The following is a 55,338-nucleotide window of genomic DNA, read 5'->3' on the forward strand; positions in this document are numbered from 1 at the left end:
GCCGTATGTCTATCAAGGCGCAGTCGGTCACTATGGCTGGCTAACCCCGACACAGATGATCGACGGCCTTGCGCTGGGGGAAACCACGCCAGGGCCGCTGATCATGGTGGTGGCTTTCGTCGGCTTCGTCGGGGCCTATGTCTCGCAAGTGTTCGGGGCTGATCAGGTGTTTCTGGCCGGAGCTGTCGCAGCTGCCCTGGTGACCTGGTTCACCTTCTTACCTTCGTTCCTGTTCATCCTTGCGGGTGGCCCTCTGGTTGAGTCGACCCACAACGAACTCAAGTTCACTGCACCGCTTACCGCCATCACCGCCGCCGTAGTTGGGGTGATCCTCAATCTGGCGTGCTTCTTCGGGTATCACGTGCTTTGGCCGAAAGGCTTCAGCGGCAACCTCGACTGGCCTTCAGCAGTAATCGCCATCGCAGCGGCAATAGCATTGTTCCGCTTCAAGCGCGGCGTCATTCAGGTACTGATGGCCTGTGCGCTCGCTGGTCTAGCAGTACATCTGTTGCGCTAGCTATCACGAGCGGATTAAACAGCGTCCGTCAGACACCCAGGCCCCTTCAGATCTGAAGTGACCAGCTCACACCAAAGCCCAGCCTGACGCTGGGCTTTTGCCATTTAATGGCAGTGGTAGTCGTTGGTTTTATGGTTTCGATGGCAACCTTTTGAATCAGTACCGCCGCTGTGCGAGAAGGCAGCAACGGACGTAATCGAAAGTAAAGCGGCGATCAAAATGGCGGACAGCTTCATCAGGGTCTGCTCCTTGCTCATATTTTTATATCCGTGAGAGGTCTCACGCCCGGCAGCGTATGGCTAAGTGCCTTCACCGAGCAAGCGCATCCTGCTTGATTTCGCAAATATTCGATGAGCGACTGATCGGCTGCTTCTTGAGCTAATGCCGGCTCTAGTTTAGGATGACTTCATATCCCCCCCAGGGGGATACGAATCCTCGATAAGCGAACAACTCGTCGCTTTGTTAATTCGAGAAAAGCTCGGCAACCAACTGGGCGCGTGTGTCCTTATGTGAGATTTCTCATGCTGAAAATCTTAGCCAATCGAACCTACCGCCACCTCTTTCTCGCACAAGTGATTGCGCTTGTGGGGACTGGTCTTGCCACTGTCGCATTAGGACTACTGGCGTTCGACCTCGCAGGAGCCCAAGCCGGCGCCGTCCTAGGTACGGCGTTAGCAATCAAGATGACGGCATACATCGGCGTTGCACCGATTGCAGCGGCTTTTGCAGAACGTCTACCGCGTCGGGCAATGCTGGTTTCACTGGATCTTGTGCGAGCACTGGTCGCACTTGCACTGCCGTTTGTAACGGAAATCTGGCAAATCTACGTGCTGATTTTCGTCCTTCAGTCCGCTTCGGCAGCGTTCACTCCGACGTTCCAGGCGACCATTCCAGACATCCTGCCGGATGAGGATGACTACACCCGTGCCTTGTCACTATCGCGTCTGGCCTACGATCTCGAAAGTGTTGCCAGTCCGATGCTCGCCGCTGCACTGCTGACCGTGATCAGCTTTCATAATCTGTTCGCGGGTACGGTCATTGGTTTCCTTGCTTCTGCGGCTCTAGTCGCTACGGTGCTGCTACCCAAAGCGAAACAGGTACCACGACGCAGCATTTATGAACGAACCACCCGTGGTATGCGCATATTCCTAGCTACGCCCCGGTTACGGGGACTGTTGGCGCTCAATCTTACGGTAGCTGCCGCTAGCGCCATGGTGATCGTCAATACAGTAGTTCTGGTGCAGTCGCGCTTCGCTCTGCCTCAGAGTTCCACTGCTTTGGCCCTGGCAGCGTTTGGGGGAGGGTCGATGGTGTCAGCCTTGGTCTTGCCCAGGCTGCTGAAAAACATCAAAGACCGAACTGCCATGCTGTTCGGCGGAGGGATATTGGTCGCGGGTTTAGCGGTTGGCATTAACGTCACCACTTATAACTTGCTTCTACCACTATGGTTGGTGCTTGGGGTTGGCTACTCCCTTGCCCAGACTCCTAGCGGTCGCATCTTGCGTCGCTCAGCACATGCTGAGGATCGTCCAGCATTATTTGCTGCCCAGTTCGCCTTATCCCATGCCTGCTGGTTAATCACTTACCCTCTGGCGGGATGGTTGGGAGCACACTACGGCCTGGCCGCATCGTTCATTGCGCTAGCGGTCTTGGCAGCAGGCTCGCTTATCATGAGTAGCCTCATCTGGCGACCAGCTCATGATCGAGAAATCGTCGAGCACACTCATGATGAACTATCAGACAATCGTGCCCATGTTGACGACACCAACGCAGAAAGGCATGAACACCCGTATGTGATTGATGATCTACATCGTCGGTGGCCACGCTGATGGAGCGAAGAGTTCTCAAGCCTTCGAGTCCAGAGCAAAATTTAGTGATGCATCGACAAGAGCTGTCACATACAACTGGATGATGATCAGAAAATAGGTAAGCGAGAGGCTTTGGGGGATCATGAACCTCACCCGATTGAAACAGTTTTTTTTGATTTTCTTTTGTACCCGCTACATCGCTCGGCACTACCGGCGACTTGCATTGCTGGAAACGTTAGCCCTGGTAGGCGCGAAACGAAAAGTGCGTGCTATACCGGCAAAGTCGGTTGTCGTAGACACGGAGAAATGACACACGCTTATTCTTGAACGGAGGAACCTACACAATTTTGACCAAACGAAAGGACGCGCTTGTTGCGAGGCAGGCCTCCAATCATGTTGAGCACCACATACGAAACCGCTTCCCGCTGCATGCAAGCCTTCTAGCCTGGTGCTGGCTTAACTGGCCGTCATCAGCTTCGACGCAGCGGACATGGCAGTAAGCATTGGCATCAAGCGAATGGTGCTACTCTTTGTACGGTCTATTTGATGGTAGGGGAGGATCAAATTAGAGGGGAATGTGTTTAGGGGGGATCAGTAAGGCCGAGAACTCACGTCTCCATGCTCGAATTCAAACTAGCGCCAACCGGTATATGGCGAGCCGATAGAAACGCACTGTCGGCGTGCATATGAGCAGTCCGCTAACCCTCGGCCTACCACATGCCATGAAAGGATTTGCGATGGAGGCTGATAACGGCGAAATAGGCAGTGAAGCGTAGCCGAGGGGTCATGGTAAAAAATTGCGTTAACGCTTTTGGGGACAGTCGCCCTGCAGGATATATCGAATGGAGTGAAGCTTTCCTTGAGAGTCCTGATAACTCATATAGCTATCGACATTTCCACAATATTTTACTGGTGGGGAAACATGTATAGTCTTGGCAACGTCTAGCTTCATGCCATACACATAATCCTTAACTTCAGGAACTGGTTCGCCGACTTTGCTGGCATAATTCTCGAGCGCAACCTTGTTGGCGCGCTCAACCCTTTCAACGTCTGTCTTCGATTGCGTTTGCGCATTAATAAATTGCGACGCAAAAGCAAGCGCGATAAAAACTGAAATCTTAATAGTCTTCATGTCGTAACCCACACCCTTTAGTTTGAATTTGCCTTAAACCACAAGATTTGAATTAGAAAGCGCCCAAAGGGCGCTAGCTTTAACAGTGATCTAGACGGCTGAAAGATCAATCAGCCCCCAATCAAACTTGCACGCAAACATTCATAGCTAAAAATCTATAAAAATAGCGACGTGCAAATTAGATCAAGGCCAAGTTCACAATCAAATTTTGTTCCGTTTACGTCTAGCCCGCTTACAAAGAAACAAGAGGGTATTCTACAATTAGCCTAAACTCATCCAGGTCAGACTCAAATTGAGTCGCGCGTGTATTAGACTGGCGTATGCGGAATGACATATCTTTCATTTTTCCAGTTTGAACTACATATTTTGCTTCGATGTCGCGCTCCCACCTCTTTTGATTCACGAGCGGACTGCCCTCGGCATCACGGCGCATGTAGACACTATTCGCACTCGAGTAGTCAATATCACTACCTCGGCCATAACGCGTCATAAAGCTGAGTCCAGGAACCCCGTACGACTTCATGCTCAGATCATAACGCAGCATCCAAGATTTTTCCTTGGGGGCGTTGAAATCACTATATTGTATTGAGTTGTCCAAGAAAACAGAGTCGGATTGTCGTAAATAGTCGAAGTCGTTTTCGCCATTGTTTCGTTGGTGGGTTAAGGCGAGTGTGTGGCCACCAAACTGAACACCAAAACGCCCGCTCCAAATATTGGTATCAAATTCACCTAATAACTTCTTGCCTTCGTCAACTGCACGATAGTAATTAAAACCACCGATCAACGCGAGATTATCTGTGAGAGCGTAGCTGAGGTTCGTACCGAAATACGTTTGATTCCATACATCCTGAAGTTGGCCAGCATGCAACGCGAAACTTACGTTCTCATTTAGAACGTAGTCACCACCGAAATAGCTCATTCCTGGTGAGTTTACAGGGCCTGCGTAGAAGGTCGCAAAACCATCCCTCATATCGCTTGATACAGGCTGACTCATAGAATGGAGCCGGCCACCTTGCAATGTCAGGCCTTTGATGCTGTTATTGGAAAATATAGTACCTCTAAAAGACTCAGGAAGTAGACGCGAATCACCGTAATACACTACTGGGCTGGTAGGAAACACGTCGCCTACTTTGAGCTCCGTATCAAAGGCGCGAATCTTCGCGGCGCCTCCAATTTTAGTGTACTCATCACGGGCATCCCCGTTACTGTCAACTGGAAGAACATCAAACGAACTTCGCCCACCATTGCGTCCGCCACCAGTGTCCAATTTCAAGCCGATCATGGCGAAAGCATCTAGTCCGAAACCAATCGTCCCTTGGGTGTAACCAGAATTGAATTTCGCAATGAATGCTTGAGCAGTCGCCTCAGAATATCCCGCCCCCCTGGTGCAGTTTCACCATTACGATTATCCCTGTTGAAATAGAATGTTCTGCTGGTAACGGTAAATTTACTACCTTCAACAAAACCTTCTGACTTCTCTGCACTATAGGCGACTGAGCTAAACCCAGCTATTGCCGCTAATACGCCTGTTGAGATCTTGGTTATCCTAGTCATGTCTGCTCCGAAGATTTGGCAGTTTCTTATGATGACGGCCTTTTTTATAATGGTGATTGCAATGACCGCCACTCATTCCGACCTACAAACATAACCTCAAGATGATTGAAGAATTACAAATTTGAAAGAATTCCGGCAGCTGATTGCGCTGCCGGAATGGTGGCTCAACTGTGATCGAGATCCCAGATCCAGTGGGCATCAATCAGGAGGGATAAGTTTGTCTTTAACGTCTCTACTTGTGCCTCTAGGGCCGTTGTGGCTGCCGAAACGGATTGGCGGCGGGCTAAAAGCAATGATTGAAGATCCGCCTCCCCCAACTCATACGCTCGTTGAGTCTGGCTCTTGTTCGTTTCCATCTCCTGAGCTCCGTCCTTGGCAAGCAGATAGCTTTCAAAGGCGCCTTCAGCCAACGCCAGATTTTGTGTAATCAAGGTCGTAAGTTGTCGCTTAACAAGCGCTGAATCGTGCCTAGTAGCGTCTTCCTGCGCCAACGCTTGAGCATAACGCGCACTACGTGACCGGCTAGGTATTGGCATACTCACGCTGACGCCATAGATACGCTCTCTGTTACCCTGCTCAGAGTTCGTAAATACGCCAAATGTGGGGTCGGGTATTTTATCCGCCCGGGCACGTCCGGACAAACCTTCAGCGCGCCTTGCAGTTGCGATGGTGCGCCTCAGCTCATCGCTTTGCTCAATAATTCTCGCCGTCCAGGACTCATCATTTCCAGTAACTTTTACGGGAGCCGGCAGAGCGACTCGCGCTCGCTCAACGCCAGGAAACTTGGTGGTAAGCGCAATCCAAGTCGTAGTTGCCTTCACCTTTGCATCATTACCCGAGCGTAATTGATCGGAGAGCTCTGCCTTAGCGATATTCACGTCAAGCGTAGATGCGTCCCCCGCTCTGTTGCGTTTCTGCACTGCTGCCAGGCTATCTTTAGCCGACTCTACTCCTCTCGCCGCAATATCTCGGGCCTCCTCAGCAGCTTGCCAATCAAGCCAAGCTAACATCAGTTCACGGGCGGCTTCATGCCTAGCTTCACCATAACTAGCCTCCGCAATTTCAAGGGTTGCGGTACTGATATCCGAGTCAGCACTAGACTTTCCAGGGAGCCGTATGGTGCGCTCTACTCCAGCCGTCCACTCGTTATAGTTAGGCCCCCCCTGGACACGACGCTGCTGAGAGGTACCGTTAACTATCCATTCGTAAGGAGATCTTTTAATAATCCCCGCCTCCTGTATAGCCGCATCCAGACTGGCCCGGGCTGACTCTACTCGTGGATCTGCATCCAATAGCTTTGTCGCAATGCTTGCTGGTAAAATTTGAGCAGGTGGCAATGGCATTTCAAAAGACTGAGGCTGAGCCGCTCCACTGGCACCCAGTAGTAATACTAGAAGTAATAACTTTTCCATCACACCAGAACTCCCGAACGGTAAATAGGGGTCGACCAATAGCGAATACCCGAGCTAGTGAAAAGCCTCTCAAATTCACTAATCCAGAGTTCGAAGCGTTCCTCGTCTACCACGACAACGATTTCCGTTTCTTTAGCGCTTCCCATAACCTGCTCCGCAGAGTTCAACATGGAGTTGGATAGTCCATGTACTGAAACCACCCTGCTCGTAAAGACTCCGATGCTAGGATCACAAAGAAAATAGTCAGAAACCTTCTCTTCAAGACTTAGCGGCAAAAGTAGAGTAATTCGCAAGTTAGGCATTGGAGCTCTCCTTTTTCGAATGAGCAAAACGCAAATACAGTATCGGTAAGAGGAGAAGTGTCAATGCCGTAACAGTGATCAAGCCGCCTATCACTACAATAGCCAAAGGGCGTTGAATTTCTGAGCCAGGGCCCGTTGCAAATAGAAGTGGAACCAGTCCAAAAGCAGTAATAGAAGCAGTCATGAGGACTGGTCTTAACCGGCGCCTTGAACCTTGGATGACTACGTCTTTAATAGCCATCCCTTCATGATAGAGCTGATTGAAATAGCTGACCAAGACGATCCCGTTGAGTACCGCGATACCTAACAGTGCGATGAAGCCGACTGAAGCTGGCACTGACAGATATTCGCCAGTAACCCAAAGGGCAACGATACCGCCTACAAGTGCAAAAGGAATATTGCTAAGAATAAGCAGAGCCTGTCTGACGGATCCAAATGTCGAAAACAGCAGCACGAAAATCAAGCCAAGTGCGACTGGAACCACAATAGATAATCTCGCAGCAGCGCGCTGTTGATTCTCGAACTGCCCACCCCAAGTAATTGTGTAACCTTTGGGTAATTCGATATTTTTGGCAACCGAAGCCTTGGCCTCCTCAACAAAACCTACCAGATCCCTGTTACTCACGTTCGCAATTACTACGCCATATCGGCTACCCATTTCACGGTCAATTTTAACGGGGCCGTCCGCACGAACTAACTTGGCGACATCGCGCAGAGGAACAGACATTCCTGAAGGTGTAGTGATAATCAAAGCATCGAACTCCGCCGGTGAGGTACGAACACTTTTATCAGCACGAATCAAGATCGGCGTACGCTGATTGCCCTCGATCACAATGCCAGCTTGCTTACCTTCAATCTGAACTCTAAGTATGTTTTGAATGGTTTCAACATCAAGTCCTAATCGACCTGCTTGCAATCGGTCAATTTCGACTCGCAAGTATTGGACACCGTCATTTTGAACCGTATAAACGTCCTGGCTACCGTTGATTGTCTTCAGTAATTCTTCAATTTGGGTTCCGAGCTTATTGAGTGTGCCAAGGTCTGGGCCATATACCTTCACGGCCAAGTCGCCCCGAACACCAATAATCATTTCAGATACACGCATTTCGATAGGCTGAGTAAAGCTGTATTCGATACCAGGTAAATTATCTAGAACTTTACGAATCTCATTCAGCAAATCTTCCTTAGAGCTCATGCGCCACTGGTCTTTTGGCTTGAGCAGCAAATAGGTGTCAGTCTGATTGAGACCCATAGGATCCAAACCAATCTCATCAGAGCCAGCGCGAGCTACAACTCCTTTTATCTCTGGTATAGCCGTCATCAACGCCATTTGAATCTTTTTATCCAGCTCGGCAGTTTGCTCGAGACTGATGGATGGCAATTTCTCTATACCCACGATCAAGTCCCCTTCATCCATTGTAGGCATAAAGGTTTTACCGACTTGTGTGTACACAATCCCAGCGGCTAAAAGCATAACTGCAGCACCAACAAACACTACTTTTTGCTTCTGCATGCCCCAACTCAAAATCGGGTTATAGAGCCCTAGAAGCTTTCTCGCCAACCAAGGATCTTCATGCTTTACCTCTTTTAAAAAATAAGATGAAAGCACAGGTATAACAGTTAAGGAAAGCAGCAACGACCCTGCCAGTGCAAAAGCAATCGTCAGCGCTACAGGGACGAAAAACTTGCCCTCAAGGCCTTGTAGGGTCATTAGAGGGAGGAAAACAGTAATGATGATCAAGATACCAGAAGTTACAGGAACAGCGACTTCTCGAACGGCTCGGAATATGAGATGAAGCCTTGGAACTTTTCCACGAGACTCATCGGTAGCCAGTCGCTGCACGATGTTTTCAACAACGACCACTGCCGCGTCGACCAGCATCCCGATTGCAATTGCTAACCCCCCCAAGCTCATAAGGTTGGCAGACATATTAAATAGTCGCATAAGGATGAAAGTAATCAGCGCCGCAAGTGGCAGCACGAGCGCAACGGTCAAAGCCGCACGAATGTTCCCCAAAAATAGTGCAAGTAGAATGATGACGAGTACGGTTGCTTCAAGTAAAGCTTTGAAAACAGCACCGACAGCTTTATCTACCAGAGACGAGCGGTCATAGAAACTCGTAATCGATATCCCTGCAGGTAAGGTAGGTGCTAACTCTGCCAATTTGTCCTGCACGCCTTTAACCACCTCACGCGCATTTGAACCAGCAAGGCCTAGTACCAATCCTTGCACTGCTTCATTGGTGCCATTCTGAGTTACTACGCCATAGCGTGTGAGCGTTCCGATCTGTACTCTCGCAATGTCGCTAACTCGAACCGGAGTTCCGGTCGTCGCACTCACCACTATATTTTTTAGATCGTCAAGCGAGTTAATGCTGCCCTCACTTCGCACCAATAATACTTCATCGCCTTCGGCCAAACGTCCTGCACCATCGTTCCGATTATTTATACTTAGAGCATTCGATAGTTGCTCCAGGGTTATTTTATTGGCTGCCATCTTCATAGGGTCAGGAAGCACCTCAAAAGTGCGCACCAAACCACCCAGGGAGTTGACATCGGCAACTCCAGGCACTGTCCGCAGCGCCGGCCTAATTACCCAGTCCAACAAGCTTCGGCGTTCTACCAGCGATAAAGAGTCTCCGTCGACCGTAAACATGAACATTTCCCCTAACGGGGTAGTGATAGGAGCCATGCCACCGGAAATACCCTCCGGTAAACTGTCCGACAGATTTCCGAGTCGCTCAGCAACCTGTTGGCGAGCCCAGAAAATGTCGATGCCATCCTGAAAATCGATGGTGACGTCTACCAGACCATATTTCGTCACTGATCGAAGTGTTTTGGTGTTCGGAATGCCAAGCATCTCAACTTCGACGGGTACTGCGATACGACTCTCTACCTCTTCCGGCGTCATGCCGGGGGCTTTCATAATAATTTTAACTTGAGTGCTTGCAACGTCTGGAAACGCATCAATCGGCAGGCCGCGATAGGCATACCAACCCGCAGCAGAAATCAAAACCGTAACCAAAATTATAAATAATCGTTGGGCCAGAGAAAATTGAATGAGCTTGTTCAAAATCATTCTGCTTCCCCTTCAGCAAGCCAGGCGCCTTTCAGCGCAATCACACCACTGATAGCTACTTGGTCTCGTGGTTGAAAGTCACCTTCAATTCGCACGTATTGGCCTGTACTGGCCATAACTTCGACAGGGCGGACTGAAAAGCCCTGCTCAGTTTTCACAAATACGACTGAGTCTGCCTTATTGCGAGCGATAGCGGACAATGGTAGATCCCAAGTATTTCCTGAAGATGCTACTGGAATATCGACTGAAATATACTCACCAGGCCTCAGCTTACCTTGAACGTTCTCTATTTCTGCTCGCATTATTACAAACTGATTGCCCGACGCTATAATGGGGCTGATGCTTTTAATTTTCCCTGATACATCTTTACCTACAACATTTACAATAGTACCTAAGCTTATATTTTGCGCAGCCGTTGAAGTGGCCTGTATATCTACCCACAGAACCTTGACTTGGGCGATATTCAATAAAGCTGTAGCAGCATCAACTCTCTGGCCGGGCTTCACCGAGATAGACGTGACAATACCGTCTTGAGCCGCCGCCAAAATAATTCCGTCCGAAGGCGAACCCGACTTTATAATTTTATCGGTGTCAGACTTCGAGAGACCTGCAAGTGAAAGTTCTGAGCGCACCTGTGATAGCGTTGCCTCAGCCTCACGTAAGGCTGCCTCCGCTTCTTGCGCCCTCCGTTGAGGAATAATGCCCTCTTCAAAGAGAGTATTTTCGCGGTTGTAGGCTTTTCTAGCGAGGCTTGCTCGAGATGAAGCCTGTAGCAATTCAAGCTGCAATTGGCTCATGGCGGGGCCTGTCAACCGCACCACCGGGTCACCTTTTGTTACAACCTGAAATTCCGAGACGAGAAGCTGCGAAACCATAGCCTGCATCGGTGACGTAACGATCTGTTCTGCGCCGGGAGGTACGACCACCTGAGCAGGGTAACGATTTTTTAGATCTCCAGAGTTACTAAGAACTGGTGCTGTCTGGATTCCCATCGTCTTCATCTGATCGGTGCTTATATTAAGCTGTTCAACCGCCCAGGCTTGACTTCCTAAAAAACAGGAAACCAAAAGCGTGATGTTCCGGCGAAGTTTGAAGCTAGTGGTTTTCGTCATCTTCTTTCCTAATAGCGAAGTTTGGCATGTTTAACCTAGAGGTATTTGGTGATTTGTTTGAACGCTTCCAACGGTGCGCGCTCGCCATTACCCAGTGCCGAAACGGTGTCCTCTAGACAGTGATCAATGTGATCCTGGATGAGCGTCCGCTTGGCTTGGCACACCGCTTTTTCTACAGCATGCAACTGCTGTGCGATGTCCACGCATTGGCGCCCCTCTTCGATCATGGTGATGATGCCTCGCAAATGACCGTCCGCCCGCTTGAGGCGCTTGATGATTGCCTCATGACTTTGGTGAGTGTGGGGATGGCTGTGTTCTTGTTCGTGTTCACTCATGACTTGAGGCTCAGGCTTCAATGAATTATGCTGGCATCCTATCCCCCCTAGGAGGATATAGTCAAACGTAAGAAAGCCCCATTCAACAGGTAGAAAACCGAACTCCATGTTCAGCAGGACACTGACAATAACGGTGGTAATCGCGCTTGCTCTCGCTATGTTGGTGGCTTGGGCCGGGCATACCTATTCGGTATCAGTGACGTCGACACAGCCAGCCTGGGAGATCACACAAGACGCCAATCATTCCCACGGCGAAGAGGCCTCATCCAGCTATTCAAGTCTTTCAGATCACTACCATTCGCCATTGACCCCTGATCATCAGCACGAGACGCCGCAACTCACTGCCGCGTTGATGCTGGCGACATCCCCTATGCTAGCCATCCGGGTCGATGCGCTTCGACACTCTGTTCCGCTGCCGCCGATATTTTTGATCGAGCGTCCACCCCGTCCTGCGTTCGCATCCTGACCATGGCCGCAATGCGGCCCACGATCACTGCAACGTAGGATTAATTCATGCATTCGTACTCAATGAGCGGTGTTGGCGCATTCTCTGCGCCCTCGCATCGCCCGCTATTACTGTTGTTTTTGTTTTTGGCGGCACTTTTCTTCGGCATGCCCGAAGCGATGGCGCATGCCGTCGCTGAAGGTGACAAGGGTTTCATCCAAGAAAGCACCGGAATCATGTTGTTGCCGTTCATCTATATGGGCGCCAAGCACATGATGACGGGCTACGATCACTTGCTGTTCCTGTTCGGAGTAATCTTCTTCCTCTACCGCCTGAAAGACGTGGGCCTCTACGTCACGCTGTTTGCGGTGGGACACTCGGTCACGCTGCTGCTTGGCGTACTTACAGAGGTCAGCATCAGCTCGTACATCATCGACGCCATCATTGGCTTCTCGGTGGTGTACAAGGCGCTCGACAACCTGGGCGCATTCCAGCGCTGGTTCGGTTTCCAACCCAACACCAAAGTGGCCACGCTGATCTTCGGCTTGCTCCACGGTTTTGGTCTGGCGACGAAGATCCAGGAGTACGAGATCTCGCCTGATGGCCTGATTCCGAACCTGATCGCCTTCAATGTTGGCGTTGAGATCGGTCAATTACTGGCCCTCAGCGCGATTCTCATCCTGATGGGGTACTGGCGTCGCACTGGTGGTTTTTGGCGCCACGCCTATACCGCCAACGTCGCCATGATGAGTGCCGGGTTTCTGCTAATGGGTTACCAAATCACCGGCCTGTTTCTCTCCGCGTAAGGAATTCTGACCATGTTTAATACTCCGCTTCCAACTGTTAATGAATTGCCAAGCACTCGCAAACTGGTGCGCTCGACTGTCATTGCACTGCTGACTGCTGTCGGTCTGCTGGTGACTGTTGTCATGCCTTCGGAATACGCCGTTGATCCAACAGGTGTGGGCCGAGCATTAGGGCTAACCCAGATGGGCGAACTGAAGATCATCCTGGCCCAAGAGGCTTTGGCGGATGCAACTCCGCCGCAAGCATCAGCTCCAGCTCCAGCTATGCAGGTCGCGCAAGTCCAGCCTGTTGCGAAACCTGTTGCTCAGCCGGCACCCACGCCAACTTCAGCTTTGAAGACGAATCAAATGAGCGTCACGCTCAAGCCAGGTGAAGGGACGGAAATAAAGCTCGAAGTCTTGAAGGGCAAGTCTGTTAGCTACGAATGGACTGCGGTTGGTGGGCCTGTGAACTTCGATACCCATGGCGAACCCTACAACGGCGAGAAGGGTTACTTCCACAGCTACAGCAAGGGCAAGCAGGTCAAAAGTGACAAGGGTGAATTTACGGCCATTTTTGACGGCACCCATGGTTGGTTTTGGCGTAATCGCAGCAACAACGACGTGACCATTGCACTTAAAACCAACGGCGATTACTTGAGCGTCAAACAGTAATTCAAAACAGCGATGGCTGTCCTGCTGCCGATAATTCAGCGCTCAGCCAGCACCAGACCATTTATTTCATCCAAATTTTGAAGAGTCCTTCCATGAAAATCCCAACCACCCTGTTTCGTTCGATGCTCCTGATCTGCTTCTTCGGCCTGATGACGGCATGCGGCGGTGGTGAGAAAGGAGAAACCTCCGAGTCCGCTGCACACGGACACTCACACGAGTGACACCCTGAATAGAACAAGGCCGCAGTTGCGGCCTTGTTTGTTTCTACATCTCAACCTGCGTACCCAGTTCGATCACTCGGTTCAGCGGCAAGTTGAAATATTTAAGGTTGCTGTTGGCGTTCTTCAGCAGAAAAGCGAACAAGCCTTCTCGCCAACGAGCCATACCGATCCGCTTGGTCGGGATAACGGTCTCGCGGCTAAGGACGTAGGTCGTACGCATCGGACTGAAGTCCAGCTCACTCAAATGACAAACACTCAAGGCTGCGGGTACGTCAGGCTCCTCGATAAAGCCAAAGTGGAGACTGACTCGGAAGAACCCTTCGCCGTAAGCTTCAACCTCAAACCGTCGACCCTGGGCGACAAAGTCCCCATCGTATTACTACCTCAGGAGTGGCTCGCCGGAGCGCTTCCACAGACTCAAAGCGTCAAAGATGCTGCCCTGTATTACTTCCTTCCCCACTGCACTGAAAAGACAAATGAGCCAAACAGCATTGGCCTTTGGCAGCAAGTCTATGAGCGCATGGGACTGAATTTACAGGTTCAAGCGAGCGGGTGCTGCGGCATGTCTGGTACTTATGGGCATGAGACAAAAAACGCCGGTACTTCAGAGGTGATCTACAAGCAGTCTTGGGCGCCGCTCGTGCCCCTGGCCGGTTATTGGCTGACAGATATTCTTGCCGAAGCCAAGTGAAACGGCAAGATGGTGTGACCGTCTAGCATCCCCTGCAGGCGCTGCGCGCTGTTGTCAGGGATAATGCAGCCTGAGCTCATGCGCATCAGTAAACTTTTGCCTGAGACTCAGTAAATGACTCGGCAGTGGGCCCACTTCCGTCTGCTTTTCGGCCCGGACTCATCTCACGAAAAAACGTACGCCGATATTCAGACGGCGACGTGCCAAGATGAACGCCGAATTGCTGCCTCAAAGATAAGGGCGTTCCGAACCCTGCCTCACCCGCCACACACTCAATAGGCAAGTCAGTCGTCTCCAACAGCTCTTGCGCCCTGACAACGCGCTGGGCGTTTAACCATTTTGAGAATGTGCTTCCGGTGGCTTCCCTGAATCGCCGAGTAAATGTGCGCCGACTCATTCTCGCCCTGTCCGCCAGCACGTCGAGCGACAGATCACTCGAAAGGTTCACACGGGCCCACGTTAGAACATCAGACAGATGAGTCTCGCTGGACAGTTGTGGCACAGGATGCTCCACGTACTGAGCTTGGCCGCCCTGCCTGTGCGGCGGCGTCACCAGCATCTTCGCGGTGCGATTCGCCACCCCAGCGCCGAGTCTCTGGCGTACCAGGTGAAGGCAACAGTCGATAGCCGCTACGGTTCCTGCAGAGGTTATGATATTGCCATCACTAACATAAAGCACGTCGGGTCTGAAACGAACGGCGGGAAAACGTTGGGCAAACTTTTCTCGGCCTGCCCAGTGAGTGGTTGCTTCTCTCCCATCCAGTAGCCCTGCATCCCCTAGCACAAACGCGCCCAAGCACAGCCCTACGATGAGCTTACCCTGCGTGTGGGCGAGCTGCAGCGCGTTCACAAGTTGCGCAGATGCAGCGACCGATGGATCAGCCCACGCTGGAATGACGATTACATCAGAGGCCTCCATCAGCTCCAGGCCTTGAGCAACCGCTAAGTCGAGACCTTGGTCGCTAGTAACCATACCCGGCGTCTCTGCGAAGTAATTGACCTCATACTGAGGTTCACCAGGTGCGGACTGCGCCGTCCCCAGCACCATTCCCGGCACGGAAAGATGGAACAGGCTGACGCCGTCAAAAGCCAGAACAGCAACACGTATGGATTGCATCAGTGATCCTCGAGGTAGCTGTGTGGCTTGCATCGAGCGCGCACAGGAATATATGAGCAACGGTCAACGGTGATGCATCGCGTGGGCGGTATAAGCAACTGATCCCGTGGACTCGCGGACAAGGCTGATCGTTTGGCCCGATTATATCGAAATATGTCATTCAGGCCACTGTTGACCTTTATTGCATTGAGCAAGAATTGAGGCATCAATGTATTAACAGGATTCACCCCATGAACTTCAAAGCTCTTCCCCTCGTCCTTAGCATTGCTTGCGCGGCAGGGGCCACCACGGCATTCGCGGAAACAACTACGCCGAAGCCGTCTGATGCATCTCATAAAGTGGGTTTGCAGGAAATTCGTAACGCCACCGTAAAAATCTCCTACGGCGGCACCACCTTCCTGATCGACCCGATGCTTGCCAAGAAGGGAGCGTATCCAGGATTTGAAAATACCTATCGGAGCAACCTTCGCAATCCATTGGTTGATCTGACCGAGTCGCCCGAAAAAGTGATCTCTGGTGTTGACGCCGTCATCGTCACTCATACGCATCTTGACCACTGGGACGATGCCGCACAAAAAGCACTGCCGAAAGACATCCCTCTGTTCACGCAGCATGAGGACGATGCGAAGTTAATTCGCTCCCAAGGTTTCAGGAATGTGCGCGTACTGACTGACGAAGCTGAATTCGGCGGCGTCAAAATCACCAAGACCGGTGGTCAGCATGGCACCGACGAAATGTATGCAGTACCCGCTTTAGCGAAGCCTCTTGGCGAAGCAATGGGCGTCGTTTTTCAAGCTACAGGCTACAAGACCCTTTATCTAGCCGGTGACACTGTCTGGCGTAAAGAGGTCGACCAGACCATTGAGAAATATCATCCCGAAGTCATCGTACTGAATGCTGGGAAAGCAATGATGACCGGCTATACGGGATCGATCATCATGGGCGAGGAAGACGTTTTACGCGCCTCAAAGGCTGCGAAGGACGCGAAAATCGTCGCAGTGCACATGGATGCAATTAACCACATGTCCCTGAGTCGTGAAGAGCTGCGCACATACGTCAAGAAGCAAGGTATCGAGAGCCGGGTCGATATTCCGGAAGACGGCGCTTCACTGGAGTTCTGACTCAAACCTTTTAGGTTCGGAATAAGGCAGGTGCTCTACCTGCCGACCTGAGCCTTCACCACCAATCCCTATGCTCGGATAATTTGACCGGAGATCGTTCATGAAACGTGGCCTTGTAGTAGTTGATCTGCAAAACGAATACCTGCCCACTGGCAAGCTGCCTTTGACCGGCATCGACACCGCTGTCGAGAATGCTATCCGGGTGATCAGCCACTCCCGTGATAAGGGATTTCCTGTTTTCCACATACGACATGAGTCCGCTGAAGGTGCTCCGATCTTTGCAAAGGGATCCACTGGTGCGGAAATTCAACCAGATGTAGCTCCACAAGGTAATGAACCTGTAATCGTAAAAAAACACATCAACGCCTTCAGGGAAACTGATCTGAAGCAGCAGTTGGAAGCCGCTGATGTTCAGGAAATCGTAGTCATAGGCGCGATGAGCCACATGTGCATCGACGCAGTAGTACGTGCGGCGGTGGATATGGGTTATCCGGTTACTGTGCTGCACGATGCCTGCGCCACTTTGGATCTCACATTTGGTGGTGTAAACGTTCCAGCCGCTCATGCACATGCAACGATGATGGCAGCCTTTGAGTTCGGCTATGCCACCGTCAAATCGGTGGACGAGTACCTGTCGGTCTAACCGCGCAACGACTTAACTTTGCGGGGCCCCATGGGGCCATCGCTTTCATCATCAACGCACTAGCAATTTGGTGGTTTAGATTTACTTAACTTGACGGCGTAATAATTGGCTGAAGCATCGACAGAGCCAGGGCCACTTAAAATCAGTGGCCCTGGGTTCGGGAAGCTTTCACAGCTTTAGTGCCTTGTCCGCCGCGATGCCACCGGGGGTGAGCACCCCCGAATCCATCCAGACTTCAGAAGTCTTCCTTTTCTTCCCGGATGTCGACCTCGCCCATAGCCCCCAAATAGATCTTTCGACAGGGCAACTCGGTGATGAATCCGATTTCGAAAAGCATCCTGGGGATATCCCTAAACATGCTCGACACCTCCCATTTCTCAGTGAACGGCTTCATTGTCTCTGCAACGAATGAGTCTAGGTCGAAGTCCTGCGTTGCGACAAATGGCCCTGCGCGGGCGTACCCTTCGAAAATGCCGGATGATATGCAGATGACTTCTCCGGCCTTCACGATCATAACCCCACCTTATGATTGTTCATGGGGCTTCATGGCCAGGATAAACACGACCATTACTGCAACACTTGCGGGGTGAAATGGCGCATCCCCTGTGAAAGCCGCAGAAACTCCCGCAAGCTCGCACGCCCATTGCCGCGCTGAAACGTCGCGATTACGTACCGCGAGTTCACGGTTGTCAGTACCCAAAAACGGCCCTCGCGCTCCGCTTTAATCACGTCAGAAGTGCGGATCAAGTGCCCGTCGCCAAACCGCCCATACCGGTCTTTACGCTTGTGACCAAACACGACACCTAATCCAGCACGAGCCTTTATGGATACTCCGCAGAGATAGGCTGTTATCGGTTTGTCGAAGCCTTGCGCTTGTGCTTTTAGGATTCGTGCGAGATCGAAATCTGTATGTCGTTTTCCATGATAATCCACATCCAAAGTATTCAGCATAATTGTGCTCCTTTCGCAGCCCGTATGGGGTTACCAGGAAATCCGCACGAAACCATCTGCCCTGATATCGTGCGGGACTCTTGGAAAATTTCAGGCTGTACGAATCATGTTCACGTGATAGATCGGACGGACGTTGTTCAGTGCATCGCTGCTGAAGCCAGGTTGGTGAGAGCTGTGGTATTTGGAGCCGGTCTCCACCTCCAGCAGGCACACAACACACTCGTTTTGGTCTTCACCAAGCGTCACTTTGGTCAGTTTCTCCATTCGCCAAACTCCCGTGCCATTCATGTGGGCAGGTGTGACTACTTGCACCTCTGTGATGATCGTCTCAGCGTCTTGGGAAATCAGGAGTTGCTGAAGTCGAGGTTCGCTGTCGACCATCAGAACCGCCTCTGAAATTCGGCCCTTGGTCTTGGCCTGGACGGTTACGTGATACCAGTGATTACGAAGCACTTTGGATACCTGATGCCATTGGTACTGACCCTCACCGAACATGCCTGGTAGGCCCAGCATGTCGGCGTCGTGTGTTCTAAACATCGTATGTCCTTGGCCTGAAGGGGCTCCGATATAGAGCGCAGGTTAGAAGAGGGAGAAAACGTCTTTCAGGCTTGCGAGCTGTTCATGACCAGGGCCAATCAATACGTAAACAGAGTTTCTGGTCTCGAACGCAATACCGTCGTGGAGACCGGTGCACATGCTTGAACGAACCCAATCGCCGCGTTCGAAACGGCCTTGGCTGTCCTCGGCCACGTTGTGAGCAAACAGGATCATCGGGAGCTGGCCCGCTGCATGACATTTGAAGAGTTCGTCGCGGGTGACTTCAATGCGAAATATTGTCCAGTCGCGGACTAGGCAGTAAGGCTTTTTAGGAAAGCGTTCGACTGCTAAAGCTCGAGCTGCAGAGGTGCTCGACAGGCCCTCAAGTGGTGTCCGTGGCGCATTCATGAAGTCGGGTTCTTCGACGCTAGCCATAGGGCTTCCTTTCATTAATAACCGGGAAATTGACAATTCAATCCCGCTTGTTGTCGCTCGCACTCGAGCAGATGGCTCCCGCAAGCAAGGTGCTTAGCTCCGCTTACGGATGTATATGCATCGAAAAGCAGGCCTCAAAAACGCTGATGGCACCGTAATACGGATCATAGCCCGTGTTATGGTGCATCGCAATATGGCCTTATCCTCGATTTGCGTGGGGAAATGTCATGGAGGCCGCAGAAGCCCTAGCTGTAGTGGTGCGAGCACTGCGTAGAAAAAAAGGTCTTACGCAAGAAAACCTGATCACTATTGACCGTTCCTATTGGGGCCGAATTGAGCGTGGGGAGGTGAACATCACGATTGATGTGCTCATTCGTCTCGCAGCGCTGCTTGAGGTTGAGCCGGCCTCATTGATTCTCATGGCGACGTGTCTACAGTCCAACGAGCCGCTTAGGGAGGGGCTGAAGCGTTTGAATAAGCAACTAAATAGGATAAAAAAGGACAGCGTAGATATTGAGATGGAGTCGTTGGTAAGTGCAGGGAAGCTTCCTCCTGGTCGACCGGCGCGATCCGGAGCAGCGCAGAAAGCCGCAGAGGCAAATCGCCTGAACAGTGAGGGAGTGTCAGTGACTGAGATATCGGAAGCGTTGGGTCTGTCTAAAACTACTATTCGTAGGTATTTGACCAGCAAGTCCGAACAGGCCTGATTTTTGAATGACCAGCACCAGGCTGAAGATGCCTCAGGAAGGTATGCTGTGGAAGACAGCTTTAGCTCACCTTGGCCTCTTAGGACTTCATCACCCTTTCTTCAGATCGCTTTCGGTGAACATGCTAGCGATGATACGGGCGTCAAGAAGAGCGTGATGCGGAAGCGGAACCCCGTCACTTGTGGCATCCAGAGTGGTGCCGTCAGTGGGGTAATTCCGGACGTTCCTTGGCCATTTACCATCGTCATATGCGAGTTCGCAGAAAAGCTCCCAGTCGTACTGTGGAGCGTCTGTGACAATCTCCAGAACTTCGTCGAACGAGGCTAGGAAATCGAGCAGTGCACTTCTTGCCCCGATAGTAGGTTGTGCATTGCCACCGCCCCATAGCTGCGGAAGAACGATCTCTACGACGAAGTCGCTGCAATCTTCCTCTCGCCATGTGTCGACCAATTCCACGTAGAATTCGCGTCCATCCTCAGCTACCAGTGCGAGTGATATCAGCTTCGCTGTGGCTGAGAGCCGGGTAAACTCGCAATCAAGAAAGAGCCTCATGTTGGAACTCCGTTATGACTAGGGCTCGCCTGGATATGGCGCAGGAGGGTCAGTTATGGGAGATGGCCCTCGAGCATCTCGGCTCAGACGGACTCCTCCAAGCGGTCATAGAAATGTGGAGCCGCGCCGGGTGCCCGTCCAGACCAGTCGTTGAGCATCTATCCCACGACAAGGTTAGCCAAGAAGTCTTGAATATACTGAAAATTGCCCAGGAACGAGTCGGTGCCTTCGTACCGGGTCGAATTCGGGCTGCAGGCACAGTCACCTTATACGCTCGTCACGCCAGCAGCTTGGTTGATGGGCTCATCACATTGCTACCAAAGGCGCAGCTTTCGCGTGCCCTGCGAGGCTCATGTATTGAAATCGAACTGGGGATTTAACGTCCAAGCAGTTTCCCGATGGACGCCGGTCAGCAGCAATCCTTGTAGAATTTTACCAGTGAAGTGCCACCCCTTTGAGATGCTCTATGAACTCTGAATTAACCGAAGAAGAAATGCGTCGTGCCCTTTTTGGTACGCCTCAGCCAAAGGAGCAAGTTTCTACTCCGCTAGTGCTGGAGCCTGTGCCAGAGATCGTTTTCACGAAGCCCGCAGAGGCTCCACTAGCCAAGAAGAAAGTGACGAAGGCGTTTACGCCCAGGCTGCGGGTCACGCTCCGGGTTGGGAACGAGTTTGAGGGGAAAATGACCGAGTTGATTCACGAGGCTGATACGTTGAGCTCGTTGCTTGCGGAGCAGGAGGCCGTGAGGGCTGCAAGGAAGAAGTACAAATATGTTGAGGTCGTATCAGTCAGATCGATGTAGAGGCCTAGCTGAACTACTCAGGCGAATGGTGGCGCTCATAACATCTTCACATTTCGACCATGTCCAAGGCTGATCTAAAAAGGGTAATGTTCAGCTTTCGAATCAGGGACGACTTGCATGGCTTTGAAAATCCGTACGGCGACGGTAGCAGACGCTGTAGCCATCCAGCGCATTTACGCCCCCATCGTTTCGACAACGGCCATCTCGTTCGAAGAGATTCCGCCAAGCGCTGAGGAAATCGCTCAGCGAATAGCGACAACGCTTTTGACATATCCCTACTTGGTGGCCGAAGAAGGTGGGGAGATCAAGGGCTATGCCTACGCAAGCCAGCATCGCGCTCGTCCGGCCTACCGATGGGCTGTGGACGTGACGGTGTATATAGCCGAGTCGGCTCGCCGGCAGGGCGTTGGCCGTGAACTCTATGAAACCTTGCTTCCGATTCTCGAAAAGCAGAGGTTTCGCGCAGCTTACGCCGGAATTGCGCAGCCCAATGAAGGAAGTGTCGGTCTGCACGAGTCGCTAGGATTCGTACACATTGGGACGTATCCAGAAGTGGGCTTCAAGCTTGGAAAATGGCACGACGTCGGTTACTGGAGGCTTGGGCTGTGTCAGGCAACCCCTCCGTTGGAACCCATTCTTTTCCCCAAGCTTGAGGTTGCATCGCAGTAGGTTCACTCGCTGTGCGTTGTGACTATCAGACTTCGGCAGTGAGGTGGCCTTGCAGCTGCTTGAGCACAGCTCGGGCAACGGTCATCCTGTGGAAGTGACTAACCTTGCGCTTTTTTCAGCCCTTTCAATCGCACGTTCGCTCTTTGCACAGCTGCCATTTTTTCAGGCCGCTTCATGCGTTTCCACTTTCTAATGTCTTCCTTGCTGCGCCCGCAACTCACACAGAGATCACCACTTAGCTGGCAAGTCGAGATACAGGGATTTTCGATTTCTTTAGCCATTGTCAGTCCCCTTTAGTCGCGCCTGATTGAGCAAGGCGATTTTTCCAGTTGCCACCATGCGTGCGCTGGCACTCCTCCTCAGAGTCAAAGCAGACATAGCGGTCTGAAAGGTTCAGATCGATGTCGGCCTCGTTCAACGCGATAGAGGTCAACTCAACAATGCGCGCCTTCGCTATAGCCTGGGCGAGCTTCTTGTCAGCCAGTGTTTCGAACACCCAGACTACCTTGAGGGTTTCACTCAACGCATTCAGGTCGGCGGTGTGAGTGAGCCACGTAAATCCTTCGATCTCCCCTTTTGCTGTTTCGCACGCTTCGGTGAGGGTAGTAATTAATCGACGTTCGATACGCGCAAGCTCACGTTTCCCTAGTGGCATTAGGAGTTCCTATGAAGTCGAGGTTGGGGAGCCGGTGAATCAAACTAATCGAAACTCGACCGTAAGGTGGCTGACTTCGTGGACAGGCTTCAGTCGTTCACGAATGCTTTCAGCGTTCAAAGTGGATTCGCCGAGGACGCTGACAATAGCCGCATGCGCCTCTGGCCCGACCCGCCAGACATGCAGGTCTGTAATGGTTGCATCACCCGGCTTCTCAACCAGCTCGCGGATTTCATCTGCAACGTGCTCATCAGTTTGATCCAGCAGTACAGCCGAGGTGACGCCCATCAAACTCCATGCCCAACGCGCAATAACTATGGCACCCACAATGCCCATTACCGGATCCAGCCACACCCATCCGAGATACCGGCCAGCGAGCAGTGCTGCAATTGCCAGGACGGAGGTCAGAGCGTCCGCTATCACATGGACGTAAGCTGATTTCAGGTTGTTATCGCCGTGCCCATGATGATCATGATCGTGCCCATGACTGTGACCGTGGCCAAGCAGAAGCGCGCTCACAATGTTTACGATCAAACCCACAATCGCAATGAGCGTAGCGGTTCCGAATTGAACCTCCGTCGGCTGCAAAAGACGCATGACCGACTCTACGGCGATTACCAAGGACACCATGCCGAGAATGAGCGCCGATGCAAATCCACCCAGGTCTCCAACCTTGCCCGTACCGAAGCTATAACGACTGCTGGAGGCGTGGCGTTTTGCGTAACTGTACGCAACTGCAGCGATGCCCAAAGCGCCTGCATGGGTTGCCATGTGAAAGCCGTCGGCGAGTAGAGCCATCGAGCCAGTGATATAGCCGGCGACGATTTCGCCGACCATCATCACCACCGTTAGCGCCACAACCCAAAGGGTACGTTTGGCATTTTCTTCGTGTGCTGACCCGAGGAACACATGGTCATGTACGTGATTAATTTCGATGTTGTGGCTGCTGCTCATGAGCATGTACCTAGATTTTTCACTTGGAATAGCGGCGAATGGCTTCAAGAAGCTCTTCGACACCCTTGTTGCGCTCTTCATCGCTAAGCGTTGGGCTCGCTACATGCTCTCTGGCGTGATCCTCAATAATTTCGTCCATCAATCCGTTGATAGCTCCACGTGTGGCAGCTACGAGATGCAATGTTTTCGCGCAATCGGCATCCGATTCCAGTGCACGCTCAACGGCTTGGATTTGCCCCGCGATGCGTTTCACGCGCTTGAGAAGATCGTCTTTGTTTGAAGCTATATGGCCCATGGGAGAACCCCCTTTGACTGTGCATACGCGCATCATAGGTATACCCCCTATACCTATGTAAGCGCCGTTTGACGGAAAGCTCATAAACAGCTATTTGCCGAAACTGGCTTCAGATAGGAGGAAGGGCGAAACAGGATGATCAGGACTCTGCTATTGGCCGCTCTTTGCTATGATGTTGACAAAGCGAGCAGGTCAAACGAGATGCAATTGCTGGTTAGGTCGAATGCAGACGGTGGCCAAGTGGAGTGCGAATGGGACTCCAAGGCCACGTACTTCGGGTGGGATCAAACCCTGTTGCCATTCTCATCAATGACGACTTGTCCGTCTTCCTTGACGAAACTGCCGCTCTGCTCCTGAGGCAGAAGGTCGAGAACGGCCTCTGACGGGCGACACAAGCGTGTGCCCAACGGCGTCACGACGATGGGGCGATTGATCAGGATAGGATGAGCCATCATGGCATCGATGAGCTGCTCGTCAGTCAGCGATGCATCGCCCAATCCCAGCTCCTCGTACGGAGTGCCTTTGATACGCAAAAGAGCCTGCACTCCGATACCCATATCCCCAATGAGTCTGACAAGTGTGGTGCGATCAGGCGGGGTCTTCAGATACTCGATAACCGTCGGTTCTTCCCCGCTGTTACGGATCAACTCCAAGGTGTTGCGAGAGGTGCCGCATTCGGGGTTGTGGTAGATCGTGATCTGGCTCATATCGCTTCCTCGTACTGACGTTAGATGGAGCGCTGGTTGACGCGTTTGGAAAGCTCTTCGGCGGACTCTTTACGCTCGGAGTACCGATCAACCAAATAATCCTGGCGATCCCGCAACAGTAGGGTGAACTTCATCAGCTCTTCCATCACGTCCACGAGACGGTCGTAGTACGAGGACGGCTTCATACGACCTGCCTCGTCGAACTCGGTAAATGCCTTGGCAACCGAAGATTGGTTTGGGATGGTGAACATCCGCATCCATCGGCCCAGTACGCGCAGCTGATTAACCACGTTGAAAGATTGAGAGCCACCGCAGACCTGCATCACTGCAAGGGTCTTTCCTTGCGTAGGTCGTACAGCACCTATCGCCAGCGGAACCCAGTCAATTTGGGCTTTGAATACTGCACTCATAGAACCGTGACGCTCAGGGGAGCACCACACCTGCCCCTCAGACCATTGCATCAGCTCGCGCAGCTCAGCGACCTTGGGATGTGTATCGGCAGCGTCATCCGGAAGCGGCAGACCCGATGGGTCAAAGATCTTGGTTTCAGCGCCAAACTCATTCAGCAGGCGTGCCGCCTCTTGCGTGACTAACCGGCTGAATGAGCGCTCTCGCGTTGATCCATACAGCAGAAGAATGCGAGGTTTATGGAGCGAAGGCGTGCGAGGCGACAGTTGCTCCAGCGACGGAATGTCGATCAGGTCGGCGTGTACGTTCGGCAATGTGTCTTGCATATAAACTCCTACGGCGGCGCCTGGTTGGGTGCCGCCTCGGTTGATCTTTAAAGCGAACCGATGCGGTTCAGTTCAGCTTTCAACTGTTCAGCGCTGATGGTCTTCAGTGGCAGCGCAAGAAATGCGCTCACGCGCTCGTGAATTTTGGCGAGTGTGGTTTCAAAAGCTGCGGTGATCTCGGCTTCCGAACCGCTAGCGTCAGACGGGTCGGCCAGACCCCAATGCGCCTTCAAAGCTGGCCCAAAGAAGATTGGGCATGCCTCACCCGCTGCCCGGTCACAGACAGTGATCACGATGTCTGGAGGTGAGCCTTCAAAAGCATCCGAAGCCTTGCTGCTCAAGCCCGCCGTAGAGATACCCGCCGCCTCCAGCGTTTGCAATGCCCGTTGATTCACCCGGCCACTGGGAAAGCTTCCTGAGCTGACGGCTTCTACACCCTCGGGCGCCAAGTGGTTGAAAAGCGCTTCGGACAGAATGCTGCGGCAGCTGTTGTGGGTGCACATGAACAAGACTTTCATCAGACGATTCCTTGATTCAAAAACTGAGGCGCAGTGCCAGGGCGGACAATGTGGCGACGAGGATGGGCACGGTCAGCACGATCCCGGTCTTGAAGTAGTAACCCCAGCTGATCGTTATATTTTTCCGGGCGAGCACGTGCAGCCACAACAGAGTTGCCAAGCTCCCAATTGGGGTGATCTTCGGGCCCAGGTCGCAGCCGATGATGTTGGCGTAAACCATCGCTTGCTGGACAACACCATCGACTTCGGCGGCATGAATGGATAAGGCGCCTACCAAAACGGTGGGCATGTTGTTCATGATCGAAGACAGCAACGCTGTTAGCAGCCCTGTACCAAGGGACGCGCCCCAAACGCCATAACCGGCGAACACGTTCAGGATCTGCGCGATGTGGTCGGTCAGGCCGGCGTTCTTCAGGCCATAAACAACCAGGTACATACCCAAAGAAAAAATCACCACCTGCCATGGCGCCTCTTTGAGCACCTTGCTTGTGTTGATGGCGTGACCACGAGCCGCGATGACGTAAAGAATGAATGCACAGACCGCTGCAATGGCGCTGATTGGCACCCCCAATGGCTCAATGACAAAGAAGCCGATCAGCAGTAGTGCCAGCACCCACCAACCGGCTACAAAAGTGGCCCGGTCGTGGATTGCCTCGTCCGGATTGTCCAGTTGGTTGAGGTCATAGGTCTTTGGTAAATCTTTGCGGAAAAACCACAGCAGCATGGCTAACGTCGCCGCCACGCTGACGATGTTTACCGGCACCATGATCGAAGCATATTCGTTGAAGCCGATATCGAAGTAGTCGGCAGAAACGATGTTGACCAGGTTGGAAACCACCAGCGGTAAGCTCGCCGTATCGGCGATAAAACCGGCTGCCATAACGAATGCCAACGTAGCAGCAGGAGAAAAACGCAGCGCCAGCAACATCGCGATCACAATGGGTGTGAGGATCAATGCTGCTCCGTCATTGGCGAACAGGGCCGACACCGCTGCGCCCAGCAGGACGATAAATGCGAACAGCTTGCGGGTGCTCCCGCCTCCCCATCGGGCGACATGCAGCGCAGCCCATTTGAAGAAGCCTGCCTCATCAAGCAACAGACTAATAATAATGACCGCGATGAACGTTCCGGTAGCGTTCCAGACTATGCGCCAAACCTCCGGTATGTCGGCAAGGGTAACGACACCTGCCAGCAACGCCACGATGGCACCGAACATCGCACTCCAGCCCACCCCCAGCCCCTTGGGCTGCCAGATGACAAGGACGATGGTGGCGATAAAGATCAATACGGCAATCAGCATTTCATTAATCCGGTTGGGCGTGAATCAGCTACACACGGCTTGGTTGATCGGACGGTCGTTCATGCCGCAGAGGCGCTTAGCCTCGGTTTCCAGCCATTGCTGATTGGCGTCTACCACTTCCTTCAAAACTGCAGTCACCCACGCGGGCAAATCAGGATTCAGTCGGTAGTACACCCATTGGCCTTGGCGACGATCCAACAACAAACCGGCAGAGCGCAGCAGCGCCAAATGACGAGAAATCTTCGGCTGACTCAGGTCGAGTGCTGCCGTTAGCTCGCATACACACAGCTCACCTTCACTCACGACAAGCAGCGAAATTTTTGCTCGGGTGTCATCCGCCAGGCACTTGAATAAGGTGGTGGGGTTCAAGGGTTCTGTCATAGATCCTCCAGGTGTTTGGTCTTGACCAAAACGAAGAGCTTGATGCGCTCGTGGATGTCGTGGAGCGAGTGGCGAAATGCGCCAGGATCATCGCTAGTTACTGGGTCAGGAAAATCCCATGCAATGACTTCACCTGCGCCGGGCATTGGTAGGCACTCGCTTGCGGATTTATCACAAAGAGTGATTACGTAATCGAATCGATCAGCTTGAAATTCGCTGAGGGACTTGCTGCGCAGGCCCGTTGCGTCTACTCCAACTGCCTCCAATGCCTGAGTCGTGCGCGGATCAACCTCAGACGGTTCAGATCCTGCGCTGAAGGCCTCGAAGCGCGGGTCGGTGTGCCGCAGCAAAGCCTCTGCAAGCAGGGAGCGGGCTGAGTTGGCAGCGCACACGAAAAGCACTTTGATAGCAGGGCTCATGGTTAAACTCGATGCATATGGAAAATCGAATATACGCTTTGGCGAATATTTGGTAAAGCGAGTATGATGGCTGCTGCTTCGGCTTGAGCCGTGACAGTTCCTACAAAGCGGCACCAAGGAGATAAGGGGATGGGCAAGGAGATGATGATCCAGGCAACGAAAATAGCCGGAGGGCAGTCGCAGCGATTTCGCGATGCGCTGAAATCTGCTGACCTTCCAGCAGACGATATTGATCTTCCAGGCCGAACCTTTTTTGAGTTCTCACGGAATGGTGAGACTGTTGGATGGGGAGGGTTTGAAACGCATGGGACAGATGGATTGCTGCGCTCCATGGTCGTAGAGCCGGCGTACAGATCGAAAGGGGTTGGGGCTGAGGTGCTTCGAGTCATTGAAGCAATAGGCGCCGAGCAGGGAATCGCTCGTTTTCATTTGCTGACAACAACTGCATCAGGCTTTTTTGAGCTGCAGGGCTATGCAGCAAACCAACGAGGCTCTGCGCCGCTTCTGATTTCTCAGACGGAGCAGTTCAGGAGGCTTTGCCCTGGCTCGGCTTGCTACATGTGCAAAGCATTATCTGCGAATGCACGAAAGTAGCTGATCACCTTGGTGATGGCTTTTAGCCTCGATGCCAGCTAGATTTGGAGCTTCCTACGATCAAGGATGGATATGAAAAAGCTCATCGCAGTAATGGGGATCTGTGTCGCACTTGGCGGTTGCGCTACGTCCCACTACACCGCAGGGCGAGACTTTCCGTCGGCCAGTGTAGCGAGCATCACCAAAGGTAAAACGACGACTACTGAGTTGAAGTCGCTGTTTGGTGAGCCCTACGCTAAGAGCGCAGTCAGCGAGACTGACGAGAAGTGGATCTACACCTACACCAATGGCTCAGCGCATGCCCAAAGCTACGTGGTCACCATGAAGGTGACGACTACGGGCACTCAGAAGACCCTCGACGTCTTGATCCGAAATGACGTGGTCATCAACTACACGTTCAGCGAAGGCCCCGCTCCAGGCACTACCACTGCGACGAACTAAGTTCGCCACCTTGTCATTGGGCGACCCGCCGCGCTCAGTACGTTGTTGATGGAGCAAGCTCATGGACAGAACATATGCCTTCGTGGATGAGTCCGGGAATTCCGACCTAGATACGTCAAAGGGTGGAAGCTCGGGCTTCTTCATCGTCTGCTCCATTCTAGTGGCAGAGAAAGACCTGGAGGCTGCTTATGCCCAAGCTGAAGCACTCCGCGAGCGGCATTTTCAAACGGGCGAGATCAAATCCAGCAATCTTAAGCCCAAGGATTCAGATCGCCGTGCCCGGATCCTAAACGAGCTAGCCGATCTGCCATTCAGGCTCTATTTCACCGTCGTTGATAAGTCCCAAATTCGCAAAGACGGTGGCCTTCGTTTCAAGACCTCATTCATAAAATATGTGAATGGGTTGCTCTATGAACGTTTGTTCCGCGCATACCCAGACCTCCAGATGATCGTAGACGAGCATGGTGGCCAGGAATTTCAGGAGAGCCTCAAAAGCTACGTTTCAGAACGGTTCGTCGATGACCTATTTGGCGATAAAGATGCCTTCCAGACGATGGCCAGTAAGGACAACGTCTTGGTTCAGGTTGCAGATTTTTTTGCTGGCTCAGTCGCTCAGATCTACGAAGAGAAAGCATCGGAAGAAGCAGTTCTTGCCTACAAAAAGATTCTACGAAGCCTGACCCTTGGAATGCTTGAGTGGCCATCCAAGTACCAGTCTCTTCTGCCGCCGCCGGCGGATGAATCTGGGTATGCAGACTACCAGGTACACCAAGAAGCTCTCCGCCAGGCTGACCTTTTTAGCGAAAGGGCTGGTGAGCACCCTAATGAGGATGAGCGCCTGCAGCTGAGCATCTTGCGGTTCCTGAGATTCCAAAGCGAATTCGTCACCAAAGACTACGTGCCAACCGCAGAAATAGTCGGCCACCTAAAAGATAGCGGCTTCGGAGATATCAACGACCAGAGGATCCGCTCCAGCGGCATCGCCAAGCTTCGCGATTCGGACGTGATTATCACAAGCGCGGCCAAAGGCTACAAAATTCCTCAGACACGGGCTGACATCAACGAGTTTCTGGAAAGGGCGTCAGGCATAGTCGTCCCTCTGCTGGAACGTGTCAAAAAGGCTCGAGAGGTGTATCGGCTGAGTAGTCGAGGAGAATATGACATCGTGACTGCAGCCAACCTGACTGAGCTAGCCAAGCTGCTCGCTGCGCTCGAGGCATTTGCAGATGACTGAACTCAGTCATGGCCAGGAACCTCACCAGGCTGCATTGATCCAGGATGAAATCCTAGAGATCTTGAAAGAAGCCAAGGTGCTTGCACGTAGCTTCTATCGCCTGACCGGCAAGCCGCTGGGCATAACAGGCGAGGTCGCAGAGTACGAAGCTGCTACTAGACTCGGCCTGTTACTACATCCTGCAAGGCAGGCGGGTTACGACGCTACAGAGGCGCTGGAAGATGGCGTCGCGAGAATCCAGATAAAGGGCCGCTGCATCCTCAACCCACGAAAGATTACGGGCCGAATGGGGGCAATTGATCTACGACAACCCTTCGATACTGTGCTCTTGGTGCTGCTTGATTCTGAGTTCAACGCATTTGCAATGTACGAAGCGAGTCGTGCCAAGGTAGAGTCAGCACTGACCCTGCCTGGCTCGAAAGCCAGAAATGAACGGGGAGCGCTGGCGATTAGGCAATTCATGTCGATAGCTACCTTGCGCTGGGCTCGCCATGAGGCCAGCGAATCAGAGAATCTACTTCCCTCCTAGAATCGAGCGCTAGTGGTATGTTGCTCTGAGATACATATTTAATGTCCCCAATAAGGCACATTAACCATCATTTTTAGGCTTAATGGCCCTATTTGGGGACATTAAACTGAGCAAAGGAATGCGGACAATGATGGCTATAGCCCCCTACCTCACCCGACTATCTTCTGATTTGGAAGCAAGCCCCTAATGGTTCCTGGCATAGCTTCTAAATATCCGCGTAGTAATACTGCGTATGCGTCCGGGCATCCCGCCTTGCGCAACTAAACCGGTTGCCATCTATGCGGCAGCAGCTCCGCAATCTCACTCGCCCGCTGCGTCGGCAGGCGCGTGAGGACGTCCTTCAAATAAGCATACGGATCATGCCCATTGAGCCGCGCCGACTGGATCAAGCTCATGATCGCCGCAGCCCGTTTGCCGCTGCGCAGTGAACCTGCAAAGAGCCAGTTCTTGCGACCCAACGCCCATGGCCGGATCTGGTTCTCGCACCAGTTATTGTCGATGGGTACGGCCCCGTCATCGAGATAGCGCGACAGCGCCGTCCAGCGTTTCAGGCTGTAATCCAGTGCTTTGCTGATAGCCGAGCCATCGTGCACAAGTAGGCGCTGGGCGATCATCCAGGCATGCAGTGCACCCATCACCGGCACAGCTTTTTCCTGCCGTATTCGGTGGCGAAAATCCGGTTCAAGGTCGCGGATCTCACTTTCGATTTCGTAAAGTAACTGGATGTAGCGCAAGGCCTGCTCGGCGAGCTGGCTCTTGTTGGTGGCGTGTAGCTCGAAGAACTTGCGTCTTGCATGGGCCATGCAACCGATTTCGGTTACGCCGAGTTCAAAGCTGGCCTTGTAGCCACCGAAATCATCACAGACCAGCTTGCCCTTCCAGTCTTGCAGAAAGTTACGAGCATGCTCACCGGCGCGGCTGGGGCTGAAGTCGTAGACGACAGCCGCTGTTTCGCAGAGTTGGCTGGTGGCGTAGGCCCAGACATAGGAACGATGAGTTTTTTTCGAGCCCGGCATTAGCATCTGCACGGGTGTTTCATCGGCGTGAATGACCTGCTGCCCGAGCACTACATCGCGCAGCGCATCCACCAGAGGCTGTAACTGCACGCCAGTAACGCCAACCCATTGGGCCAAGGTTGAGCGTGGGATGGCCAAACCGGCTCGACCAAAAATCGACTCCTGGCGATAGAGCGGCAAATGGTCGGCGAACTTGGCGATCATCACATGGGCTAGCAGCCCGGCGGTGGGGATGCCCTTGTCGATGACCTGCGCCGGAACCGGCGCCTGGATCAGCGTTTCGCAGTCATCACAAACCCACTTGCCGCGAATGTGACGCTCCACGGTAAACACGCCGGGCGTGTAGTCCAGTTTCTCGCTGACGTCTTCACCGATACGCTTGAGGGCGCAGCCGCATGGGCAGTGAGTGTTGTCCGGTTCGTGATGGATCAGGGTGCGTGGAAACTCCGGCGGCAACGCAGCGCGCTTGGGCTTTTGCTTTGCCTCGGTTGGAGTTGGAGCTGTTTGCAAGGCCTGAAGCTCAGCCTCAATCGCCGCGATATCGGTATCGATCAAGTCATCGAGCAAGCTGGCCTGCTCCGGACTCAACTGCTCGCTACGCTTGGCAAATTTGAAGCGCTTGAGCTGCGCGATCTCGTGGCTCAACTTTTCGATCACCGTTTGACCATGATGGATCCTCTTACCCATGGTCTCGACGGTCTTGCCCATTGTTTCGACTTGTTGGTCCAGCGTCTCGACACGCTGCATCAACTGCGCTGCCAGAGCGCGCAGTTGTTCAGGGGTCAGGTGATTGAGATCAGGGAGCGAAGTCATGCCGCCGATTTTGCCAGAACAGGTCAAAACCAACGATAGGCTGATCGGACAATTGCACAGCCAGATGGGGCATGGCAGAAGTTATACGATGGAAATCGCGTTGCCTGGCCCGACCCTTTGCCAAGGCAAACCTAGCACCAGAGCATGCAGTTGCTCGGAGCCCAATTCTATCTGCGAACCGTGCCGGGAACCCGGCCAGAAGAACTTGCCCTGATGCAGCCTGCGCGCCGCCAGCCAGATGCCCAGCCCGTCGTGCACCAGCACTTTCATGCGATTGGCACGGCGGTTGGCAAACAGATAAGCACAGTGCGGCTGCGCCGCACCGAACACTGCTACCACCCGAGCCATCGCAGTGTCGGTGCCGGCGCGCATGTCCATGGGCTCGGTGGCGAGCCAGATGGTGTCGATGCGGATCATCGCAACAGGTCTCGCAGAAAGGTGGCGCAGGCGGCAGCACTTTCGGTCGGCCAGTTCACTTTGACGGTGCCACGCGGGTGCTGGATTTCAACGCAGATGTTCGATGATGCAGCTTGCGAATTTCCTCCGGCTAGCTGCAAGGGTAGCGGAACGAAAGCAGGTTGCAGCGCCATGGCTTTCTGCGTTTGCACTCGAATCCATTTGTGGACGAGGTTCGCGTTAAGGCTGTGGCTGAGTGCGACGCTGGCAATCGAAGCGCCGGGCTGGGCACACTCTTGAATGAGCTGGGCCTTGAAGGATTTGGAGTAGGAACGGCGTTGTGGCTGCATGGAAAGACCCGCTTAAAAGGCTAGAAATGGTGTCCACTTAAATTAGGTGGACACCATCGCCTTTGGCGTCGGGGTCAGGAAGGTGTGTTGGCCGGACGCATACAATACTGCACCATAAAGATTCAACCGTAGGTGCATTTATAGTTTTACTAAAAAAAAGCGGCGATGTAGTTCCAGACGCAGAAAAAATAATAATCGATGTGATTCGCTACAAAGTTAGGTGCCGCAAGCGATAGGAAGTAGTGAACAATGGCTGCGTATAGACAGAAACACACAGTCCAAGCGAGCCAGTAAACGGTGCGTCCGGACGATATAGGTTTTTCAACCAAGCGCTTCCAGTCTTCGGCAGACATAAAGTTGTAGATCTTCTTCCGCCACCCTTCTCTACTGCTGTCAGCAAGACTGTTAAAACGCAAGGTTGATAGAGTGTTGATAACTATGCTCAATATGAGAAGTGCAGAGACACCAAGATACAGAATCGTGGTAGCTGTATCGGCCACGCCTGCAGTCGCTATCGGAGTCTTGAGAGCTAAAACAACACCCGCAACCGCGAAATCACGCCAAAGAGCTGATATTAAATCCCTTGTCGCAGTTTGTGTCTTATTAACCTCGTCCTGCAAACCCTTGCGCAGATCCCCTAAGCTTTTGACAGCCTCCTTGCTTTGATCCTGGAGATGAAAGGCGAACGCTTCCTTGGCCCCCGAGAGGCTATTTTTTAAGAGTGGCGTTGAGCCAGAGGGCCACGTCGTCCCACTGTTCCAGTTGATAGCAATGTGGTTGTTGAAAAGTTGGAATTTCGTTTCACACTCCCTAGGGGTGGAGTAGATCCACTGGCAGGTGTCGTGAAGCATCTCAAAATTGATATCAGCCCAGTTAATAGGCTGGTCTATAGCTATGGGGAGTGAGCGCCCGCCTCGAAATATTACATGAGCCTCATCATCTTCCTTGCGAATCTCGGCTGGCAAGCAAAAGGAAAGCTTTTCCACCGCCACGCGTTTCCAGGCTGTAAAAGGTTCGCTTTCAGCAATTGGCTCAGCAGTCAGCAGCCATGGCTCAAGCGACGGGGGGGTAAGGGAGTGGGTAAGATCCCGTACCATTTTCCAAGGTTTTTCAGGATGTTGAGTGGCGGTCGGTAAATTTCTATCTCCACCCATTTCTTTCACTAGGAACTGATGAGTGGAAAATTCAAAGGTTTCACCTGCAACCCACACGCACATTTTTTTCTGTGAGTTCTGTGCTGAAAATTGGTTTGTCCTCAACCAGTTTTCGAAACCTTTTAAAGTTAGGAAATAACACCAGTCATCATCCGTTGGCTTCTCCAAGATGACTGTCAGTCTGTCATTTTCCACATCCTCCAAATCGAAATCTTTGATCTCGATGCTGTCGGAAACTTCTCCAAAAAGCTCCATCTTTCCGATGCCCACAGAACAAACACGCTGGGCAAGATCTTTCAATTCTCGAACAAACCCGGAAGATGTAACGCTTACTTCATCAATTCGAAAAATATGCGTAGTTTCAACCTGCGCAGAACCACCTGACGCCGTAAGTCGCTCAAAGAAGCTGCGAAGTTCCAGCGCTAGCTGTTTCATGATTCACGCAAGCGACTTGTACGAATAGTAATAACAGTTTCATCCTTTCCATTTTCTATAGTTAAGCTTCCCTTTGCCCGCGCAGGCATATTGATGGTTATGCCTTCACTTGTTACGTATTTCTTTGCCTCATTGGTAGGTAGCTCTTCCTCATCATAGGAGAACACCTCACCAGTCAAATTTAGGCTTTCCAATTCTTTGTCAAAGGTCGCTCGGATTTCATCTTGGCCATTGATGCCAAAAAAATCTGTGAAGAATTCGTCGACTTCAAAGTCTTTACGCTTTTTCGCAATCTCAACGACTTTCTCAGCGACCTTCGATGTGATAGCAGGCGGCAGATCACCCAGATGTGTCCTTACAGTTTTTTTGATTGCCTTAACCAAATCTACCGTCATTTCCTTTGAGTTCCGGAGGCGCTCTACTCCCAGGAATTCTTTGAAGAAATCACTGATTCCTGAGCGGCTCATTTTATCAATGATCACTACTTCTGAGTCTTTGGAATCCAAATCAATAAGAGCTGATTTCTGCAACGCTTTTGGTGATTCAGTAAAGTTGTTAGTAACTGCCTGAAGTATTGCCTGGGCGCCCTTAGTTTCAAATGTCACGACTTTTTCAGAGTCGTACTTGATTAAGGAATAAAACTTTTTAGCCCCTGTAATTAAACCAATTACAATCAACACGCCTGACTTCATCCGTTTATCACCAAGGCGATGAAATTGCCGCGCCAAGCTCTTGGAGATATCGACAAAATTCGACTCGCCCTTTTCCCAACTATTCAATTTGGCCTTTACTTGAGATATTTCAGCGAAAGAGAATTTATTGCCCTTGAGGGTTTCTTTGATGCGGTCAATGAAGAACGGCTCGAAGGTGCTTAAGGGGGTGTCGTCAAAAAGGATCGGATCATCGGCTCGATGATGCACCACGTGAAAAATGAAATTCTCGATTTTCAGGGCTTCGATTTCTTTATCCGTAAGAGTGGCCAAGTTAAATCCTCATCCTTGCTGGTGGCGACATGACATTAAGCATTGATGTAAGCACCTTTTCAGCGTTATGCCTAGCGTCCCCCGCAGGGCATAGCATACGAATCACTGTATGAATATACACCTACAGAAAGCGGCTGGCTGCCGTTTGGCCCCACCCAGGATCACTTGTCCGATGGAAGGCTCACTGGTAAGCGTGTTTAAGCGTGCATGAACGCTGAGCACTGGGTTACATTTTTCGAGAATCTTTTTATGCTTTTATAGAAAAGCAATAATTGCTTTTATTTTATTGCTATGGGATGCTTCTTAGCATCTGACAGGAGATCCATCCCATGAACGACATTATTTCGCTCATCGAAAACGCAGCAAAGACGAAGAATGACCTGGCGTCCGCATCTATCCGCATGCCCAAGGAGCTCTACTCATTTATCGAAGGTCTGGCTGATCAGCTCGATCTGAGTCGCCAGGAGACAATGCTGAAACTGCTAGAGAAGGGGGTTGAAGCTGCCAAGGCGGCTCTGAAGCTTGATGACAAAGAGCAGGCGGCAGTAGACATCGAGTTACTCGAACCGTCGAGCTTCCACCTTCTGAATACGAACAAGCGTCACTCATTGGAAGACCATGACCGTATGCTGAGCGAGGGTAGCGCAGCAGCTTTTTATGCCCCTTGGAAGTACAACATTGACCGTATAAAGAAAGGTGACGTGGTCTTCTTGTACGAAAATGGCAAGGGGATCGTCGCCTTCGGCCAAGGTACTGGCGAAACTGAAAAACGTGAGCATCACGGCTATCTCGAAGAGTGCCATTTTCAGCGACTGATGGATTTCACCATCTTGGATAAGCCGATTTCGGCTGCGGAGATCAAGAAAGCGGTACAGAAAAATGTCGTCTTCTTGCGCACGATGTCTCCCATGCCCGATGGCCAATTGCTGCTGAATCTGATCCAAAAGCGCTCCGCATGAAGCCTGGTGGGCGTAGTCAAAACAACCATCCCAACAGGGGCTAGGATCGGCTCAGTACGCTGCAGGGGTAGCCAACCGCACAGGCTCAATCTCTCCCTAAGTCCGCTCAGCCCATCTCTGAAGGATGGAATGATAGGAAGTCGTATAAATACAACACTCGGGTTGTATTTATAGAAATATGACACGACAATAAATGAACGCCAGCATTCCCCAGTGTCTACTGACGATTGACAAGATCAAGACCGGACGGACAGTATCCGGACGAACAATTCACGCACCACATAAGGGTTCGAGTCCTACTGGGCCCACCACCTTCAAAGCCGCGCATTGCGCGGCTTTCGTGTTTCTGGCGGTGATGAAGGTGAGGGGGGTGGCGTCTTTCAAAACAGCCGAAACGCCCAAGAAGTGTCCAGCCCGCTTTGCCAACGGGTTCAGAGGGAGCCCCTTGGCCAGATGCCCAGGACTAAACTGCGCCTGCTTGCGACTCATGCCCTGGGAGGGAGCCGCAAGAAACTTAACGAGACGGAGAACGTTATGGATCTACAAACTGTGCAGCTCATCGTCATACCGCTGGTCTTAGGTATGCTCACACTGTTCGTTACCTGGCTTCACAATTCAGCCAGCATTTCCCACCAACGCACCCTGCGCCTGCGCGAATTGGTGCAGTCCGGATCCTGGCGCACAGTACATCCAATGGTTCTGGTGCTGGACGTACGTGAAGCCTTTGGAATCCGGGTAAACCTTGACGCTCGCGCCTTACGGCTGGCACTGGAGTATCAAGACAAGGCCTTCTCCGCACTCAAGGACTACCTCTCTTGCCGCGACTTTGTACACGTTGCCGAAGATGGCCGGAGCTTTAGGCGATCAAAAATACCAGGTGCCGTACAAAATTATGGTAATTGGTCTACGTATGTCCCACTGATCGCACTGTTCGTATATTGGTTGTTGATGGGGCTTTCCAGCTACTTGTATAAGTCAGGCCACACCGAAGCGCTCTGGTTAATGCCCATCGCGGCGCTGTCCATACTGGCCGGGATCGGAATTGCCAGAAACTTGCGGGCAGCCAATCGCCTGTTGAAGTTGCCGCCGATCGCAGATGTCGAAAACGAGTCCGACCGTTGATCTGTCCAAAAGGGACCTACAACAGGTGAAAGCCGCGCACTGCGTGGCTTTCGCGTTTCTGGCAGGCCCCTCAAGCACCACTGGCCCTGAGCCTGTAAGATACCTCCCCATTGCCACCCGCGCCGGAGCCCATCTTGTCCGCCACCCGCCCTCCCGTCCTTGATGAAATCGACCGCCAGTTGATTGCCGCCTTGCAGATCAATGCCCGCGAAAGCGTGGCCATGCTGGCCCGGCAGTTAGGCATTGCCCGCACCACTGTGACCTCGCGCCTGGCCCGCCTGGAAAAGACCCAAGTGATTACTGGCTATGGCGTACGCCTCGGCCAGCGCGTGGTGGATGGTGGGCTGCAGGCGTATGTGGGGATCACTGTACAACCGCGCTCCGGCAAGGAAGTGCTGCGCCGGCTCAGTGCCATGGCCCAGGTCCAGCAACTGTGTGCGGTCAGTGGTGAGTTTGACTATGTGGCGTGGCTGCGCACCGATTCGCCGGAGCAACTGGATCAGTTGCTGGACCAGATCGGCAGTGTCGACGGGGTAGAAAAGACCACCACTTCGATAATCCTCAGCAACAAATTGGATCGTGGCCAGCCAATCTGACCGCCTAACCTGTCACTTCGACTGAAATTAATTCAATTCGACGACACATTGCGTCTTATTAACGAGCGCTACGCTCCCTAGAATGGCTGCCATCTTTTCCTATACTCCACGGGTTGTGCCCCGTCGAGTTGCCAGCAAGGTCAGCCATGAACACCACCAACAAAAACAATCGCCACCCTGCAGACGGTAAAAAACCCATCACCATCTTTGGCCCGGATTTTCCGTTCGCCTTCGATGACTGGATCGAGCACCCAGCCGGGCTAGGCAGCATTCCCGCCGCCAACCACGGAGCCGAAGTGGCGATTGTCGGTGCGGGTATCGCCGGGCTGGTGGCGGCCTACGAGCTTATGAAGCTCGGCCTCAAGCCGGTGGTGTACGAGGCCTCGAAAATGGGCGGGCGCCTGCGTTCCCAGGCGTTTGAAGGGGCCGAAGGCATCATCGCGGAGCTGGGCGGTATGCGCTTCCCGGTGTCATCGACGGCGTTCTACCACTATGTGGACAAGCTGGGCCTTGAAACCAAGCCGTTTCCCAACCCGTTGACGCCCGCTTCCGGCAGCACCGTGATCGACCTGGAAGGCCAGACCCATTACGCACAGAAACTCGCCGACCTTCCTGCACTGTTCCAGGAAGTGGCTGACGCCTGGGCCGATGCATTGGAAGCCGGCTCACAGTTCAGCGATATCCAGCAAGCTATCCGCGACCGCGATGTGCCTCGCCTCAAAGCGCTGTGGAACAGCCTGGTGCCGCTGTGGGACGACCGCACCTTCTATGACTTCGTCGCCACTTCCAAGGCGTTCGCCAAGCTGTCATTCCATCACCGCGAAGTATTCGGCCAGGTGGGCTTCGGCACCGGTGGCTGGGACTCGGACTTCCCCAACTCGATGCTGGAAATCTTCCGGGTGGTGATGACCAACTGCGACGACCACCAGCACCTGGTGGTCGGTGGCGTAGCACAAGTGCCCATGGGTATCTGGCGTCATGTGCCAGAGCGCTGCGCCCATTGGCCAACCGGCACCAGCCTCAGCTCCCTGCACCATGGCGCGCCACGGGCCGGGGTCAAACGCATTGCCCATGCTGCCGACGGGCGTTTCGCGGTGACTGACAACTATGGTGACACTCGGGAATACGCCGCAGTGTTGACCACCTGCCAAAGCTGGCTGCTGACCACCCAGATCGAATGCGACGAAACCCTGTTCTCGCAAAAAATGTGGATGGCCCTGGACCGCACACGCTATATGCAGTCATCGAAAACCTTTGTCATGGTCGACCGGCCTTTCTGGAAGGACAAAGACCCACAAACCGGCCGCGACCTGATGAGCATGACCCTCACCGACCGCCTGACCCGTGGCACCTACCTGTTCGACAATGGCGACGACAAGCCGGGGGTCATTTGCCTGTCCTACTCGTGGATGAGCGATGCCCTGAAAATGCTGCCGCAGCCCATCGATAAACGGGTGAAACTGGCCCTCGACGCGCTGAAAAAGATCTACCCGAACGTCGACATCAAGGCGCGCATCATCGGCGACCCGATCACCGTTTCCTGGGAGGCCGACCCGCATTTCCTCGGTGCATTCAAAGGCGCGTTGCCGGGCCATTACCGCTATAACCAGCGCATGTACGCGCACTTCATGCAAAAGGATATGCCGGCCGAGCAGCGCGGGATCTTCATTGCCGGCGATGACGTATCCTGGACTCCAGCCTGGGTCGAAGGCGCAGTGCAGACCTCGTTGAACGCGGTTTGGGGCATCATGACCCACTTCGGTGGCAGTACCCACCCGCAAAACCCGGGGCCTGGGGATGTATTCGATGAAATCGGCCCCATCGCCCTGGCCGAATAAGGAGCCAAGCCATGCGTGTCGCCCTGTATCAATGCCCGCCATTGCCGCTGGATGTCGCCGGCAACCTCAAGCGTCTGCACATCGTCGCCCATGAAGCGTCCGATGCAGACCTGCTGGTGCTGCCGGAAATGTTCCTCAGCGGCTACAACATCGGCACTGAAGCTGTGGGCGCACTGGCCGAGGCGCAGGATGGGCCGTCGGCGCAGACCATTGCCGAACTGGCGCGCAACGCGGGCCTGGCGATTCTCTATGGCTACCCGGAGCGGGCCGAGGACGGGCAGATCTACAATGCCGTGCAACTGATCGACGCCAACGGCCAACGCCTGTGCAACTACCGCAAGACGCACCTGTTCGGCGACCTCGATCACTCAATGTTCAGCGCCGGCGGCGATGAGTTCCCCATCGTCGAGCTGAACGGCTGGGCGCTGGGAATGCTGATCTGCTATGACCTGGAGTTCCCGGAAAACACCCGGCGCCTGGCCCTGGCCGGTGCCGAGTTGATCCTGGTTCCGACGGCCAATATGGTGCCCTTCGACTTCGTCGCCGACGTCACCGTGCGTGCGCGGGCCTTTGAAAACCAGTGCTATGTGGCCTACGCCAACTATTGCGGGCATGAAGACCAGATCCAGTATTGCGGGCAAAGCAGCATCGCCGCGCCCAATGGTCAACGCGTCGCCCAGGCTGGCCTGGATGAGGCGCTGATCGTCGCTACCCTCGATCGCCAACTGATACATGACGCGCAAGCGGCCAATCACTACCTCGCGGACCGACGTCCCGAGCTGTATGCCGCGCTGCACAAGCACTGACCACCGCGCTTTGCGCTAGCATAGGCACTTCCTACGTTCTGGAAGTGCTCATGCCTGTGCCGGCCCACCCTCATCACCTGCAACTGACCCTGGCCAATGGCCTGCGGGTTTCCCTGCGCCACGCCCCACGTCTCAAGCGCTGTGCAGCAGCCTTGCAGGTCGCGGCCGGCAGCCATGACGTGCCATTGGCCTGGCCGGGGCTGGCGCACTTTCTGGAGCATCTGCTGTTTCTTGGCACCGAGGCCTTTCCTGCATCTGACGGCTTGATGGCCTACGTGCAGCGCCACGGCGGCTTGGTCAATGCCAGTACCCGCGAACGCACTACCGACTTCTTCTTTGAAGTGCCCACCCCAGTGTTTGGCGACGCGCTGCAGCGCCTGGGCGATATGCTCACTCACCCACGCCTGGCCATGGACGATCAACTGCGCGAGCGCGAAGTGTTACAGGCCGAATTTATCGCCTGGTCCCAGGATGCCGAGGCACAGCAGCAGGTCGCGCTCCTCGAAGGCCTCGCCGCCGGGCATCCGCTGCGGGGTTTTCATGCGGGTAATCGCGATAGCCTGCCGGTGGAACGGGAGGATTTCCAACAAGGCTTGCTGGGGTTTTATCAGGACTTCTATCACGCCGGGCAAATGACCTTGAGCCTTGTCGGCCCACAGTCGCTGGAGGAACTGCAAGCCCTGGCCCAGTACGTTGGCGAGCGCCTGCGCCCAGGCCCGCGGCGCCCGCAGCAAGCACCACCAGCACTCATGAGTGGCAATAAACACCGCTACTCACACCCTGGTAAACACCATTTGCATCACATCATCGCCTGCAACACCCCCCATGAAGCCTTGGTATTCCTCTGCACCTGGCTGAATAAGGCGGCGCCGGGCGGCTTGCTTGCCGAGTTGAAAGCACGCGGATGGGCAAGTGCATTGCATGCCAAGGTGCTGTACCAGTTTGCCGGGCAGGCGTTGCTGGATATTGAGTTCACCCTGGGGTCAAACGGAGCACAACAGGTTGCGGCAATCGAAGCGCTCCTCAATGACTGGCTGAGCTTTTTCGCCCACAGCGATTGGACAGCACTGCGGGCAGAGTACGCCCTGCTGGGCGCTCGCCAGCAGCAAACCAGTGGCGCGCTGGCCTTGGCACAACACGACCAACCGCCACTGTCCGAAGAGCATTGCCAAGCCCTCCAAGCGATGTTGGGCGCCTTGCATCTACCGCACGCCAAACAGGCCTGGAAGCTGCCACCTGGCAACCCATTCCTGCAACAGACGACTAAAGAGGAACGCCCCGGCCTGATTCGCGGCCAGACCAGCGCCCATCGCGGCTTGCGCACCTTCGCCCAGGATCGCTCCCGTGGCAGGCGCGAGCTGCCAGCCCTGACGTTCAGCCGAGCGCTGCCAGACGACACTGGCGAAGGTGCCCTTTATCTGTGCTGGCAGCTGGATACGCCCGAGCATGGAGCGCTTTTCCCACGCTTGGCCAACAGCCTCCAACCACTGCGAGAAAACGCCCGTCAGGCCGGTGTGGAAACTTCCTTCGAGGCCATAGGTAACAACTGGCTCCTGAAAATGACCGGTCTGCATGAGCCCATGCCGATCATCATCGAACAACTGGCACGTGACCTGACTCAGCCCGACGCCAGCCGATGGCAAGAGATACCCACCAACCCGCTGCCGCAAATGGCCATTCGTGAGTTGCTCAAGGCATTGCCAGCCCGTGCTGCCGACACCGCGCGCATCATCGACATCAACGTGCTACCTGACCTGTGGGCCACTGCCCGCTGGCAAGGCCTGGGCATCGGTGTACCGGCCGTGTGGGAAATGGCGATCAAAAATGCGGCGGCACGCCTGCCCGGACAATCGGCCGACGTTGAGTACAAGGCCCAGCCCATCAACGGCCAGCGTCGCTGGCAAACCTGCGACACCGCTGGCGACGAAGCCGCCTTGCTGCTGTTCTGCCCGGCGCCGAGCCTATCCCTCGCCGACGAGGCCGACTGGCGATTGCTCGCACACCTGGCCCAAACCCCGTTCTACCAGCGCTTGCGCGTCGAACTGCAAGTGGGCTACGCGGTATTCAGTGGTATCCGACAGTTCAATGGGCAAACCGGCCTGTTATTTGGCGTTCAGTCACCCAATGTCGCGCTGGCGGACCTGTTCGATCACGTCCAAGCCTTCCTCAAGCAACTGCCAGCCCTGGTCAATGGGAGCCAAGACCTGGGCAACGCAGCTCTGGCCCAGCAGTTCTCGCCGCAGACGCTGCCCACCGCCCAAGCCGCCGAGCTGCTCTGGCAGGCCCGTTTGGCGGGGCATGGCACGGACTATCTTGAGCCGCTGCAAGAGTTGATTCGGACCCGTACACGCCAGCATCTGGTTGACGCGGCGCAGCAACTCAACCAAGCCGCTGGCGGCTGGCACTGCCTGGCCAATGGTGCGGCGGTGGGCGACTCCTGGCAGCCGTAAAGCTGATCGTTGCCGATGCTGCAACAGGCTTTTTCCGCCAAGACAGCGCTAGCTCGACGAGAAATAAGTAATATTCCCACACACATCTGAACATCTCCGACTGGAGGTGGACTATATGTATTACTTGGTAGTAAACGTCCCATCCCTTCGTAGGAGTATGAATATGACCTGGTCCAAACCTGCTTACACTGATCTGCGTATCGGTTTTGAAGTCACCATGTACTTCGCCAGCCGCTGATTGCTTTTGTATTGCAATGCAACGCCTCGGCTCGCCGGGGCGTTTTTATGTTGAGTCTTGTGTAAAGGAGCGGCGATGTTTGTCCAGATTCTAGGTTCGGCTGCCGGTGGCGGTTTCCCGCAATGGAACTGCAACTGTGTGAACTGTGCTGACTTTCGCGATGGCAGCCTGCGGGCCCAGGCGCGTACCCAATCGTCCATCGCCCTTTCCGACGACGGTGTGAACTGGGTGCTGTGCAACGCCTCGCCCGACATCCGCGCCCAATTGCAAGGCTTTGCACCGATGCAGCCCGGCCGCGCGCTACGCGATACCGGGATCAGCGCAATCATCCTGATGGACAGCCAGATCGACCACACCACAGGCTTGCTCAGCCTGCGCGAAGGCTGCCCGCACCAGGTGTGGTGCACCGACATGGTCCATGAAGACCTGAGCACCGGCTTTCCATTGTTCACCATGCTGGCTCACTGGAATGGTGGCCTGGATTGGCAGCGGATCGCGCTGGATGCCCGCTTCACCATTCCCGCCTGCCCCAACCTGCGCTTCACCCCGCTCCCTTTGCGCAGCGCCGCACCACCCTACTCGCCCCATCGGTTCGACCCACATCCCGGTGACAATATCGGCTTGATCGTCGAAGACCTGCGCAGCGGCGGCAAGCTGTTCTATGCCCCCGGCCTGGGCCAGGTGGACGCGCCGCTGCTGGAGATGATGGCCGCCAGCGACTGCCTGCTGGTCGACGGCACGATGTGGGATGACGATGAAATGCAGCGCCGTGGCGTCGGCACCCGCACCGGCCGTGAAATGGGCCACCTGGCCCAGAACGGCCCCGGCGGCATGCTGGAGGTGCTGGAGCAGTTGCCCAAGCAGCGCAAGGTGCTTATCCATATCAACAACACCAACCCGATCCTCGACGAAGACTCCCCTGAACGGGCCGAGTTGGCGCGGCGCAATGTAGAAGTAGCCTACGACGGCATGCGCATCGAATTGTAGGAGAGCCCCAATGACCGATACACCGCTGACCCCCGCCGACTTTGAACAGGCCTTGCGGGCCAAGGGCGCCTTCTACCATATCCACCACCCCTATCATGTGGCGATGTATGAAGGCCGGGCGACTCGCGAACAGATCCAGGGCTGGGTTGCCAACCGTTTCTACTACCAGGTGAACATTCCACTGAAGGACGCTGCGATCCTGGCCAACTGCCCGGATCGGGAAATCCGCCGCGAGTGGATCCAGCGCCTGCTCGACCATGACGGCGCCCCTGGCGAAGACGGCGGCATCGAAGCCTGGCTGCGCCTGGGCCAGGCGGTGGGCCTGGACCCGGATCAACTGCGCTCCCAGGAACTCGTGTTACCCGGTGTGCGGTTTGCCGTCGATGCCTACGTCAACTTCGCCCGCCGGGCCAGTTGGCAGGAAGCCGCCAGCAGCTCCCTGACCGAGTTGTTCGCCCCTCAGATCCACCAGTCACGCCTCGACAGCTGGCCCCAGCATTACCCATGGATCGACCCTGCCGGCTATGCGTATTTCCGCACCCGCCTGGGCCAGGCCCGACGCGACGTCGAGCACGGGCTGGCGATCACCCTGGAACACTACACCACCCGTGCGGGCCAGGAGCGGATGCTGGAGATTCTCCAGTTCAAACTGGACATTCTGTGGAGCATGCTCGATGCCATGAGCATGGCCTATGAACTGAACCGCCCGCCTTATCACAGCGTGACCACGCAGCGGGCCTGGCATAAAGGGATCACCCTATGAGTTTCGACCGCAGCAAAAAGCCGGCGTGGCGCCAGGGCTATCGCTACCAATACGAGCCAGCGCAGAAAGGCCACGTATTGCTGTACCCCGAAGGCATGATCAAGCTCAACGACAGTGCCGCCTTGATCGGCGGCCTGATCGATGGCGAGCGCAGTGTGGCAGCCATCATTGGCGAGCTGGAGCAACAATTCCCAGGCGTGCCCGAACTCGGTGAAGACATCGAGCAGTTCATGGAGGTCGCACGTGCAGAGCACTGGATCGAACTTGCCTGAAACACCCGCGATCGGCCTGCCGCTCTGGTTGCTCGCCGAGCTGACCTACCGCTGCCCGCTACAGTGCCCGTATTGCTCCAACCCACTGGATTTCGCCGAGCAGGGCAAGGAGTTGAGCACCGAGCAGTGGATCAAGGTGTTTCGCGAGGCTCGGGAAATGGGCGCAGCCCAACTGGGGTTTTCCGGCGGTGAGCCGCTGGTGCGTCAGGACCTCGCCGAACTGATCGGCGAAGCGCGCAAGCTGGGGTTCTATACCAACCTGATCACCTCCGGCATCGGCCTGACCGAGCAGAAGATCAGCGACTTCAAGAAGGCTGGCCTGGACCATATCCAGATCAGCTTCCAGGCCAGCGACGAGCAGGTGAACAACCTGCTGGCCGGCTCCAAAAAAGCCTTTGCGCAGAAGCTGGAGATGGCCCGGGCGGTCAAAGCCCATGGCTATCCAATGGTGCTGAACTTTGTTACCCACAGGCACAACATCGACAAGATCGACCGCATCATCGAGCTGTGTATTGCCCTTGAGGCGGACTTTGTCGAACTCGCCACCTGCCAGTTCTACGGCTGGGCGCAACTCAACCGCGTTGGCCTGCTGCCGACCCAGGCGCAACTGACCCGTGCCGAACGCATCACCAACGAATACCGCGCCAAGCTGGAAGCCGAAGATCATCCCTGCAAATTGATCTTTGTTACGCCGGACTACTACGAGGAACGCCCGAAGGCCTGTATGAATGGCTGGGGCAGTATCTTTCTGACAGTCACACCAGACGGTACGGCCCTACCTTGTCACGGCGCCCGACAGATGCCAGTGCAGTTTCCCAATGTGCGTGACCACAGCATGCAGCACATCTGGTACGACTCGTTTGGCTTCAACCGCTTTCGCGGCTATGACTGGATGCCCGAGCCATGCCGCTCGTGCGACGAGAAGGAAAAGGACTTCGGCGGCTGCCGCTGCCAGGCGTTCATGCTGACTGGCGACGCCAGCAACGCCGACCCGGTCTGCAGCAAGTCCGCCGATCACGGCATCATCCTCAATGCCCGCCGGGAAGCCGAGCACGCTATGCAAACCATCGAACAACTGGCGTTTCGCAATGAGCGCAACTCACGGCTGATCGCCAAAGGCTGACGGGTCAGCGCTTGGCGATGATGTACACCGCATGCACGATGCCCGGGATGTAGCCACACAGGGTCAGCAGGATATTCAGCCAGAACGCGCCGGCGAAGCCTACTTGCAGGAACACACCCACGGGCGGCAACACAATGGCGATGATGATACGAATGAAATCCATGGGTCAGCTCCGAAAAATCGGCTCGTGTGAGCCGTACAGTTAATCGACCCTGGGCGCGCGTGAGGGTTCAGTAGGATCTGGCACGGGGCTATCCTCCTCAGGCGAGGATTTCCAGCCCATGCTTTTGCACGATGCTCAGCAACGTGAGCGCCATGCCGATGCCCGCTAAAGAGCCGTTTATTTCGATAAGCCTCAAGCCTCCTTTTCAATCCAAAAATGACACGCAAAAAAACGCCCCCAGCCAAAAGAATCAGGCTGGAGGCGCCGCGTATACCGCGAGACGGTTCAGGAATAAGGGTTAAACGGCAATGCCCTTGCGGCATTGCAGTTGGGCGGTGTGCACACGGGAGAACGCCCGGGCCAGACGCAGCAGCATTTCGTCAATGCTACTCTTGCTCACCGTCAACGCCGGGGTGAAGCTCAGGCAGTCGGGCTGTGGGGCATAAAGGATCAGGCCTTCATAAAGTGCCGCCTTGACCACCGCATCTGCCGAATCATCTGACAAGGCCAGGCCCAACAACAGGCCCTGGCCTCGCAGCTCGCCCTGGCCATATCGACGGGCAAGGCGCGCCAAACCCTCGGACAGATACTGGCCAATATCGCGGACATGCTCGAAGAAGCCGTGCCCCAGTACACTATCGAGCACGGCAACTCCGGCAGCCGCCATCAGGGCATTGCCATGGTGAGTGCCGTCCAGCTCACCCAATTCAAAGCAGCACGCTTTGCCGCGAGCCAGCAGCGCTGCCAATGGCACTCCGCCGCCCAGGCCTTTGCCAAGGGCGACGATGTCGGCGCGCACGCCGTAGCGTTGCTCGGCCAGCAGGGTGCCGCAACGGCCCATCCCGGTTTGTACTTCGTCAAGGATCAGCAGGATGCCCAGCTCCCGGCATAGCCGCTCAACCCCCTTGAGGTAATGTTCGGTGGCTGGAATGACACCCGCGTCGCCCTGGATCGGCTCCAGCATGATTGCCACGGTTTGCGCATCGACCGCCTCATGCAGGGCCGGTAAATCGTTGAACGGCACGTGGCAAAAACCGGGCAGTTGCGGTTCGAAACGATTGTTGCCAGTCCCCCCCGAGGCCGCCAGTGTGGCCAGGTTGCGGCCGTGACAGGCATTGCCCGCAGTGATAATGCGAGAGGCGCCGCCACGGTGCAGTTGGCCCCACTTGCGCGCCAACTTGATGGCCGCCTCGCAGGCCTCCGTCCCGCTGTTGAGCAGGTAGGCCTGGTCACTGCCGGTGCTGTGGCACAGGCGCTCCACCAGGTTCAGTTGGTTGCGGTTGTACAGCCCGATGCCAGGATTGATCAGGGCCTGCGCCTGGTCAGCCAACGCGCGCACCAGCACCGAGGGGCTGTGGCCAAGGCTGTTGGCAGCGCCGCCCTGGGTAAAGTCCAGGTACGCACGGTCTGCACTGTCCCAAAGCCAGGATCCCTGGCCACGCACGAAAATCTGAGGTGGCCGGGCCACGGTGGGCATCAGGGATTGGCTGGAACGCTCATCGCGCAACGTCGGGGTTTTCCCGTCCAGTAGCAGATCATCCAGGCTCGGTGCCGGGCGGCGCAGGTTGAACAGGTTCATGCCCGCACACTCCACAGGTTGTTGGCAACCCAAAATTGGCGGGAACCCACCAAGCCATTTTTTGCCTTGCCTATGTAAACACCATCGCTGTAAACGGTATTCATCGCGCGTCTCGGCCCTGTAAGCCCTGTGAATAGGCGCTAGACTAGGCGCCTTGAGGGCGTACAGCCATTTCGATTTTCCAGCTTTTTCGATAAGCATTACTTATGGATTTCAAACAACTGCGTTATTTCGTCGCGGTGTACGAAGAAGGTCATGTCGGCCGGGCCGCCGAGCGCCTGTCGATCTCCCAACCGGCGCTGTCGCAACAGATCCGCCAATTGGAGCAGCACCTGGACGTAAGCCTGTTCGAACGCAGCAGCAAACGCCTGTTGCCAACCCTGGCCGCCCACACCCTGTACAACCACGCCCTGCCCTTGCTCGATGGTATGCAGCAAGCCGTCGAGGCGTTGCGCCACTTCAAGGGGCAAGCCCTGCGCACCCTGGCCATCGGCGTGCTGCAAACCGTGCATACCAGCCTGGTGCCGCAGATGCTCGAACGGGTGCGCAAGGCCCAGCCGCACCTGGTAGTGCAGATCTACGAGTTGACGGGCCTGGAGATCGAACGTCGCCTGCTCAATGGCTCACTGGACATTGGCATCAGCTACCTACCGGCACGCCAGCCCGGTTTGCACGGCGTATTGCTGTATGAAGATGAACTGAAAGTCGTCATCCCGGCCGACCATCCCCTGCGTGAATTCAAGAAAGTCTCCCTCAAGCAGGCGGCAGAACTGCCCATGTTGCTGCTGGGGGAAGAGTTCCAGATCAGGCAGATCTGGCAGGCGCAACTGACGAACCTGGGACGCCGGCCGCAGGTACAGGCCGAACTGAATACCATGGTGGGGATTCTCGACAGCCTGCCCTACACCAAACTGGCGACGGTACTGCCGGGCCGTTCTCAGGACGAACACAACAGCCAGGCGCTGCTGTGGAAACCCTTGAGCGAACCACGGGTGCCGCTGAAGGTGGGGTTGGTGTGTCGGGACGTGCAACGTCAGCAGGCAACGCTTGAGCTGCTGCGCACCTTGCTCGAAGGCGTGATGAATGGTCCACATGGGGCGGCGACCATGGTAGACGGGCTGGCCTGAACTTTTTCGCGGGCAATAAGAAAACCCCGCCGAAGCGGGGCTTTGCAGACTGTTTCCCTGACATCCATTTCACTCCGCCATCCTGGCAGAATCCTACGTGTCCATGTTGTTGCTTTGCGCTTCCTGCGCGACGTCCATGTGAAGTAGATTAGCCGTGGATCCAATCTGGCGATAGAGGACGATTAGCAGCACGTCATGTAAGAGAATGCTTACACGCCCTCCCCCTTAGAACTGCGTTTCGTCCAGCAAGAACAGCGATTCACTACCGGCCTTCACCGAGGCACTCAGGGAGTGGATACGCGGCAGCAGGCGGGCAAAGTAGAAGCGCGCCGTCCCCAGTTTGCTGGCATAGAAGTCTTCTTCAGCCTCCTTGCCCAAGGCCGCCTTGGCCATCAAGGCCCACATGTAGGCATAGGCCATGTAGCCAAAGGCATGCAGATACTCCACCGAGGCCGCACCGATTTCATTCGGGTTGGTCTTGGCGCGATCCAATACCCAGGCGGTCAGGTTGTCGAGTTCGTCCACCGCAGCGCTCAGCGGCAGGGTGAACTCGCCCAGGTCGCTGCTGGCGGTGGTGATGAAATGGCGCACCTCATCAGCGAACAGGGTGTAGAACGCCCCACCACTGCCAACAATCTTGCGCCCCATCAAGTCCAGCGCCTGGATGCCGTTGGTGCCTTCGTAGATCTGGGTAATGCGCACATCACGCACCAACTGCTCCTGACCCCACTCGCGAATATAGCCATGGCCGCCAAAAATCTGTTGGCCGTGCACGGTGGTTTCCAAGCCCAGGTCGGTGAGGAACGCCTTGGAGACCGGGGTCAACAGCGCCACCAGGTCATCCGCACGCTTGCGGGTCGCGGCGTCTTCACTGAACTTGGCGGTGTCCAATTGCATCGCCACATAGGTGGAGAATGCACGGCCGCCTTCGTTCGCCGCCTTCATGGTCAACAGCATGCGACGCACATCAGGGTGATTGATGATCGGGTCGGCGATCTTGTCTTTGGCCTTGGGGCCCGTCGGCGAGCGGCTTTGCAGGCGGTCACGCGCGTATTCGACGGCGTTCTGGTAGGAGCGCTCGCCAGTCGCCAGCCCCTGGATGCCAACCCCCAGGCGCTCGTAGTTCATCATGGTGAACATCGCCGCCAGGCCACGGTTCGGCTCGCCGACCAGATAGCCAACAGCCTCATCGAAGTTCATGACACAGGTCGCAGAGGCCTGGATGCCCATCTTGTGTTCGATCGAGCCACAGGTCACCGGGTTGCGCGCACCCAGGCTGCCATCGGCATTGACCATGAACTTGGGCACCAGGAACAGCGAGATGCCCTTGGGACCGGCCGGGGCGTCCGGTAACTTTGCCAGCACCAGGTGAATAATGTTTTCGGTGAGGTCGTGCTCGCCACCAGTGATAAAGATCTTGGTGCCGCTGACCTTGTAGGAGCCGTCCGCCTGAGGCTCGGCCTTGGTGCGGATAATCCCCAGGTCGGTACCGGCATGGGGCTCGGTCAGGCACATGGAACCGGCCCACACGCCCGCGTACATATTCGGCAGGTAGGTGGCTTTGAGTTCGTCGCTGGCGTGGGTGTTGATCGACACGCAGGCGCCGGACGTCAGCATCGGGTACAAGCCAAACGCCAGTCCCGACGAGTTGATCATTTCTTCGACCTGGGCCGACACGGCCTTGGGCATGCCCATGCCACCGTAGGCAGGATCGCCACCCACGCCCACCCAGCCGCCTTCGGCATAGGTCTTGTAAGCTTCGGGGAACCCGGCCGGGGTGCTGACCACGCCATTATCCCAGCGGCAACCTTCCTCGTCGCCGTTGCGGCTCAACGGGGCGATCGTCTTGGCGGTAACTTTGCCGGCTTCCTCAAGGATTGCTTCGACGGTTTGCGCATCCACGGTCTCGGCCAGGGCCGGCAATTGCGCCCACAGCTTGGCAACCTCGAATACTTCGTTGAGGACGAAGCGCATATCGCGCAGCGGCGCTTTGTAGTCAGCCATGGCAAACCTCGTGAGAACGTTAAAAGTGATTCGGTAGGATCGGTTTCACAGCCCCAGAGTGTAACCGAACAACTTTTGTGACACATAGGGTCCGCTTGTGACCAATTGGTATTTATCAGTCACGCAACCTTTGTAGGAGCCAACTTGCCACGGGCGTAGTCGGCATCGCCTTGGCCCGCGCCCAACTGCGCCTGCGCCACCAGCGCCATGCGCAGCCACAGGCAGGCATGGTGAGGTCTCCGGCGGCAGATGGCTCCAACCTACTGCCGCCGATTGCCCCGGACAATCACTGTACGGGCGCTGAATACACCACCATTACTCAACCGGCAGCGCCCTGCATGCGCACCGCGCCACGGCGGTTCTGGCCAGCCGCCACGACACAGTTACGCCCGGCGCCCTTGGCGTTGTACAGCGCCTGGTCGGCGGATTTGAGCACCTCTTCCGGGGTGCGCTGTTCGGCCTGGCGCTCGGCGACGCCGATGCTCACTGTCACCGAAACACTGGAATCACCACCCCCCGAACGTCGCTGGCGGCCCTGATGGTCGTCCTGGGGGCGACTGTCCTGGTTGCGCAACTTGATGTTGTAGTTGGCGATGATCTCGCGGATTTCTTCCAGGTGCGGCAGGCACTCGTCCAGGGTCTTGCCGGCGAACACCACGGCAAACTCTTCGCCGCCATACCGATAGGCACGGCCACCGCCGCTGACTTTCGACAGTTTGCTAGCCACCAGCCGCAGCACCTGGTCACCGACATCGTGGCCGTGGGTGTCGTTGAACCGCTTGAAGTGGTCGACGTCGCTCATCGCCAGCACATAGTTGCGCCCCAGGCGCTGCATGCGCTCGTTGAGGGCGCGGCGTCCCGGCAGGCCAGTGAGTTCATCGCGAAAGGCCATTTGATAGGCCTCATGGGACACTCCCGCCGCGATCATCAACATCACCTGGCTGCACATGATGTTCAAGGTGAACGGCAGGATAAAGGTCTGCGGTAACATCCAGAACAGCCCCAGCAACCCCACCAGTTGCGCGGCATGCAATGGCCGAGGCTCACGCCAGTACTGCACTGCCAATGCCACAAAGCCCAGGATGAACACCGGGTACGACAGTTGGATCAAGCTCATCCACGTACCATGCAAGGCCGGCCAGCGAATCTGCGCCAGCCAGTTGAGCAACGGTTCCGGATAACTCTGCGTCAGGCCCAATGCCACGCTTCCTACGGCGAGCAGCACCGCGCAGCGTGCGACAAAGTCACGGAACAGGTGGGTCTTCTCCTGCCACAGGGCATAGATACTGAACAGCATCGGCAACAGCAGGCACACCAGATGGAACACCACGGCAGCGTCTTCGCGCACGCGGCCATTGTCGCGGTAGAAATCCGTCTGGGTGTCCAACAGGAAATAGGCGACGTACACCGTCACCATCAAGAACAGCTCACGCTGGCGGCGGTACACCGCGCAGTAGGCACCCCCCAACAACAGCACCAGGGTGGGTAGCACGTTGAACAGGGAAGTGAAGAAGACACTGAGGTCCTTGACGTAAGCAGCCGACAACCCCGCCAGCAATAACAGCAACGATGGTAGGAAATGACTGAAACGGACAGCGGACGCGCGCGACAAGGGTAAAGCTCCGACCCACAAAATAGATGGCACAGTGCCTTCACTGCACACAGTTAAGCACACTCAATGTGATCTGCGTCACATTGCCATCACTGTAACGGCAGCAAGGCGCAATCCCTGAGCGCACCACTCAGGTTTTTTCACCCGCTCACAAAAAAGCCGCCACTCCCGAAAGAGCGGCGGCTTGGCAGTGAACCCGCCGAGGCTTAGTAGCCCAGGTCGAAGTTCTCTTCTTTCATGTCCATCAGGTTGTTGGCACCCGACAGCATGGTGGCTACGTGGGTGCGGGTACGCGGCAGGATGCGCTGGAAGTAGAAGCGCGCAGTCTGCAACTTGGCGGTGTAGAAGCCTTCTTCGCTGGTGCCGGCAGCCAGTTTTTCGGCAGCCAGGCGGGCCATGTCGGCCCAGAAGTAAGCCAGGCAGGCATAACCGGAGTACATCAGGTAGTCCACGGAAGCGGCACCGACTTCTTCACGGTCCTTCATGGCAGCCATGCCGACCTTCATGGTCAACTCGCCCCATTCCTTGTTCAGTGCAGCCAGCGGGGCGACAAACTCGCTGACCGCTGCGTTGCCTTCGTTGGCCTGGCAGAACTTGTGGACGATCTTGGTGAAGCCCTTAAGCGCTTCGCCCTGGGTCATCAGCACTTTACGGCCGAGCAAGTCCAGCGCCTGGATGCCGGTGGTGCCTTCGTACAGCATCGAGATGCGGCTGTCGCGAACGTTCTGCTCCATGCCCCACTCGGCGATGAAGCCGTGACCGCCGTAGATCTGCACGCCGTGGTTGGCGGACTCAAAACCGACTTCGGTCATGAACGCCTTGGCAATTGGGGTCATGAACGCCAGCAGGCCATCAGCCTGTTTCTTGGCTTCATCGTCGGTGCCGTACTTGACGATATCCACTTGCTTGGCGGTGAAGTACACCATCGCACGGTTGCCTTCGGCGAAGGCTTTCATGGTCAGCAGCATGCGGCGCACATCAGGGTGCACGATGATCGGGTCAGCCGCCTTGTCCGGCGCTTTCGGGCCAGTCAGGGAGCGCATTTGCAGGCGGTCACGGGCGTATTTGAGGCCACCCTGGAAACCGATCTCGGCGTGGGACAAACCTTGCAGCGCAGTACCCAGGCGAGCGGTGTTCATAAAGGTGAACATGCAGTTCAGGCCTTTGTTCGCCGGGCCGATCAGGTAACCGGTGGCTGCGTCGAAGTTCATCACGCAGGTGGCGTTGCCGTGGATGCCCATCTTGTGTTCCAGGGAGCCACAGGACACCGCGTTACGCTCACCCACCGAACCATCGGCGTTAGGCAGGAACTTAGGCACGATAAACAGCGAGATACCTTTGGTGCCAGCCGGAGCGTCCGGCAGGCGGGCCAGTACGATGTGGACGATGTTATCGGCCATGTCGTGTTCACCGGCCGAAATGAAGATCTTGGTGCCGGAGACTTTGTAGGAACCGTCAGCCTGAGGTTCGGCCTTGGTGCGCAGCATGCCCAGGTCGGTACCGCAGTGCGGTTCGGTCAGGCACATGGTGCCGGTCCACTCGCCCGACACCAATTTGGTCAGGTAGGCATCTTGCTGCTCGGGAGTGCCGTGCTCGGAAATGGTGTTCATCGCACCATGGGACAGGCCTGGGTACATGCCCCACGACCAGTTGGCTTCACCGACCATCTCGCTGACGGCCAGGCCCAGGGATTCCGGCAGGCCTTGGCCGCCGTGCGCCACGTCGTGGGCCAGGCTTGGCCAGCCACCTTCGACGAATTGCTTATAGGCTTCTTTGAAACCAGTAGGGGTTTTAACGCCTGACTCGCTCCAGGTGCACCCTTCGATGTCACCGACGCGGTTCAACGGGGCCAGCACTTGCTCACAAAACTTGGCGCCTTCTTCGAGAATGGCGTCAACCATGTCTGGGGTAGCGTCCTGGCAAGCCGGCAGGCTCTGATAATGCGCTTCGTAGCCGAGCAGTTCGTCACGAACGAAGCGAATATCACGCAAGGGGGCCTTGTAGTCAGGCATAGCGATAAACCTCTGCTGATGAATCCTGGAATGAACAACCGCGTGGATTTGTTGTAGCGGTCAAACAGTTGTTTGAAACATACGTTTACGCCCAATCCTTGTCAAGCGCCCAGCAGATGCCGTTTGTCATGACGTAGGTCAACGCCAGACACGACGAGGCCTGCAGCGTGATGCCGC

General features: G+C 54.9%; 59 protein-coding genes and 3 pseudogenes (1 of these 62 only partly in view). 27 read left to right on the forward strand and 35 right to left on the reverse strand.

Annotation, left to right across the window (positions count from 1 at the left end):
* Positions 1–517, forward strand: the final stretch of a protein-coding gene (chrA, locus tag HZ99_RS14550) for a chromate efflux transporter (RefSeq protein ID WP_033898332.1). The gene continues 842 nt to the left of window position 1, outside the view; 517 of the gene's 1,359 nt are visible here — the last part of the coding sequence; its start codon lies off the left edge, out of view; it ends in the stop codon at positions 515–517.
* Between the two features lie 104 nt (positions 518–621).
* On the opposite strand, the gene HZ99_RS28590 is transcribed toward chrA, so the two are convergent.
* The gene (locus HZ99_RS28590; protein ID WP_223817870.1) at positions 622–774 is read right to left on the reverse strand and encodes a YHYH domain-containing protein; all 153 of its coding nucleotides are present in this window, start codon (positions 772–774) and stop codon (positions 622–624) included.
* A gap of 264 nt (positions 775–1,038) precedes the next feature.
* Between HZ99_RS28590 and HZ99_RS14555 the strand changes: the two genes are divergently transcribed.
* Positions 1,039–2,346, forward strand: coding sequence for an MFS transporter (locus tag HZ99_RS14555; RefSeq protein ID WP_034139959.1), 1,308 nt, complete (start codon positions 1,039–1,041; stop codon positions 2,344–2,346).
* A gap of 781 nt (positions 2,347–3,127) precedes the next feature.
* On the opposite strand, the gene HZ99_RS14560 is transcribed toward HZ99_RS14555, so the two are convergent.
* The 7 genes and pseudogenes from HZ99_RS14560 to HZ99_RS14590 form a co-directional block, all read right to left on the reverse strand.
* Positions 3,128–3,457, reverse strand: a complete 330-nt coding sequence (locus tag HZ99_RS14560) for a DUF2790 domain-containing protein (protein ID WP_033902240.1) — start codon at positions 3,455–3,457, stop codon at positions 3,128–3,130.
* A gap of 232 nt (positions 3,458–3,689) precedes the next feature.
* Positions 3,690–5,011, reverse strand: a pseudogene (locus tag HZ99_RS14565) (OprD family porin).
* A 164-nt stretch (positions 5,012–5,175) separates the two neighbouring features.
* Positions 5,176–6,423, reverse strand: coding sequence for a TolC family protein (locus HZ99_RS14570; protein ID WP_033902317.1), 1,248 nt, complete (start codon positions 6,421–6,423; stop codon positions 5,176–5,178).
* The gene (locus HZ99_RS14575; protein WP_033902318.1) at positions 6,423–6,725 is read right to left on the reverse strand and encodes a DUF3240 family protein; all 303 of its coding nucleotides are present in this window, start codon (positions 6,723–6,725) and stop codon (positions 6,423–6,425) included. The genes HZ99_RS14570 and HZ99_RS14575 overlap by 1 nt, the downstream gene beginning before the upstream one ends.
* A complete protein-coding gene (locus HZ99_RS14580; RefSeq protein WP_186352427.1) occupies positions 6,718–9,804 on the reverse strand; it encodes an efflux RND transporter permease subunit in 3,087 nt (1,028 codons plus the stop codon). The genes HZ99_RS14575 and HZ99_RS14580 overlap by 8 nt, the downstream gene beginning before the upstream one ends.
* Positions 9,801–10,916: an efflux RND transporter periplasmic adaptor subunit gene (locus HZ99_RS14585; RefSeq protein ID WP_051422214.1), complete on the reverse strand. Its 1,116-nt coding sequence runs from the start codon at positions 10,914–10,916 to the stop codon at positions 9,801–9,803. The genes HZ99_RS14580 and HZ99_RS14585 overlap by 4 nt, the downstream gene beginning before the upstream one ends.
* A gap of 35 nt (positions 10,917–10,951) precedes the next feature.
* Positions 10,952–11,251: a metal-sensing transcriptional repressor gene (locus HZ99_RS14590; protein ID WP_033902319.1), complete on the reverse strand. Its 300-nt coding sequence runs from the start codon at positions 11,249–11,251 to the stop codon at positions 10,952–10,954.
* 513 nt (positions 11,252–11,764) lie between these two features.
* Here HZ99_RS14590 and HZ99_RS14595 point away from each other — a divergent pair.
* The 3 genes from HZ99_RS14595 (at position 11,765) to HZ99_RS29390 (ending at position 13,377) form a co-directional block, all read left to right on the forward strand.
* Positions 11,765–12,502, forward strand: coding sequence for a HupE/UreJ family protein (locus HZ99_RS14595; protein WP_033902320.1), 738 nt, complete (start codon positions 11,765–11,767; stop codon positions 12,500–12,502).
* A 12-nt stretch (positions 12,503–12,514) separates the two neighbouring features.
* On the forward strand, positions 12,515–13,156 hold the full coding sequence (locus HZ99_RS14600) for a hypothetical protein (protein WP_034139980.1): 642 nt from the start codon (positions 12,515–12,517) through the stop codon (positions 13,154–13,156).
* Between the two features lie 92 nt (positions 13,157–13,248).
* Positions 13,249–13,377: a hypothetical protein gene (locus HZ99_RS29390; RefSeq protein ID WP_256675350.1), complete on the forward strand. Its 129-nt coding sequence runs from the start codon at positions 13,249–13,251 to the stop codon at positions 13,375–13,377.
* Positions 13,378–13,420: 43 nt separating this feature from the next.
* Here HZ99_RS29390 and HZ99_RS27840 read toward each other — a convergent pair.
* A pseudogene (locus HZ99_RS27840) lies at positions 13,421–13,732 on the reverse strand (KUP/HAK/KT family potassium transporter); the annotation flags it as partial.
* Here HZ99_RS27840 and HZ99_RS14610 point away from each other — a divergent pair.
* Positions 13,727–14,094 (forward strand): annotated as a pseudogene (locus tag HZ99_RS14610) (hypothetical protein); the annotation flags it as partial. The pseudogenes HZ99_RS27840 and HZ99_RS14610 sit on opposite strands and share 6 nt — an antisense overlap.
* A 59-nt stretch (positions 14,095–14,153) precedes the next feature.
* Here HZ99_RS14610 and HZ99_RS14615 read toward each other — a convergent pair.
* Positions 14,154–15,185, reverse strand: a complete 1,032-nt coding sequence (locus tag HZ99_RS14615; RefSeq protein WP_034139979.1) for a GlxA family transcriptional regulator — start codon at positions 15,183–15,185, stop codon at positions 14,154–14,156.
* 230 nt (positions 15,186–15,415) lie between these two features.
* On the opposite strand from HZ99_RS14615, the gene HZ99_RS14620 reads away from it, so the two are divergent.
* Together HZ99_RS14620 and HZ99_RS14625 are read left to right on the forward strand one after the other, a co-directional pair.
* Positions 15,416–16,306: an MBL fold metallo-hydrolase gene (locus tag HZ99_RS14620; protein ID WP_034139978.1), complete on the forward strand. Its 891-nt coding sequence runs from the start codon at positions 15,416–15,418 to the stop codon at positions 16,304–16,306.
* 100 nt (positions 16,307–16,406) lie between these two features.
* Entirely contained in the window at positions 16,407–16,949 is a 543-nt protein-coding gene (locus HZ99_RS14625; protein WP_034139977.1) for a cysteine hydrolase family protein, read from the forward strand.
* Between the two features lie 235 nt (positions 16,950–17,184).
* On the opposite strand, the gene HZ99_RS14630 is transcribed toward HZ99_RS14625, so the two are convergent.
* The 4 genes from HZ99_RS14630 to HZ99_RS14645 all read right to left on the reverse strand — a co-directional run bounded on the left by HZ99_RS14630 (position 17,185) and on the right by HZ99_RS14645 (position 18,872).
* Positions 17,185–17,463, reverse strand: a complete 279-nt coding sequence (locus tag HZ99_RS14630; protein ID WP_038443841.1) for a hypothetical protein — start codon at positions 17,461–17,463, stop codon at positions 17,185–17,187.
* A 53-nt stretch (positions 17,464–17,516) separates the two neighbouring features.
* Positions 17,517–17,900, reverse strand: a complete 384-nt coding sequence (locus HZ99_RS14635; RefSeq protein ID WP_038443843.1) for a hypothetical protein — start codon at positions 17,898–17,900, stop codon at positions 17,517–17,519.
* A gap of 90 nt (positions 17,901–17,990) precedes the next feature.
* The gene (locus tag HZ99_RS14640) at positions 17,991–18,437 is read right to left on the reverse strand and encodes a hypothetical protein (protein ID WP_038443846.1); all 447 of its coding nucleotides are present in this window, start codon (positions 18,435–18,437) and stop codon (positions 17,991–17,993) included.
* Positions 18,438–18,479: 42 nt separating this feature from the next.
* The gene (locus HZ99_RS14645) at positions 18,480–18,872 is read right to left on the reverse strand and encodes a DUF6957 family protein (RefSeq protein WP_051903165.1); all 393 of its coding nucleotides are present in this window, start codon (positions 18,870–18,872) and stop codon (positions 18,480–18,482) included.
* 227 nt (positions 18,873–19,099) lie between these two features.
* On the opposite strand from HZ99_RS14645, the gene HZ99_RS27420 reads away from it, so the two are divergent.
* Positions 19,100–19,579, forward strand: coding sequence for a helix-turn-helix domain-containing protein (locus HZ99_RS27420; protein ID WP_050499464.1), 480 nt, complete (start codon positions 19,100–19,102; stop codon positions 19,577–19,579).
* A 90-nt stretch (positions 19,580–19,669) separates the two neighbouring features.
* Here HZ99_RS27420 and HZ99_RS14655 read toward each other — a convergent pair whose 3' ends face one another.
* Positions 19,670–20,131 carry a 3'-5' exoribonuclease gene (locus tag HZ99_RS14655; RefSeq protein ID WP_038443848.1) on the reverse strand — a complete coding sequence of 154 codons (462 nt, stop codon included), beginning with the start codon at positions 20,129–20,131 and terminating at the stop codon, positions 19,670–19,672.
* Positions 20,132–20,597: 466 nt separating this feature from the next.
* On the opposite strand from HZ99_RS14655, the gene HZ99_RS14665 reads away from it, so the two are divergent.
* On the forward strand, positions 20,598–20,933 hold the full coding sequence (locus tag HZ99_RS14665; RefSeq protein ID WP_038443850.1) for a hypothetical protein: 336 nt from the start codon (positions 20,598–20,600) through the stop codon (positions 20,931–20,933).
* 117 nt (positions 20,934–21,050) lie between these two features.
* On the forward strand, positions 21,051–21,602 hold the full coding sequence (locus HZ99_RS14670) for an arsinothricin resistance N-acetyltransferase ArsN1 family B (protein WP_038443853.1): 552 nt from the start codon (positions 21,051–21,053) through the stop codon (positions 21,600–21,602).
* 98 nt (positions 21,603–21,700) lie between these two features.
* On the opposite strand, the gene HZ99_RS27845 is transcribed toward HZ99_RS14670, so the two are convergent.
* From HZ99_RS27845 to HZ99_RS14715, 10 genes are all read right to left on the reverse strand, one after another.
* Positions 21,701–21,883 (reverse strand): DUF1289 domain-containing protein, encoded by a 183-nt coding sequence (locus HZ99_RS27845; protein WP_080727717.1) that lies wholly within the window; start codon positions 21,881–21,883, stop codon positions 21,701–21,703.
* Positions 21,884–21,885: 2 nt separating this feature from the next.
* Positions 21,886–22,257 (reverse strand): hypothetical protein, encoded by a 372-nt coding sequence (locus tag HZ99_RS14675; protein ID WP_038443854.1) that lies wholly within the window; start codon positions 22,255–22,257, stop codon positions 21,886–21,888.
* A 39-nt stretch (positions 22,258–22,296) separates the two neighbouring features.
* Positions 22,297–23,211, reverse strand: coding sequence for a CDF family Co(II)/Ni(II) efflux transporter DmeF (dmeF, locus tag HZ99_RS14680; protein ID WP_038443855.1), 915 nt, complete (start codon positions 23,209–23,211; stop codon positions 22,297–22,299).
* A gap of 19 nt (positions 23,212–23,230) precedes the next feature.
* Positions 23,231–23,506, reverse strand: a complete 276-nt coding sequence (locus tag HZ99_RS27850; RefSeq protein WP_080725266.1) for a metal/formaldehyde-sensitive transcriptional repressor — start codon at positions 23,504–23,506, stop codon at positions 23,231–23,233.
* Between the two features lie 284 nt (positions 23,507–23,790).
* Positions 23,791–24,213: an arsenate reductase (glutaredoxin) gene (gene arsC, locus HZ99_RS14690; RefSeq protein ID WP_038443859.1), complete on the reverse strand. Its 423-nt coding sequence runs from the start codon at positions 24,211–24,213 to the stop codon at positions 23,791–23,793.
* Positions 24,214–24,233: 20 nt separating this feature from the next.
* Entirely contained in the window at positions 24,234–24,947 is a 714-nt protein-coding gene (arsH, locus tag HZ99_RS14695; protein ID WP_038443860.1) for an arsenical resistance protein ArsH, read from the reverse strand.
* A gap of 47 nt (positions 24,948–24,994) precedes the next feature.
* On the reverse strand, positions 24,995–25,465 hold the full coding sequence (locus tag HZ99_RS14700; RefSeq protein WP_003395039.1) for an arsenate reductase ArsC: 471 nt from the start codon (positions 25,463–25,465) through the stop codon (positions 24,995–24,997).
* 16 nt (positions 25,466–25,481) lie between these two features.
* On the reverse strand, positions 25,482–26,765 hold the full coding sequence (locus tag HZ99_RS14705) for an arsenic transporter (RefSeq protein ID WP_007247284.1): 1,284 nt from the start codon (positions 26,763–26,765) through the stop codon (positions 25,482–25,484).
* A gap of 24 nt (positions 26,766–26,789) precedes the next feature.
* Positions 26,790–27,146, reverse strand: a complete 357-nt coding sequence (locus HZ99_RS14710; protein WP_032894886.1) for a metalloregulator ArsR/SmtB family transcription factor — start codon at positions 27,144–27,146, stop codon at positions 26,790–26,792.
* The gene (locus HZ99_RS14715) at positions 27,143–27,565 is read right to left on the reverse strand and encodes an arsenate reductase ArsC (protein WP_038443865.1); all 423 of its coding nucleotides are present in this window, start codon (positions 27,563–27,565) and stop codon (positions 27,143–27,145) included. Before HZ99_RS14715 ends, HZ99_RS14710 begins: the two co-directional genes overlap by 4 nt.
* 129 nt (positions 27,566–27,694) lie before the next feature.
* Between HZ99_RS14715 and arsN2 the strand changes: the two genes are divergently transcribed.
* The 4 genes from arsN2 (at position 27,695) to HZ99_RS14735 (ending at position 30,363) form a co-directional block, all read left to right on the forward strand.
* The gene (gene arsN2 / locus HZ99_RS14720; protein WP_038443867.1) at positions 27,695–28,159 is read left to right on the forward strand and encodes an arsenic resistance N-acetyltransferase ArsN2; all 465 of its coding nucleotides are present in this window, start codon (positions 27,695–27,697) and stop codon (positions 28,157–28,159) included.
* A 72-nt stretch (positions 28,160–28,231) separates the two neighbouring features.
* Entirely contained in the window at positions 28,232–28,600 is a 369-nt protein-coding gene (locus tag HZ99_RS14725) for a hypothetical protein (protein WP_038443869.1), read from the forward strand.
* A gap of 61 nt (positions 28,601–28,661) precedes the next feature.
* Positions 28,662–29,834, forward strand: a complete 1,173-nt coding sequence (locus HZ99_RS14730; RefSeq protein WP_038443871.1) for a DUF3800 domain-containing protein — start codon at positions 28,662–28,664, stop codon at positions 29,832–29,834.
* Positions 29,827–30,363 carry a hypothetical protein gene (locus HZ99_RS14735; protein WP_038443873.1) on the forward strand — a complete coding sequence of 179 codons (537 nt, stop codon included), beginning with the start codon at positions 29,827–29,829 and terminating at the stop codon, positions 30,361–30,363. The genes HZ99_RS14730 and HZ99_RS14735 overlap by 8 nt, the downstream gene beginning before the upstream one ends.
* Positions 30,364–30,623: 260 nt before the next feature.
* Here the strand turns inward: HZ99_RS14735 and tnpC are convergent, their stop codons facing one another.
* From tnpC to HZ99_RS14760, 5 genes are all read right to left on the reverse strand, one after another.
* On the reverse strand, positions 30,624–32,192 hold the full coding sequence (gene tnpC, locus HZ99_RS14740) for an IS66 family transposase (protein ID WP_038441719.1): 1,569 nt from the start codon (positions 32,190–32,192) through the stop codon (positions 30,624–30,626).
* Between the two features lie 81 nt (positions 32,193–32,273).
* Entirely contained in the window at positions 32,274–32,609 is a 336-nt protein-coding gene (gene tnpB / locus HZ99_RS28595) for an IS66 family insertion sequence element accessory protein TnpB (protein WP_038441718.1), read from the reverse strand.
* Positions 32,606–32,938 carry an IS66-like element accessory protein TnpA gene (gene tnpA / locus HZ99_RS14750; RefSeq protein ID WP_038441717.1) on the reverse strand — a complete coding sequence of 111 codons (333 nt, stop codon included), beginning with the start codon at positions 32,936–32,938 and terminating at the stop codon, positions 32,606–32,608. The genes tnpB and tnpA overlap by 4 nt, the downstream gene beginning before the upstream one ends.
* A gap of 149 nt (positions 32,939–33,087) precedes the next feature.
* Positions 33,088–34,527 carry a hypothetical protein gene (locus HZ99_RS14755; RefSeq protein ID WP_044271727.1) on the reverse strand — a complete coding sequence of 480 codons (1,440 nt, stop codon included), beginning with the start codon at positions 34,525–34,527 and terminating at the stop codon, positions 33,088–33,090.
* Positions 34,524–35,510 carry a nucleoid-associated protein gene (locus tag HZ99_RS14760; RefSeq protein WP_038443875.1) on the reverse strand — a complete coding sequence of 329 codons (987 nt, stop codon included), beginning with the start codon at positions 35,508–35,510 and terminating at the stop codon, positions 34,524–34,526. The genes HZ99_RS14755 and HZ99_RS14760 overlap by 4 nt, the downstream gene beginning before the upstream one ends.
* A gap of 329 nt (positions 35,511–35,839) precedes the next feature.
* Here HZ99_RS14760 and HZ99_RS14765 point away from each other — a divergent pair, with 329 nt between their 5' ends.
* The 11 genes from HZ99_RS14765 to pqqE all read left to right on the forward strand — a co-directional run bounded on the left by HZ99_RS14765 (position 35,840) and on the right by pqqE (position 46,664).
* Positions 35,840–36,469, forward strand: a complete 630-nt coding sequence (locus tag HZ99_RS14765; RefSeq protein ID WP_034139560.1) for a hypothetical protein — start codon at positions 35,840–35,842, stop codon at positions 36,467–36,469.
* 534 nt (positions 36,470–37,003) lie between these two features.
* The gene (locus HZ99_RS14770; RefSeq protein ID WP_144243182.1) at positions 37,004–37,591 is read left to right on the forward strand and encodes a hypothetical protein; all 588 of its coding nucleotides are present in this window, start codon (positions 37,004–37,006) and stop codon (positions 37,589–37,591) included.
* 134 nt (positions 37,592–37,725) lie between these two features.
* Positions 37,726–38,187, forward strand: coding sequence for an Lrp/AsnC family transcriptional regulator (locus tag HZ99_RS14775; RefSeq protein WP_038443879.1), 462 nt, complete (start codon positions 37,726–37,728; stop codon positions 38,185–38,187).
* A 146-nt stretch (positions 38,188–38,333) separates the two neighbouring features.
* The gene (locus HZ99_RS14780; RefSeq protein WP_038443881.1) at positions 38,334–40,025 is read left to right on the forward strand and encodes a flavin monoamine oxidase family protein; all 1,692 of its coding nucleotides are present in this window, start codon (positions 38,334–38,336) and stop codon (positions 40,023–40,025) included.
* Between the two features lie 11 nt (positions 40,026–40,036).
* Positions 40,037–40,831 carry a carbon-nitrogen hydrolase family protein gene (locus tag HZ99_RS14785; RefSeq protein ID WP_038443883.1) on the forward strand — a complete coding sequence of 265 codons (795 nt, stop codon included), beginning with the start codon at positions 40,037–40,039 and terminating at the stop codon, positions 40,829–40,831.
* 50 nt (positions 40,832–40,881) lie between these two features.
* Positions 40,882–43,281 (forward strand): pyrroloquinoline quinone biosynthesis protein PqqF, encoded by a 2,400-nt coding sequence (gene pqqF, locus HZ99_RS14790; protein WP_038443884.1) that lies wholly within the window; start codon positions 40,882–40,884, stop codon positions 43,279–43,281.
* A 163-nt stretch (positions 43,282–43,444) separates the two neighbouring features.
* Positions 43,445–43,519: a pyrroloquinoline quinone precursor peptide PqqA gene (pqqA, locus tag HZ99_RS14795; RefSeq protein WP_003194766.1), complete on the forward strand. Its 75-nt coding sequence runs from the start codon at positions 43,445–43,447 to the stop codon at positions 43,517–43,519.
* Between the two features lie 75 nt (positions 43,520–43,594).
* Positions 43,595–44,506, forward strand: a complete 912-nt coding sequence (gene pqqB, locus HZ99_RS14800; protein ID WP_038443886.1) for a pyrroloquinoline quinone biosynthesis protein PqqB — start codon at positions 43,595–43,597, stop codon at positions 44,504–44,506.
* Positions 44,507–44,516: 10 nt separating this feature from the next.
* Positions 44,517–45,269 (forward strand): pyrroloquinoline-quinone synthase PqqC, encoded by a 753-nt coding sequence (pqqC, locus tag HZ99_RS14805; RefSeq protein WP_038443888.1) that lies wholly within the window; start codon positions 44,517–44,519, stop codon positions 45,267–45,269.
* A complete protein-coding gene (gene pqqD / locus HZ99_RS14810) occupies positions 45,266–45,541 on the forward strand; it encodes a pyrroloquinoline quinone biosynthesis peptide chaperone PqqD (protein ID WP_038443890.1) in 276 nt (91 codons plus the stop codon). The genes pqqC and pqqD overlap by 4 nt, the downstream gene beginning before the upstream one ends.
* Positions 45,534–46,664, forward strand: coding sequence for a pyrroloquinoline quinone biosynthesis protein PqqE (gene pqqE, locus HZ99_RS14815; protein ID WP_404942435.1), 1,131 nt, complete (start codon positions 45,534–45,536; stop codon positions 46,662–46,664). The genes pqqD and pqqE overlap by 8 nt, the downstream gene beginning before the upstream one ends.
* A 4-nt stretch (positions 46,665–46,668) precedes the next feature.
* Here pqqE and HZ99_RS27860 read toward each other — a convergent pair whose 3' ends face one another.
* Together HZ99_RS27860 and HZ99_RS14825 are read right to left on the reverse strand one after the other, a co-directional pair.
* Positions 46,669–46,827: a YqaE/Pmp3 family membrane protein gene (locus tag HZ99_RS27860; RefSeq protein WP_038443893.1), complete on the reverse strand. Its 159-nt coding sequence runs from the start codon at positions 46,825–46,827 to the stop codon at positions 46,669–46,671.
* A gap of 298 nt (positions 46,828–47,125) precedes the next feature.
* Complete coding sequence (locus HZ99_RS14825; protein WP_038443895.1) at positions 47,126–48,406, reverse strand: aspartate aminotransferase family protein; 1,281 nt, start codon at positions 48,404–48,406, stop codon at positions 47,126–47,128.
* Between the two features lie 206 nt (positions 48,407–48,612).
* Between HZ99_RS14825 and HZ99_RS14830 the strand changes: the two genes are divergently transcribed.
* Entirely contained in the window at positions 48,613–49,533 is a 921-nt protein-coding gene (locus HZ99_RS14830) for a LysR family transcriptional regulator (protein WP_038443896.1), read from the forward strand.
* A 225-nt stretch (positions 49,534–49,758) separates the two neighbouring features.
* Here the strand turns inward: HZ99_RS14830 and HZ99_RS14835 are convergent, their stop codons facing one another.
* From HZ99_RS14835 to HZ99_RS14845, 3 genes are all read right to left on the reverse strand, one after another.
* Positions 49,759–51,537 (reverse strand): acyl-CoA dehydrogenase C-terminal domain-containing protein, encoded by a 1,779-nt coding sequence (locus HZ99_RS14835; RefSeq protein WP_038443897.1) that lies wholly within the window; start codon positions 51,535–51,537, stop codon positions 49,759–49,761.
* Positions 51,538–51,856: 319 nt separating this feature from the next.
* Positions 51,857–53,149 carry a sensor domain-containing diguanylate cyclase gene (locus tag HZ99_RS14840; RefSeq protein WP_038443899.1) on the reverse strand — a complete coding sequence of 431 codons (1,293 nt, stop codon included), beginning with the start codon at positions 53,147–53,149 and terminating at the stop codon, positions 51,857–51,859.
* Positions 53,150–53,355: 206 nt separating this feature from the next.
* A complete protein-coding gene (locus HZ99_RS14845; RefSeq protein WP_029296902.1) occupies positions 53,356–55,161 on the reverse strand; it encodes a phenylacyl-CoA dehydrogenase in 1,806 nt (601 codons plus the stop codon).
* Between the last annotated feature and the right edge of the window lie 177 nt (positions 55,162–55,338).

The organism is Pseudomonas fluorescens, assembly GCF_000730425.1.
In the GTDB taxonomy this organism is placed as follows: domain Bacteria; phylum Pseudomonadota; class Gammaproteobacteria; order Pseudomonadales; family Pseudomonadaceae; genus Aquipseudomonas; species Aquipseudomonas fluorescens_X.

Bases quoted from the DNA above. Each gene is read 5' to 3' on its own strand.
- HZ99_RS28590 (WP_223817870.1), bottom strand. From the start codon at position 774: ATGAGCAAGGAGCAGACCCTGATGAAGCTGTCCGCCATTTTGATCGCC.
- HZ99_RS14555 (WP_034139959.1), top strand. From the start codon at position 1,039: ATGCTGAAAATCTTAGCCAATCGAACCTACCGCCACCTCTTTCTCGCA.
- HZ99_RS14560 (WP_033902240.1), bottom strand. From the start codon at position 3,457: ATGAAGACTATTAAGATTTCAGTTTTTATCGCGCTTGCTTTTGCGTCG.
- HZ99_RS14570 (WP_033902317.1), bottom strand. From the start codon at position 6,423: ATGGAAAAGTTATTACTTCTAGTATTACTACTGGGTGCCAGTGGAGCG.
- HZ99_RS14575 (WP_033902318.1), bottom strand. From the start codon at position 6,725: ATGCCTAACTTGCGAATTACTCTACTTTTGCCGCTAAGTCTTGAAGAG.
- HZ99_RS14580 (WP_186352427.1), bottom strand. From the start codon at position 9,804: ATGATTTTGAACAAGCTCATTCAATTTTCTCTGGCCCAACGATTATTT.
- HZ99_RS14585 (WP_051422214.1), bottom strand. From the start codon at position 10,916: ATGACGAAAACCACTAGCTTCAAACTTCGCCGGAACATCACGCTTTTG.
- HZ99_RS14590 (WP_033902319.1), bottom strand. From the start codon at position 11,251: ATGAGTGAACACGAACAAGAACACAGCCATCCCCACACTCACCAAAGT.
- HZ99_RS14595 (WP_033902320.1), top strand. From the start codon at position 11,765: ATGCATTCGTACTCAATGAGCGGTGTTGGCGCATTCTCTGCGCCCTCG.
- HZ99_RS14600 (WP_034139980.1), top strand. From the start codon at position 12,515: ATGTTTAATACTCCGCTTCCAACTGTTAATGAATTGCCAAGCACTCGC.
- HZ99_RS29390 (WP_256675350.1), top strand. From the start codon at position 13,249: ATGAAAATCCCAACCACCCTGTTTCGTTCGATGCTCCTGATCTGCTTC.
- HZ99_RS14615 (WP_034139979.1), bottom strand. From the start codon at position 15,185: ATGCAATCCATACGTGTTGCTGTTCTGGCTTTTGACGGCGTCAGCCTG.
- HZ99_RS14620 (WP_034139978.1), top strand. From the start codon at position 15,416: ATGAACTTCAAAGCTCTTCCCCTCGTCCTTAGCATTGCTTGCGCGGCA.
- HZ99_RS14625 (WP_034139977.1), top strand. From the start codon at position 16,407: ATGAAACGTGGCCTTGTAGTAGTTGATCTGCAAAACGAATACCTGCCC.
- HZ99_RS14630 (WP_038443841.1), bottom strand. From the start codon at position 17,463: ATGATCGTGAAGGCCGGAGAAGTCATCTGCATATCATCCGGCATTTTC.
- HZ99_RS14635 (WP_038443843.1), bottom strand. From the start codon at position 17,900: ATGCTGAATACTTTGGATGTGGATTATCATGGAAAACGACATACAGAT.
- HZ99_RS14640 (WP_038443846.1), bottom strand. From the start codon at position 18,437: ATGTTTAGAACACACGACGCCGACATGCTGGGCCTACCAGGCATGTTC.
- HZ99_RS14645 (WP_051903165.1), bottom strand. From the start codon at position 18,872: ATGGCTAGCGTCGAAGAACCCGACTTCATGAATGCGCCACGGACACCA.
- HZ99_RS27420 (WP_050499464.1), top strand. From the start codon at position 19,100: ATGGAGGCCGCAGAAGCCCTAGCTGTAGTGGTGCGAGCACTGCGTAGA.
- HZ99_RS14655 (WP_038443848.1), bottom strand. From the start codon at position 20,131: ATGAGGCTCTTTCTTGATTGCGAGTTTACCCGGCTCTCAGCCACAGCG.
- HZ99_RS14665 (WP_038443850.1), top strand. From the start codon at position 20,598: ATGAACTCTGAATTAACCGAAGAAGAAATGCGTCGTGCCCTTTTTGGT.
- HZ99_RS14670 (WP_038443853.1), top strand. From the start codon at position 21,051: ATGGCTTTGAAAATCCGTACGGCGACGGTAGCAGACGCTGTAGCCATC.
- HZ99_RS27845 (WP_080727717.1), bottom strand. From the start codon at position 21,883: ATGGCTAAAGAAATCGAAAATCCCTGTATCTCGACTTGCCAGCTAAGT.
- HZ99_RS14675 (WP_038443854.1), bottom strand. From the start codon at position 22,257: ATGCCACTAGGGAAACGTGAGCTTGCGCGTATCGAACGTCGATTAATT.
- dmeF (WP_038443855.1), bottom strand. From the start codon at position 23,211: ATGAGCAGCAGCCACAACATCGAAATTAATCACGTACATGACCATGTG.
- HZ99_RS27850 (WP_080725266.1), bottom strand. From the start codon at position 23,506: ATGGGCCATATAGCTTCAAACAAAGACGATCTTCTCAAGCGCGTGAAA.
- arsC (WP_038443859.1), bottom strand. From the start codon at position 24,213: ATGAGCCAGATCACGATCTACCACAACCCCGAATGCGGCACCTCTCGC.
- arsH (WP_038443860.1), bottom strand. From the start codon at position 24,947: ATGCAAGACACATTGCCGAACGTACACGCCGACCTGATCGACATTCCG.
- HZ99_RS14700 (WP_003395039.1), bottom strand. From the start codon at position 25,465: ATGAAAGTCTTGTTCATGTGCACCCACAACAGCTGCCGCAGCATTCTG.
- HZ99_RS14705 (WP_007247284.1), bottom strand. From the start codon at position 26,765: ATGCTGATTGCCGTATTGATCTTTATCGCCACCATCGTCCTTGTCATC.
- HZ99_RS14710 (WP_032894886.1), bottom strand. From the start codon at position 27,146: ATGACAGAACCCTTGAACCCCACCACCTTATTCAAGTGCCTGGCGGAT.
- HZ99_RS14715 (WP_038443865.1), bottom strand. From the start codon at position 27,565: ATGAGCCCTGCTATCAAAGTGCTTTTCGTGTGCGCTGCCAACTCAGCC.
- arsN2 (WP_038443867.1), top strand. From the start codon at position 27,695: ATGGGCAAGGAGATGATGATCCAGGCAACGAAAATAGCCGGAGGGCAG.
- HZ99_RS14725 (WP_038443869.1), top strand. From the start codon at position 28,232: ATGAAAAAGCTCATCGCAGTAATGGGGATCTGTGTCGCACTTGGCGGT.
- HZ99_RS14730 (WP_038443871.1), top strand. From the start codon at position 28,662: ATGGACAGAACATATGCCTTCGTGGATGAGTCCGGGAATTCCGACCTA.
- HZ99_RS14735 (WP_038443873.1), top strand. From the start codon at position 29,827: ATGACTGAACTCAGTCATGGCCAGGAACCTCACCAGGCTGCATTGATC.
- tnpC (WP_038441719.1), bottom strand. From the start codon at position 32,192: ATGACTTCGCTCCCTGATCTCAATCACCTGACCCCTGAACAACTGCGC.
- tnpB (WP_038441718.1), bottom strand. From the start codon at position 32,609: ATGATCCGCATCGACACCATCTGGCTCGCCACCGAGCCCATGGACATG.
- tnpA (WP_038441717.1), bottom strand. From the start codon at position 32,938: ATGCAGCCACAACGCCGTTCCTACTCCAAATCCTTCAAGGCCCAGCTC.
- HZ99_RS14755 (WP_044271727.1), bottom strand. From the start codon at position 34,527: ATGAAACAGCTAGCGCTGGAACTTCGCAGCTTCTTTGAGCGACTTACG.
- HZ99_RS14765 (WP_034139560.1), top strand. From the start codon at position 35,840: ATGAACGACATTATTTCGCTCATCGAAAACGCAGCAAAGACGAAGAAT.
- HZ99_RS14770 (WP_144243182.1), top strand. From the start codon at position 37,004: ATGGATCTACAAACTGTGCAGCTCATCGTCATACCGCTGGTCTTAGGT.
- HZ99_RS14780 (WP_038443881.1), top strand. From the start codon at position 38,334: ATGAACACCACCAACAAAAACAATCGCCACCCTGCAGACGGTAAAAAA.
- HZ99_RS14785 (WP_038443883.1), top strand. From the start codon at position 40,037: ATGCGTGTCGCCCTGTATCAATGCCCGCCATTGCCGCTGGATGTCGCC.
- pqqF (WP_038443884.1), top strand. From the start codon at position 40,882: ATGCCTGTGCCGGCCCACCCTCATCACCTGCAACTGACCCTGGCCAAT.
- pqqB (WP_038443886.1), top strand. From the start codon at position 43,595: ATGTTTGTCCAGATTCTAGGTTCGGCTGCCGGTGGCGGTTTCCCGCAA.
- pqqC (WP_038443888.1), top strand. From the start codon at position 44,517: ATGACCGATACACCGCTGACCCCCGCCGACTTTGAACAGGCCTTGCGG.
- pqqD (WP_038443890.1), top strand. From the start codon at position 45,266: ATGAGTTTCGACCGCAGCAAAAAGCCGGCGTGGCGCCAGGGCTATCGC.
- HZ99_RS27860 (WP_038443893.1), bottom strand. From the start codon at position 46,827: ATGGATTTCATTCGTATCATCATCGCCATTGTGTTGCCGCCCGTGGGT.
- HZ99_RS14825 (WP_038443895.1), bottom strand. From the start codon at position 48,406: ATGAACCTGTTCAACCTGCGCCGCCCGGCACCGAGCCTGGATGATCTG.
- HZ99_RS14830 (WP_038443896.1), top strand. From the start codon at position 48,613: ATGGATTTCAAACAACTGCGTTATTTCGTCGCGGTGTACGAAGAAGGT.
- HZ99_RS14835 (WP_038443897.1), bottom strand. From the start codon at position 51,537: ATGGCTGACTACAAAGCGCCGCTGCGCGATATGCGCTTCGTCCTCAAC.
- HZ99_RS14845 (WP_029296902.1), bottom strand. From the start codon at position 55,161: ATGCCTGACTACAAGGCCCCCTTGCGTGATATTCGCTTCGTTCGTGAC.